The following is a 42,809-nucleotide window of genomic DNA, read 5'->3' as shown; positions in this document are numbered from 1 at the left end:
TGGCTGGAAGCGGCCTGGGAGGATAGAAAGCTGCCGGTTAGAAAAAGACTCAAGCGAATGCTTGAGTCTTTTTCTATGCGCTGATAGCAGCCGACAAGGACGCGGCCTGGCTGCCGCTTCGCTGAATTTTAAAACTTTATTAAATACTTTCGGTGAAGTGAGAAAATTTCTGTTATAATTAGATGAAAGAATAAACGTAAGGAGTATGTGGCTTATGCATTTTCAGTATGGCGAAAAGGAGCTGGCGTATCTAAAGAAAAAGGATAAGCGTTTAGCCGCTGCTATCGAGCAAATAGGCATGATTGAGCGGGTAACGGACGACGACCTTTTTGCGTCCGTGGTACATCATATAGTGGGCCAGCAAATTTCGTCAAAAGCACAGGCCACAATTTGGGGACGCTTGCAGAATTATTTGGGCTCTATTGAAGCTCAAAATGTAAATGCCGCATCTGCCGAAGCTTTGCAGTCTTTAGGCATGAGTATGCGTAAAGCGCTGTATATTAAGGATTTTGCCGCGAAAGTCGTTAACGGCAGCTTCGATTTAGACGCTGTTCAGCATATGGGAGATAAGGAAGCTATTGAAGCTTTACGCAATTTAAAGGGCATTGGCGTGTGGACGGCAGAAATGATTTTGCTTTTTTGTTTGCAGCGTCGTGATATTTTGAGCTTTGACGATTTAGCAATCCAGCGGGGCCTGCGTATGCTGTACCATCATCGTAAAATAACAAAAGAGCTATTCGCTAAATACCGCCGCCGTTATACTCCTTACGGCAGCATAGCCAGCCTGTATTTATGGGCCATAGCGGGCGGAGCGATAGAAGGCATGAAGGATTATGGCGCGCAGAAGAAAATAAATAAGAAGAAATAAATTCCGAAAAGAGGTACAACAATGCTTTTTAAAAATCGCTACGCTTCGCCTTTAGGCGAAATGATTATGCTCAGTGACGGTGAAGGTCTGACCAATCTGAATTTTATTGACGATAAATTTTATCCGGCTGCCTTGGTGGAGCAGGCGCAGGAGACGCAGCTGCCTGTTTTCGACGCTGCCGCTAAGTGGTTGAACGCTTATTTTGCCGGACGCGCTCCGGGAGCGCTTCCTCCTTTAGCTTTACAGGGCAGCCAGTTTAGGATGCAAGTTTGGCAGCTTTTGCTGCAAATACCTTATGGTTGCTTAACTACCTATAAAGAACTGGCGCAAAAAATTGCGGCTCAGCGTGGCTCCGGGATGATGTCGGCCCAGGCTGTAGGAGGAGCGGTAGGACATAACCCCGTTTGCATTATGGTGCCCTGCCATCGTGTTGTCGGAATGAACGGCAGCCTGATGGGTTATGCCGGAGGTTTATGGCGCAAGGAACGCCTTTTGCAGCTTGAAGGGTTAGAGGTGCAAAATTTATTTGCCGCCCGCAAGTGAGTATGTTATAATTAAAAAATTACAAAAAATATTTTTCCAAAGGAGCTGTTCCTATGCAAAATAAATTATATTTGCCCGTGGTTGCCTTAGCTTTGGGACATTTGGTAACGGATATGCAGGCCGGAGCGCTGCCAATCGTACTGCCCCCTCTGAAGGAATTGTTTTCCTTGAGCTATTCGCAGCTGGCGGCTATTGTGCTGCTGCAAAATATTATGTCCTCGGTTATTCAGCCGGCTTTTGGCTATTTGACAGATAAGCGCTCTTTGCCACACTTGCTGCCGTTGTGCGCCGCGTTGGCAGGGGCCGGTTTTGCTTTTGTCGGCCTAGTTTCGTCCTATACGTTACTGCTTTGCACAGTGGTTTTCATAAGCTTGGCCAGCGCTACTTACCATCCCCAAGCCTCAAAAACGGTAAATTTTTTGAGCGACGACGGCAATTGGGCGAGAAATATGGGACTTTTTTCCATTGGCGGCAATGCCGGTATGGCCTTTGGTTCTATGCTGATGACTTTTCTGCTGGGGTTTGCCGGCGGCTTGCATAATACGGTGTATTTTGTGCTGCCGGGGCTTTTAGTTTTCGGATTGATGACTAGATATATGCCGGTTTACCAAAGAGTAAATATCGAGCATGAAGTGCTTCGTTCCAAGCAGGCTGATGTTAAGGGAGAAGTTCATTTTTCCAAAACCGGATTGTTTTTAATTTTGTTCTATATTTTTATGCGTTCTTCCGTACACTCGGGAATTTCTACATATCTGCCTTTATTTTTTATTAAGTTCCGCGGCTTTGAACCGTTAGCGTCTAGCGCCTTAGTAACATGTTTTTTATTGGGCGGCGTGGCTGGCACTTATGTGGGTTCGATACTTAGCGATAAATTGGGTGCGCGAAAAATTTTATTAGGCTCTATTATGCTGAGCATTCCGGCTATTTTTGCCGTAACCGTGGTTGCAAAGCCGTTTTTGGCTATGGCTGCCGCCGTGCTTTCAGGATTTTTTATTATCGGCTCTTTTGCTACGACCATTGTGCTGGCGCAGTGCATGATGCCTAATAACGTGGGCATGGCCTCAGGCTTGACCATTGGCTTTAGCGTAGGCTTGGGCGGTTTTGGCGTAACAATTTTAGGCTTTTTGGCCGACCGTTACGGTTTGCCCGTCGTTATGCAGCTTTTAGTTTGGCTGCCTATAGTCGCCGCTTTAGTGGCTTTGCGCATACCCATTCCAAAGAGCTTGCAGAAGTGAGCTTATAGGTGGCGCTTATGAAAAAATTATTTTTAGTCGGCGGGCCGATGGGCGTAGGCAAAAGCACAGTAGGGCAAATACTTAAAAAGAAACTGCCCAACAGCGTTTTTCTGGACGGCGATTGGTGTTGGGACGCTAATCCATTTGTGGTCAACGAGGAAACGAAGCGTGTGGTCATGGAAAATATTTGCTTTCTGCTCAAAAATTTTTTAATGTGCTCCGCTTATGAAAATATAATTTTTTGCTGGGTGATGCCCGAGCAGAAGATTATCAACGAGCTGCTGGCAAATTTACCGGTGGACGGCTGCCATGTGACGGCCTTTTCCTTGCTTTGCTCGAAGGCGGAGCTGCGCTTGCGGCTGCAAAAAGACATGGACGCCGGACTGCGTTCAGATGATATTATCGAGCGCAGTATTGCAAGGCTTCCTTTATATAAAGAGCTGGACACAATAAAAATAGATACTTCCGGCATGAATGCGGAGGCCGCGGCTGACACGCTTCTGCTTCATATAAAATAGAAATGAGGGGCTAATTATGGAAAAAAATTATCGTTTAGGCGTTCTTTACGGCTTGGGCGCTTATTTGATTTGGGGCGTACTGCCCGTGTATTGGAAGCAGCTGCAGCATGTGGATGCTATGGAGATTTTAGCCAGCCGTTTTTTATGGTCGGCTGTATTTGTTTTTCTGCTGATTGCAGCGACAGGGAAGTTTAAGACATTTGTGCAGGAAAGCAGGGATATTTTTAGCTCTTGGAAAACAGGTGTCTGCATGATTTTAGCCGCTGTTACCATCAGCTTCAACTGGGGGATTTTTATTTGGGCCGTAGAAGTAGGCCGCATTGTGGAAACCAGTATGGGCTATTATATCAACCCTTTGGTCAGCGTGCTTTTCGGCATGCTGTTTTTACGCGAGCGTCTTTCGCGTTTGCAGATTATCGCTGTGCTGTGGGCCACTGTCGGCATTGCCGTAATTATTTTCAAAAACGGCAGCCTGCCATGGGTGTCCGTGGGCTTGGCAGCGACCTTCGCTTTGTACGGTTTGTTGAAAAAGCTTATTAAAGCACAGGCCTTGACCAGCATTATGCTGGAAACGCTTTTGATATCGCCGCTGATGGCTTACTATCTGTATTATTTAAGTCAGCGCGGTGGCAATATTTATCAAAGCTGCGATACGCTGACGCTTGGCTTTTTGATGGGGGCAGGCATTGTCACAGCCTCGCCTTTACTGCTGTTTACGGGCTGCGCCAAGCTGCTGCCCTTGAATATGGTGGGCTTTATGCAGTATATGTCACCGTCGATTACGCTGCTTTTGGGAATTTTTGTTTACGGTGAGGACTTTACGGCGACGCATGCCGTTTCTTTTGGCTGTATTTGGATTGGCCTGCTGTTTTTCACTTATTCACAGCTGAAACGTAAATGAATTTTATTTTGGGCTTTTGTCTTTGGCATTGTGCTAAAGGCGGGAGCCTTGTTTTATATACGCCGTTAGCTAATCCTTTGTTCATTTTATTTTTATGATGCCGTATTTTTCTTAACGTAAAAACTTCGCGGCACATTTTAATTATCAGAAAAAAGAAACCTGCTTGTTCAAGCCTTTTGCAGCGGCTTTAGTAAAATGTATGTTAAATCACTGGCTTTAAGATAAAAAAAGCCCTTGACAGACTGGGTTGGAGCGTCGTTTTAAAGAATGGACAGCGGCAGGCTGGGCTGCGGTACTATATCTAGGGCTGTGGAAAGATGCTGGAATATGTTATTAAAGTTATCCACAGTTTGTGTATAACATGTTGATAAAGCGGTAAAAAGTGCATAAATAAGCCTTTTATCCAGAAGACCTTTAGTGGATAACTTGTAGACAGCGCCGAGTTATGCACAAAAACTGTTGATAAGTTTGTGCATACTGTTGATAACCTGGAAGGCAAAGACCACAGCTAGTAGTATTTTTCTCTGCCGCTATTTATCAAAGCGGAAGCAAATGTGCGCAGTTTATGCGCAAACGCAGGTTTTTTACATAAAGTGAAGTTTGTGCTTGCTTTACGCGCCAATTTTAGCGATAATATTAATATGAAAAATTATGTGTGTAAATGGAGGCAGAAAGAATGGCTTTAAAACAAGCGATAGCCGTAGCCGCTTTGCAGGAAGCGGCAGGCGAGGTAATAAATAAATCCGTATGCGAGGTTCCCGGCGGTTGGCTGGCTTTAGTTAATACCGGCGACGGTAAGCGGTTAGCCGTGGCGGCTCAGGGAGAAGCTCCTTTATGCGCTATGCTGAAGGAAGCGGAGCAAAAGGCTGAGGTTAAGGGCGTGCAGGTTACTATAGCGGCGCTTAACGCCAATAACGCCGCCGTGGTGCGCCGTTTTGTCAAATGGGCCGCGCCGTCGGCCTGCGGTACTCGCGGCGCCAGCGTGGGCTTCAGCGATTGGCTGGGCGAGGCCGACGCCTTTGCTGCCGAGCTGTTTACCAAGCGTCAGCTGAAACCGGTACTGGTGGATTATACCGCCGAGGACAGCGCCGCTTTGCAGCGCAATTTTCTGGAGGCTGTGGACACTGCGACCTGGGGCGTGCTAGAAGCAGGTTGCCGCGAGGGCTATGGCGCCAACGCCGCCGGTTTAAAAACCGAGGAGGATATCGTTAAGGCGCTGCTTTACGGCTACAGTATGATTGGCTTCGATTGCAGCGATAAAATAAATTTGAGCATTGAGAAGCTTTCCGACGTCGAAGTTGAAAAGCGTTTTGAGGAATTTAACGAAACCTTCCGCGCGGCGGTTAACGCATCTTATCTCAACGCTGAATTTAAAGTGGGTAATAGCAAGCTTTCTTTTGAAGAAACGCAGCTGCACCGTATTATTTTGGAATACGGCGAAGCGATTATGCACGTGCAGTTCATTTATAATTCTTATCTGAAAAATACGCCCTGGGATATCGATTTTGAGCTGTCCCTGTCCAAGCCGGGCAAGCTGCTGACGCCGCAGGAGCATTATCTGATTGCCAATGAGCTGGAGCGCAACGGCATTAAGCTGGCTGCCGTTTGTCTGGATACGTTGAACGAGGACGCGGCGCTGGCAGAAAATTTGCAGCTGCACTGCGACATTGCGTCGGCTTTTGAATACCGCCTGAGCCTGGGCAACGCCGATATTGGTTTGGCTGACCCGGCGTTAGTAATGAAATACACTAAGGGCAAGGTGCATTTCAAACTGAACAATATTCTGTGGCTGAGCGCCGTCAAGCTTATTGCCGCCAACGACGCGGAGCTGTACGCTAAGCTGGCAGAGGCTGGCGGCATCAGCCCCGCCCCTGTCGAGAATCTGTGCGGAACGGAAGCAGGCCGCGCTTTGGCTTTGAGCTATAAAAAGGCGCTCAATCCGAAGGAAGCTGGTTTGGCCGCCGCCGTTAAGGAATTTTTAGCGGCTCACAAGGCAGAATATGCCGAAGCCGTGCGTAATGACGTGAGCAGCTTCCTGAAAAAAATATAAATTACTTCTTTGGCAGCCGGTGCTACGCTTTGCGCCGGCTGCTTTTCTCTGCCAAAGAGCGTGTGCGCAATCTGCGGACTTTGAGTAGAAATGTACACTGAAAAAGAGCGCGAAATAAGGCGGTTCGTTGATTTGTGCGCAGCTCAAGCACAAAAATTGAAAAATGCTTTTGCTTGGTGTATAGAAAAGCATTTTAGAAAATTTTTTTAGAAAATAGTTGACAAGTCGCTGAAAAGGTAGTATAGTATCAGTAATTTCAAATCGACCCATAAAGGTGATGATTGGGAATAAAGATAAGCGCAAAGCTTGCAGAGAGCCGATGGTTGGTGCAAATCGGCACGGAGCCTTATTGAGTAAATCACCCATGAACTCGTCAGCGAAAGTGAAAGCGAGTAGACTGATGCGCAGCGGAGGCGTTAGCTCCGAGCCGGTTGATGGACTGGTGCTGAAGTGATAAATTAGGGTGGTACCGCGTAATTTACGCCCCTACTTGCATATGCAGGTAGGGGCTTTTTTAGTCCATCAGAAAATGTACTTGAATGGAGGAGAGAAAATGTTTGAAAAGGTGCTTGTAACCGGACAAAATGATGAAACTTTATTGCCGCGTATTTTGCGCGTGCTTTCCAAGCAAGGCGCTCAGGTACGTTCTTTGCGGATGGACGCCGAAGCGGATACGATGAAATTGGAAATTCAGCTGGACGCCTTAGTAGCCGCTCAGGTGGCTAAGCTTTTAACTAAGCAGGTTGCCGTGGTGTCCGTTAATACTTTGGCCTAAGGGGGATGCAGTAATGAAGTTAAAGGGCTCGCAAGCAATCGTTAAGGTGCTGCTGGAGCAAGGAGTAGATACGGTTTTCGGTTATCCCGGCGGTCAGGTTATTCCCCTGTACGACGCGTTGTACGACGCGCCTCTGAAAAATGTGCTGACGGCTCATGAGCAGGGCGCTATCCATGCGGCGGACGGCTACGCCAGAGCCAGCGGCAAAACCGGCGTATGCATCGCCACCTCCGGGCCGGGAGCAACGAATATCGTCACCGGTCTGGCAACGGCTTATTTGGATTCGGTGCCGCTGGTAGCGATTACCGGACAGGTGCCGGTGGGCAATTTAGGCCGCGATTCTTTTCAGGAGATAGATATTGTGGGTGTGACCGTGCCCATTACGAAATATAACGCGCTGGTGCGCCGCAGCGAGGATTTGCTGCCGACGCTGCGCCGGGCTTTCGCCATTGCGAAAGAGGGGCGGCCAGGGCCCGTGCTGGTGGATATTCCCAGCAATTTGCAGGTAGCGGAAATGGAATGGACGGAGCCGGAAGCGCAGGAGACTGTTCCTGCTAAGCCTGCGCCTGACAAAGCCAGCCTGCAGCAGGCGGCCGAGCTGCTGAACAAGGCTCGGAAGCCGGTGCTGTTGGTAGGCGGCGGCGCTTTGAACAGCGACGCGGGCAAGGAGCTGGCGGAGCTGGCTGCCAAGGCCGACCTGCCCATCGTCAATACGCTGATGGGCGTGGGCGCAGTACCGGGAAGCAACCCCCGCAGCCTGGGCATGACCGGTATGCACGGGCACATCGCCTCCAATATGGCGGTGGTCAACGCCGATATTCTGGTGGTGGCTGGCAGCCGCTTCAGCGAGCGCGTTACCGGCGACCGCACCCGCTATGTGGGGCAAAAGACTATTATTCAGCTGGATATCGACCCTTCGGAAATCGATAAAAATATTGCCGTCAGCGTGCCCGTGGTGGGCGACATTAAGGAATCCTTGCAGGAGCTGCTGCCTTTGGTAAATAAAGCGGAGCATGCGGACTGGTGGCAGCAGATTAAAGCGTGGGACGCTGCCGAGGACCACAGCCTGGAAAGCGGCGACCGCTTAACCGCTCCCTGGCTGATGAAGCATTTAAGCAAAACCTTCGGCGACGAAGCCGTTTACGTTACGGACGTAGGGCAGAACCAAATGTGGGCTGCGCAGCATCTGACGGTGGATAAGCCGCGGCACCATCTGACCAGCGGCGGCTGCGGCACTATGGGTTTTGGCCTGCCTGCGGCTTTGGGCGCGGCCTTCGCTAAGCCCGGCGGCACGATAGTGCATATCTGCGGCGACGGCGGCTTTAAGATGACTGGTATGGAGCTGTACACAGCCTGCCGCGAGCAGAAAAAGCTTATCAGCATCGTTATCAATAACAGCTGCCTGGGCATGGTGCGCCAATGGCAGCATCTGTTCTACGACGCTCGTTATTCTTCGACTATTTTGTCGGACTTTGATTTTATCGGCTTTGCCCGTTCCTGCGGCGCCGACGGCGTACAGGCGACGACCTGCGAGGACTTTGCCGCCGCTTTGGAAAAAGCTAAGGCTGCTTCGGGACCCTTCCTCATCGAAGCTGTTATTCAGCAGGGCGATATTGTCGAGCCCATGGTAGCGCCGGGAGCGGTACTGGATGATTTTGTGAAGGTAGAAAAATAAGGCCGGTCATAAAATAAGGGAAGAAATATTTGCTTCAAATATTTTTAAATAAAATATAAACAACAATCAACAGACTTGAATCAAAGAAAAGAGGTAAAAGAAAATGGTAAAAATGTATTATGACAGCGATGCAAATCTGGAATTACTGGCAGGCAAGACTGTGGCCATTATCGGCTACGGCTCCCAGGGCCACGCCCATGCGCTTAACTTAAAGGAAAGCGGCGTGGACGTAGTAGTAGGCCTGTATGAAGGCTCCAAATCCTGGGCTAAGGCTGAGGCTGCCGGTCTGAAGGTTATGACCGCTTACGACGCCGCCGCTAAAGCGGACGTTATTATGATGCTGATTCCCGATGAGAAGCAAGCCGCTACCTACAAAAAGGACATTGCTCCTAACCTGACCGCAGGCAAGGCTTTGGCTTTCGCTCACGGCTTCAATATTCATTTTGGTCAAATCGTGCCTCCGGCAGACGTTGACGTATTCATGGTTGCTCCTAAAGGCCCCGGCCATCTCGTTCGCCGCACCTATACGGAAGGCAGCGGCGTGCCCGTGCTGGTAACCGCTTATCAGGATTACACCGGCAAAGCTCACGACATAGCTCTGGCTTATGCTAAAGGCATTGGCGGCACTCGCGCCGGCGCTTTGGAAACCACCTTCCGCGAAGAAACCGAAACCGACCTGTTCGGCGAGCAGGCAGTTCTGTGCGGCGGCGTTTGCGCTCTGATGAACGCAGGCTTTGAAACTTTAGTAGAAGCAGGCTATGAGCCTGAAAGCGCATACTTTGAATGCATGCACGAAATGAAATTGATTGTTGACCTGATGTATGAAGGCGGCATGGCTAAAATGCGTCATTCCATTTCCGATACCGCTGAATACGGCGATTACACCACCGGCCCGCGCATCATTACCGCTGAAACCAAGGCCGCTATGAAGCAGGTGCTGGCAGAAATCCAGGACGGCACCTTCGCTAAAAAATGGTTGCTGGAAAATCAATGCGGCCGTCCTCAATTCAACGCTATGCGCCGTCGCGCTGCGCAAACTCAAGCTGAAAAGGTTGGCGCTCAGTTGCGCGGTATGATGTCCTTCCTGAAAAAGAAATAAAAAAGAAACCGGCAGGGACAGATAGGAAACAGATTTAAATAAGGGAAAGCAAAAGACCGCTTACCGTTTGGTAGGCGGTCTTTTGACGTTGCTTTTAAACTTCACCTTCGTCCATAATATTCAATTTGCGCTTCCAGTAGCGGGAATAAATTGCGCCCAAGGGATTGTGCGCCAACAGGCGGTCCTTGACTACGATATTGGTCACGGGGCCGCTGCAGTTCATATTGAAAACTGCGTCGTGGCCTACGCACAGGCCGCAGGAAATGAAAAGCTCAACTCCCTGCTCCGCTAAAAATTTGGCCTGAAATTTAGGGTTGCACATGGCCTCGTGTTCCAGCTCCGGCTTAACCTGCTTCAAAGCCAGCTCCTTTTTGGGAAAGCTGCAGTTTTTGCAGCAAACGCTGTAAAATTCAAAGCCTTGCTGCTCAAAATATTTGGCGATATAGCGGGCTTCGCTGTTGAGCCCGATGCAGAAGGCCATGCCCAGCTTTTTATAGCCCATAGCCTTGGCAAATTCTGCGGTTTCCTGCAGACGGCAGATATTGCTGTAAAAGGTTCCCTCCACATAGGCGGCGGCCTGCATGATTTTTAATTCCTCCTCGGTATAAGCTGCTTTAACCTCGTCCAGCGGCACGCCGGTACAGTTTACGCCTTTGGTATAGCAGGCGTGGCTGGGACAGCTTGCGCATTTACATTTCATTTGTGGTTCCCCCTCCGGTTTTTATTTATATCCTATCACATTGACGCGGATTTTCCAAATTTTATCTTGCCGCCTCACGTCGCAATGCCTAAAAAATAACACATAAATTTCATGAAATTGTACTTGTTTAGGTGACGGTTATTATTGCTTATGTAAGGAATTAGCTATATGATAAAATATAAAGAAAGAAAATCCTGGCGGTTTGTTTTGGAAGCCGCTTAGGGAGGCGAGAAAAATGATTTATACTGTAACATTTAATCCGTCGCTGGATTATGTAGTTAAGGTGCCGGGCTTTGCCGTGGGCGCTATCAACCGCACGGCGCAGGATCAGATTTATCCCGGCGGCAAGGGAGTTAATGTTTCGCTGGTGCTGCAGGGCCTGGGTCTCAAGTCGCAGCTCCTGGGCTTTGTCGCCGGCTTCAGCGGCGCAGAGATTAAACGCTTGACGGCGCTGACCGGGTGCGACAGCAATTTTGTGGAATTGGATAACGGCTATTCCCGCATCAATATGAAAATCAGCGGTACGCCGGAAACTGCGGTAAACGGGCAAGGGCCTTATATCGGACAGCGGCAGCTGGAGCAGCTGGCACAAAAGCTGGATGCGCTCAGGGAAGGCGATATTTTAGTTTTATCCGGCAGCATTCCTAATAGCCTGCCCCAGGACACCTACGAACAATTATTGCAGCGGGTGAACGGCAAGGGCGTGCGTACCGTTGTGGACGCTACGGGACAGCTGGTGCTGAAGGCTTTGAAGTACCGGCCCTTTTTGATAAAGCCAAATCATGAGGAGCTGGGAGAATTTTTTGGCTTGGAGCCTTTGCAGGATACGGCGGCGATTATAGACTGTGCCCGCAGATTGCAGGAGCAGGGAGCGCGCAATGTTTTGGTATCCCGCGGCGGCGACGGAGCCGTGCTGCTGGACGAGACTGGCGACGTGCATATCAGTCCATCGCCTAAGGGAGTGCTGGTTAATTCCGTTGGCGCAGGCGACAGTATGGTTGCCGGATTTTTAGCCGGTTATCTGCAAAGCGGCGATTACGGCTATGCTCTGCGTTTGGGCATTTGCGCCGGCAGCGCGTCGGCCTTTAAGGACTGGCTGGCGAATAAGGAAGATATTGAAGCACTGCTGCAAAGCTTGGAAGGCGGACGGCAGGGTAATGAAAGGAGGACAATATGAAAATAGTTGATTTACTGGCGGAGCAGAGCATTGATCTGCATGCTGAGGCGGCAGATAAGCAAAGCGCTTTGCTGCATCTGGTGGATTTGATGGACGCAGGCGGACGTCTGTGGGATAAATGCGAATATAAGCGCTGCGTACTGCGCCGCGAGGAGGAAGGCAGCACCGGCATCGGCGAGGGCATAGCCATTCCTCACGCCAAGACCAACGCTGTCAAGCGGCCGGGTCTGGCGGTGATGATTGTACGCGAGGGCGTGGATTTCGACAGCCTGGACGGCGAGCCTGCCAAGCTATTCTTTATGATTGCCGCGCCGGATACGGAGGATAATGTGCATCTTGACGTCCTCAGCCGTTTGAGTATGCTGCTGATGGACGACGAATTCCGCGCCCAGCTTTTGAGCGCTGACGGCAGCAGAGAATTTTTGCAGGTTATCGATAAATTTGAGCAGGCCAAGCTGGAGGAGGAGGCCGCTGAGGCGGCTGCGGCTGAAATCGCTGAAAGCGAGGCTGCTACGGCGCAGGAAAAGGAAGCGGAACCAGCGCCAAAGAAGGGCCGCGTGCTGGCGGTAACGGCTTGCCCTACGGGCATTGCTCACACCTATATGGCTGCCGAAGCCTTGCAGGCCATGGCGGAAAAGCTGGGCGTAGCTATTAAGGTAGAAACTAACGGCAGCGGCGGCGTAAAAAATAAGCTGACGGCGGAGGAAATTGCGGAGGCCGACGGCATCATCGTAGCCAGCGATAAAAATGTGCCCATAGAACGCTTTGCCGGTAAACGGGTGCTGTTTGTGAAGGTAGCCGACGGCATCAATAAACCTAAGGAGCTCATCGAAGCTATTCTGGAGGGCAAGCCGGCAATTTTTGCCGGTAATGGCGGCGTGAAGGAGCAAGAGCAGGAGGCCGGCGAAAGCATGGGCCGCACGATTTACAAGCACCTGATGAACGGCGTTTCGCATATGCTGCCCTTCGTTATCGGCGGCGGTATTTTAATTGCTTTAGCCTTCTTGCTGGATATGTCCAGCGCCGGTACGGCGCAGTTTGGCAGCGGTACGCCGACGGCGGCCTTTTTGAAAAATATCGGCGGACTGGCCTTCAGCATGATGCTGCCGATTTTAGCTGGCTATATCGCCATGAGCATCGGCGAGCGTCCCGGCTTGCTCCTGGGCGTAGTCGGCGGCTTTTTGGCCGTGGACGGCGGCAGTGGCTTCTTCGGCGCACTGCTGGCAGGCTTTTTGGGCGGCTATTTGGTTGTAGGCATGCGCAAGCTGTTCAGCGCCTTGCCCGACGCTCTGGAGGGCATCAAGCCGGTGCTGCTGTATCCGGTATTCGGTTTGCTTTTGCTGGGAATTATTATGACCTATGTTATCAATCCGCCGACAGCGGCCTTTAACGGCTGGCTGGCTGCGGCGCTGGCAGGCATGAGCACTATGAGCAAGGTGCTGCTGGGCTTTGTACTGGGCGGTATGATGTCCATAGATTTTGGCGGGCCTATCAATAAGGCGGCCTATGTTTTCGGCACGGCTTCCTTGGCCGCAGCCGACGGCAGCGCTGTCAGCAGTGCGATTATGGCCTCGGTTATGATTGGCGGTATGGTGCCGCCTTTGGCTATCGCATTGTGTACCGTGCTGTTTAAAGGTAAATTTACGGCGAAGGAGCGTCAGTCCGGTGTGACCAACTTTATTATGGGCCTGTCCTTTATTACGGAGGGTGCGATTCCCTTTGCGGCCAGCGACCCTCTGCGCGTTATTCCCAGCTGCGCCTTGGGCAGCGCTGTTGCCGGGGCTTTGTCCCAATACTTTGGCTGCAGCGTGCCTGCGCCTCACGGCGGCGCATTCGTTTTTGGCGTGGTGCAGAACTGGCCCATGTATTTTGTTGCTTTAATCATCGGCAGCATAGTTGCCGCCGTCCTCCTTGGCTTCCTGAAAAAGAACGCCGTCGAGGCTGAATAATTATTTTAATTAAGGAGAGATTAATTATGAAACAATTTTCCTATGTTATTACTGACGCAGCAGGCATTCATGCCCGTCCCGCCGGTTTGCTGGTGAAGGAGGCAGCTAAATTTGCTTCTGCTATTACTATTAATAAGGGCGCTAAGAAGGGCGATTTAAAGCGTATTTTTGGCGTTATGGCTTTGGGCGCTAAAAAGGGCGATACTGTGACCATTACCTGCGAGGGCGCCGACGAAGAAGCGGCAGCAGCAGCTATCGAAGCTTTTTTGCAGGCTAATTTATAAAGGAGTTTTATTATGCTGGCATTACAGGGTAAGGGCGTATGCGGCGGCGTAGCCATCGGCCGTTTGGCGGTATTGGCGCGGCGGCAGGCGGCTGCCGAACGCCGTCAGATTACAGATACTGAAGGCGAAGCGGCGCGCTTTCACGCAGCGCGGCAAAAAGCAATCAGCCAGCTGACAGAGCTTTATCAAAAGGCCTTAGGTGAGGTTGGGGAAGAAAATGCCGCTATCTTTGAAATTCATCAGTTGATGCTGGGGGATTTGGATTATATCGAGGCTATCGAAAATTTAATTCGCGCCGAAAAGGTTAACGCCGAATACGCCGTACAGATAACGGCAGCAGATTTTGCCGCCGCTTTTGCCGCCATGGACGACGAATATATGCAGGCGCGGGCAGCGGACGTTAAGGACGTATCCGCCAGAGTGCTGGCTTGCCTGGGAGATGGGCAGGACGGCGTCGAACGGCACAGCGAGCCCTACATTTTAGCGGCAGACGATTTAGCGCCCAGCGAAACCGTGCAGCTGGATAAAAAATTGGTTCAGGGCTTTGTAACCGCTGCCGGCAGCACTAATTCCCATACGGCAATTTTGGCGCGGACCATGGGCATTCCCGCTGTGGTCAGCACCGGCGAAGTCATCGGACCGGAGTACGACGGCTGCTTGATAGCTGTTGACGGTTACACCGGCGAGGTGTTTGTAGATCCGGAGCCGCAGGTTTTGGAGCGGATGCAGGCCAAGCTGGCGCAGGACGCCGGACAGAAAAAGCTTTTGGCACAGCTGCGGGGGCAGGACAGCGTTACGACCAAAGGACAAAAAGTGCTGCTTTACGCTAATATCGGCAGCACTGACGATTTGACGGCAGTAACGGCCAATGACGCTGAAGGCATCGGCTTATTCCGCAGCGAATTTATTTATTTGGAAAGCGGCGATTATCCGGATGAGGAAAAGCAGCTGCAGCAGTATAAAATGGCCGCCGAGGCTATGGGCGGCAAGCGGGTGATTATCCGCACGCTGGATATCGGCGCCGATAAGCAGGCCGCTTATTTTAAGCTACCGCCGGAGGAAAATCCGGCGCTTGGCTATCGAGCCGTCCGCATTTGTCTGGATAAGCCGGAAATTTTTAAAACGCAGCTGCGGGCTATCTGCCGCGCTTCCGCTTACGGCAAGGTTGCGGTGATGTTCCCCATGATCATTTCTGTGGACGAGGTGCGTCGCTGCCGCGCTTTGCTGCGTCAGGTGCAGGAGGAGCTGGCGGCTGCCGCTATTTCCTTCGATAAAGAAATGGAAGTCGGCATTATGATTGAAACTCCTGCTGCTGCTTTGATAAGCTGCGAGCTGGCGCGGGAGGTGGATTTCTTCAGCATCGGCACCAACGATTTGAGCCAGTACACGCTGGCTATCGACCGTCAGAACCAAAGACTGGAAAGCTTTTTTGACGCGCATCATCCGGCGGTGCTGCGGCTCATCGAAATGACAGTGCAGAACGCTCATGCGGCAGGCATTTGGTGCGGCGTGTGCGGCGAGCTTGGGGCAGACCTGGAGCTGACGGAAGCTTTCGTAGCCATGGGGATGGACGAGCTGTCCGTAAGCCCGGCGGCGATTCTGCCTCTGCGTCAGAAAATTCGCAGCCTGTAAAATTTTTCTTTACAGGTATTGCGCTTACCGCTCAGCGGTGATATAATTATTAAGCTTGTATATATTATATATACTTCTTCTGCTCCCAGATGGGGGCCAAAGTCCAAAGGAGGAGGTGATTTCGTGAAAGCATACGAAGTCATGTACATCGTTAAACCCGTTGAAGAGGAAGCATTTGAAGCAATCGTTGCTAAATTTGAAAACCTCATCACTGCAAACGGTGGTAATGTAGAAAAAACCGATCGTTGGGGCAAAAAACGCCTTGCTTACGAGATTCAGGATCTGACTGAAGGCCTGTACGTTCTCGTAACCTTCCAGGCTGAAGCCGCTGCTGTTAAAGAACTTGATCGCGTTATGAAAATTACCGATGAAGTAATGCGCCACATGATTATCAGAAAAGGTGAATAATCGATGAACAGGATTATTTTATTAGGCAGACTTACTAGAGATCCGGAAGTGCGCTACACAAGTACCGGTAAAGTTGTTTGTCAGTTCACCCTGGCGGTGGACAGACCTTTCGCCAATCAAGATGGGCAAAGAGAAGCTGACTTTATCCCTGTTATTATTTGGGGTAAACAGGCAGAAACATGCGGCAATAGTCTCACCAAAGGGCAGCGCGCGCTGGTTGAAGGCCGCCTGCAAATCCGCAGCTACGACGGTAAGGATGGCAATAAACATTGGGTAACTGAAGTTATCGCCGATCGCTTCGAGTTTATCGAGCGCAAGAGCGATTTTGCCAACGCCCGTCCCAGCAGTCCGGCACCTTCCAATGCTCCCGCACCAGGCGGCGGTATGGAATCTTTCGGTCAAGCGGTTCCCTTTGATGAAGAAATTCCATTCTAAAATAAGGGAGGTTATGCAATGAAACGTGAAAGAGGCAGAAGACCCAGAAGAAAAGTATGCAGCTTCTGTGTTGATAAAGTTGAAGAAATCGATTACAAGGATGTAGCTAAGCTGCGCCGTTATATTACCGAACGCGGTAAGATTTTACCCCGTCGTATTTCCGGCACCTGCGCTAAACATCAACGCCAACTGACCGTAGCAATCAAACGCGCTCGCTGCGTTGCTTTGCTGCCGTTCACTTGCGAATAAGAGTTTACGGGCAACGAAAACTAGAAAATCCCACGGCTTAAACGCTGTGGGATTTTTTGTTTATGTAGCTTGTGATTTATGCCTTGAGAAAATTTGTTCACTGTGCTATACTAGGAATAAATAGGTATATAAATATTCCCAGAGGTGCAGAGATGACTAAACAAATTCATGTTAGATTAGAAGATAATCAATATAAAGAAATTGCTGAATATGCTAAAATGACTGGTATGACAGTGCAGGATTCTATATCAACCGCTATATATTTAATGATGGCACGAAAAAATAAAAAGCGTAAATCAACGAAGTTTACGTTTATTGATTTATTTGCCGGTATTGGTGGTATGCGGCTTGCCTATGAAGCGGCAGGTGGAGATTGCGTTTATTCCAATGAATGGAATAAATTTTGTCAACAGACTTACATGGCCAATTTTGGAGAATACCCTGATGGGGATATTACGCAGGTCAATGCTGAAGATATACCGGATCATGATATTTTAGTGGCAGGATTTCCTTGCCAGCCTTTTTCTATCGCTGGTGTGTCTAAAAAAAATAGTTTGGGTAGAGCTACCGGCTTTGAAGATAAAACTCAAGGAACTTTATTTTTTGACGTTTGCAGAATTATGAAAACTAAACGGCCTAAAGCTTTTATGTTGGAAAATGTAAAGAATCTCTGTAGCCATGATCGTGGACGTACTTTTAAAGTAATATTGGAATCTTTATATGAATTAAATTATGAAGTATTTTATAAAGTAATAGATGGGCAAAATTTTGTGCCTCAGCATAGAGAACGCATCATTATTGTTGGATTTGATAAAGAGCGGTATGGTAATAATATAGATTTTGAGTTCAAGATAAATTCTCCAGAATCTAAAAAAAGCATTAGAGATATATTGGAAGCTAATGTAGGTGAAAAATATACTCTTTCTGATAAGCTTTGGCTTTATTTGCAAAATTATGCAGCTAAACACAAGGCCGCAGGAAATGGCTTTGGATATGGAATAGCTCCCTTAGATGGAGTATCAAGAACTCTTAGCGCTAGATATTATAAAGATGGTTCGGAAATATTGATAGAACAGATTGGAAAAAACCCTAGGAAACTTACTCCACGTGAATGCGCTCGCTTGCAAGGTTTTCCGGATAGCTTTGTTATACCGGTGTCCGATACTCAGGCATATAAGCAGTTTGGCAATTCAGTTGTGGTTCCGTTAATAGAAAGTGTTGCGAAATTAATGGTTGAAAAGCTGGAAGTTGAGGATTTAATGCTGGATAGACAGTACAGTGAGGCCATATGATGAAAAAATATGCTGAACAGGCAATTAAAGCGGTTTATAATGGAAAAATATCGTTTTGTAAATTTTTATCTGCCAATGATACTGGCCTTACCGGCGGGCATCAAGCAGGTATTTATATTTCTAAGCCAGCAGTGCCGATTTTGTTTAATAAATATTTTGAAAAAGGAAATAATCAGGAGAGATGGGTAAAAATTAATTGGCAGGATGGAAGTAGAACCGATACTAGGTTTATTTATTATGGTAGAGGAACTCGTAATGAATATAGAATTACTAATTTTGGCAGAGGTTTTGAGTTCCTAAATTATGATTATACGGGAGCTTTGTTTGTTTTAATAAAGGATGACGAAACGGAGTATCAAGGATTTGTTTTAAATTCTGATGATGAAATAAATCAATTTTTAGAAGCATTTAATATTTCTCCGACAGAAACGAATAATATTATAAATAAACAAAATTGTAATTTAGAATTGTTTGAAAAGCAAGCGCTTTATGATTTTATTGCTACTTTAGATGTTGATTTCCCCAGCTCTGAAATAATGTCCTGTAAAGCGCGTGAAATAGAGAACGCTGTTTATAATCATATAAATTATATTACCATCAATCCAGATAAAAAATTATTAGATTGGACTGACATGGAATTTAAATTATTCAGAGCCTTGGAGCATGCGCGCTATGGAGAAATGATTAGAAATGGTTTTAATGATGTTGAAGAATTTATCAGCGTAGCAAACCAAGTGCTTAATCGTAGAAAGAGCAGGGCTGGCAAAAGCTTAGAGCATCATTTAGCCGCTATATTCGATGGAAACAAATTAAAATATACAGCTCAAGCAGTAACGGAAGGAAATAAAAAACCTGATTTTCTGTTTCCTTCTCAAGAAGCTTACCACAATTTGAATTTTACAGCGGATAAGCTTATTAGTTTAGCCGCTAAAACAACGTGCAAAGATAGATGGCGACAAGTAATTAACGAAGCAGATAGATTGAGAGACCAAAATAAATTTTTGTGTACGTTGCAGCAGGGAGTGTCGCCTGCACAGATGGATGAAATGCAGGCAGAGAAAGTTATTTTAGTGGTACCTAGTTTATATATTAAGACTTATCCGAAAGAAAAGCAAAATCGGATATGGTCAATTAAGAAATTTATAGATTATGTAAAAGAAGTAGAAAACATAAAATGAGGAAGTTCTCATGGATGTTTTAACAAAAGAGCAGCGACATAAAAATATGCTAGCCATTAAAAGTAAAGATACAAAAATAGAAATTTCTTTACGTACTGCATTGTGGCATAAAGGTGTACGCTATCGCAAAAATAAAAAACTTTTTAATTGCCATCCTGATTTGGTTATTACAAAATATAAAATAGCAGTATTTTGCGATGGCGATTTTTGGCATGGAAAAACTTTTGAACGCTATGAAGTAACTACTAATGCAAAATTTTGGCACGAAAAAATTCAACGTAATGTAGAAAGAGATTTAGAAAATACAATAGAGCTAAGGGATAACGGTTGGATAGTATTACGTTTTTGGGAAACAGACATTAAGAAAAATCTTGACTTATGCGTAGAAGCCGTGCTGCATGCAATTAAAATGAGAGAAGCGACTGGCAATAGAAATTTTTAGCTAGAAAAACTTCTCTGGCTAAAAGCTCTTTGGCTATGCTATAATATGTATATATTGTTAAACGAGGTGAATTTCATGCGTAAATCTTTGCGAGTTTTATTTTTGACTTTTTTATTAACGATAATGTGCGCTGCGGTGGCTTTTGCCTACAGCCCCGGCCAGCGAACCTTTAAGCTGCTGGGCGAAACTCTGAACAGCGACCGTCATCCGGTGCATTTAGTAGTGACTCAAACCATCGATATGCGCGAGGTACTGACGCCGGAGGCTTACGCCAAGCTGTCCAAAGCTCAGCAAAAGCGCATCAACCGCACGGAATATAACGAGGCTAAGGGTATTAACGCCGAACGCATCACTACTACCGACGGCGAGGGCAATGTGCTGAAGGATTCTGTAAGCTTCTGCCGCGGCGGCTACTGGTACACCATCGATTACGTTCATAAAACTTACGACCGTATTCCCGAATTGCCGGGTATGAGCGTAGCTTTTGCGGAAACCTTAATCGGTTGGTTCAATAATAAGCCGGAAAGCGGCAGCGATTTGGCTATCGGCTATGATTACGACCGCCTGACCAAGGGCGCTAATACGCTGAGCTTTTATTATGCTAAGGACGGCGAGGAATGGAAGGGCTACGAGGTAAGCTATCTGCCGCGCTTCGACGTAGTGGAAATTTCCGGCGAAGTGGATGAAGCGACCGCTTTTGCTATGCCGCCTGAAGATTTTAAACAGGTACCTGACCAGACCATGCGTAATTACGCCAATAAATTGATGTCCAGAAAATAAAAAGATACAGAAGCGCCATCGTTCGGCATAGCGGTGGCGCTTTTTCCGTCCGCAGGCGTTGCATAAAGCGGGCGCGTATTGTAAAATATATTAGATATACAGCTATCTGCGTAATGCTAAATATATATGATGAGGAGCGATTACTGTGAGTACAAATTTAGAGGTTGGTATCGTCGGTTTGCCGAACGTAGGCAAAAGCACTTTGTTTAACGCTATTACCAAGGCTGGCGCCGAAGCGGCCAATTATCCTTTCTGCACTATCGAGCCCAATGTGGGCGTAGTTGACGTGCCTGATAAACGCCTGGAGGTTTTGAGCGATATGTTTAAATCGCGCAAAATCGTTCCGGCGGCTATGCGCTTTGTGGATATTGCCGGTCTGGTTAAGGGCGCGTCCAAGGGCGAGGGCCTGGGCAATAAATTTTTGTCCCATATCCGCGAGGTGGACGCCGTAGCCGAGGTTGTGCGCTGCTTTGAGGACGGTAATATTACTCACGTTGAGGGCAGCATCGACCCGCTGCGCGATATTGAAATCATCAACACCGAGCTGTGCCTGGCTGATATGGAAACGGTGGAAAAGCGTCAGGAGCGTTTGGTGAAGCTTGCTAAGACCGGCGATAAAAAGGTGAAGCTGGAACAGGCCGTTATGGAAAAGGTTATGGCGGGCCTGACCGAAGCTGTGCCTGCGCGCCGCTTGGGGCTGAACGAGGAAGAGCAGGAATTTTTGGGCGAGCTGCATCTGCTGACTATGAAGCCGGTGCTGTACGTTACTAACGTAGCGGAGGGCGAAGTAGCCGATACTTCTGCTAACCCTCATGTGCAGGCCGTAAAAAAATACGCTGCTGAAGAGGGCGCGGAGGTTATCGTGGTCTCCGCTAAAATGGAAAGCGAAATTGCCGAGCTGCCCGCCGACGAGGCCGCAGAATTTTTAGCTATGGCCGGTCTGGAGGAAACAGGCCTGGACCGTTTGATTAAGGCCGGCTTTAAGCTGCTGGGACTGATGACCTTCCTGACGGCCGGCGAAATCGAATCCCGCGCCTGGACTATTAAGCAGAATACGAAGGCGCCGCAGGCCGCCGGTAAAATTCATACCGATTTTGAACGCGGCTTTATTCGCGCCGAGATCGTTTCCTACGACGATTTGGTAGCCTGCGGCAGCAAGGCCGCCGCCCGCGAAAAAGGCTTGGTGCGTCTTGAAGGCAAGGATTACGTTATGCAGGACGGCGACGTAGTAGAGTTCAGATTTAATGTATAGATTTGATGGAAAAATATTTTTTTTGAAGTAAAAATGAGAGCGCAGCTAGCGAAAGTAAGCTGCGTTCTTTTTTGTTTAAATATGATATAATATTATTAGTAATTTGGATAGGAGATTTTAGTATGGAAAATTTAGAGTTACTAGTAAAAGAATTATGTAAGCATACTGAAGAATTGCCATGGCTAGAATTTAAATATAATAATTATACTCCAGATACAATTGGAGAAGATATTAGTGCGTTAGCAAATGCTGCTGCTTTGGAAGAAAGGAACTGTGCATACTTTTTGTGGGGAGTAGAAGATAGCACTCATAAAATAATTGGCACTGATTATAATTTACAAAATTTGAAAAAAGGAAACCAAGAATTAGAAAATTGGCTCAGAGGTACACTTTCTGCAAATGCTGATTTTGAATATCATGCTGTACCTGTAGATGGAGTAATTGTAGGTATTTTACTTATTCATTGCGCTATTAATAATCCAGTTACATTTAAAAAAGTAGAATATATTCGCGTAGGAAGCTATACTAAAAAATTGATAGATTATCCTGCGTTGCAGGCTCGTTTATGGAATAGACTGCATAATAGAAATTTTGAAGAGATGACTGCAAGACAAGATATGAACTTGATTGATGCTTTAGCATTAGTAAATTATAATACTTACTTTGATTTAATGAATTTAGTACAGCCAGATTCTAGAGAACAAATAGCTCACTATTTAATAGAGGAAGATTGTATTATTCTTAATGATAGCGGCTTATACGATATTACAAATATGGGAGCTGTTCTTTTAGCAAAAAATCTATCAGATTTTTCTAGAATAGTACGTAAAGCAGTACGAGTAGTTCAATATGAGGGTACTAATCGACTCAATATGTTGAAAGAAGAAATATTTAAGAATGGATATGCTTGTGATTTTGAAAATTTATTGAAGTATATAGAATCTTTAACACCTACTAGAGAAATAATTAATGAAAATGGTTTACGGGAAAAGAAAGTTTCATATCCTAATTTGGCAATTAGGGAAGCTGTTGCAAATGCTTTGATCCATCAAGATTTTTCAATATCAGGGACTGGACCGACGGTAGAAATATTTGCTAATAGAATTGAGATCATAAATTCAGGCGTACCTTTGGTTGATATAAGACGTATAGTGGATAATCCTCCTAAATCGCGTAATGAAAAACTTGCTAGTTTAATGCGGCGGTTAAAAATTTGTGAAGAGCTTGGTACAGGGTGGGATAAAATAGTAACTGCTTGTGAATTGGCACAATTACCTGCGCCCAAAATTGAGCTTTATGAAGAAAGTACTAAAGTAACCTTATATGCTGCTGTAAATTTTAGTAGTCTTTCATTAGAAGATAAATTATGGGCTGCTTACTTGCACGCATGTATTATGCATATTCAAGGAGAGCAATTAACAAATAGTTCTCTTAGAAAACGTTTTGGCTTGCCTGGGACTTCTGCCGGAAGCATATCGAGATTAATAAAAGAAGCTGTAAAACGTAACATTATAAAACCTCTTGACCCATCAACCTCCAATAAATATATGAGATATGTGCCTGTTTGGGCATAATTTGTTTATTTGCTGGTCATTTGCTGTGAAAGTAAAAAGAAGCCCGAAAATATTTGAATAAAACAATATATAGTATGCTCATTTTAATTTTATTCTATTTGAGGGATATAAGCTTATTTGCCAGTCATTTGCTAAACTAACAAAAGCAGCATTGTTGTCTTGAATTTGATTGCAGAGGTTTTAAAAAATTTGTAACCCATCAACATGAAAAAGTTTGTGAGATTGGGAGTATTTTGTTAATTCTTAAAACAATTCCTTTTTGCCCCGTTGCTTTTTCCTAGTAATTTGATAAAATAGAATTTGCGGAAGGAGGCGCTTTTCTTGCTGTTTGATACGCATATGCATTGTGATTATTCATGTGACAGTCATATGGAATTTGCCGACGCTATTGCCGCCGCGCAGGCGCAGAATATCGGTATGATTGTTACGGAGCATTGGGATTACGATTATCCCACCAATCCCACTGCTTTTATTTTTGATATAGACGAATATTTTGCCCGCCTGCAGCCCTTGTGCAGCGATAAGGTGCTGATAGGTATTGAAATTGGTATGCAGACCCATACTGCGGCGGCGGATAAAAAAGTGGCGCAGGGACACGCCTTCGATTATGTGCTGGGCTCCATTCACTGCATTGGTCGGCGCGATTTGTACGAGCCAGCCTGCTATGAGGGGCGTACCCGGCAGCAGATTGTGGAGGAATTTTTGCGGGAATCCATTGCCTGCCTGGAGCAGGACAGGGATTTCGATTCTTTCGCGCATATCGATTATATCTGCCGCTACTGGCCCTATACCGGAGCGGAGCGCGAATTGCGCTTGCAGGACGCGCCGGAGCTTTTCGATAGGCTTTTTAATTTGCTGATTGAAAAAAATATTCCAATTGAAATTAACACGCGCCGTTTGGACGACGAGGCTGCGGCTGCCGGTTTACTGCCGTTGTATAAACGCTATCGCGCGTTGGGCGGCGAATATTGCACCATCGGCAGCGACGCGCATTATGCGGAACACGTTGGCCGGCGCTTGCCGGAGGCTTTGCGTATGGCGGCGGCGTGCGGTCTTACGCCGGTGTATTTTCAAGGCCGGAAGATGCGGATTATGGAGGTAGCCCAATGAAATGCGTGCGTTTTAGAGATTTAAGAACGGGACATTTAGGCATAGGTTATATTGACGGCGGCGTGGTTCGCCGCGTGCAGGGAACGCTGGAAACCTTTTGGCAGATTACCGACGAAACTTTTACGATGGACGAGATTCAGCTTTTAGCTCCCTGCGTGCCCAAGCAGATTATTTGCGTAAGCTTTAATTATAAAAAACACGCCGACGAATTCGGCGTCAGCGTGCCGCGGGAGCCCAGCATTTTTGCCAAGGCTGCGCATACCGTTATCGGTACGGAGGAAAATATTATCTGGCCGAAGCAGGTAAAGGAATTGGCTTACGGCGCAGAGCTGGGCATCGTCATTAAAAAGATGATGAAGAACGTAGCGCCAGAAAATGTGCATAAATATATTTTGGGCTATACCTGCGCTAACGACGTTACTGCCAGCGATTTACAGCGGCAGGAGCGTCAATGGCTGCGCTGCAAATCATTCGACACATTCTGCCCTTTGGGGCCGTGGCTGGAGACGGAGCTTGACCCCACGGATTTATCCATTAAGCTGTGGCATAACGGCGTGCTGAAGCAGGACGCTCGCACCAGCGATATGGTCTACAGCCCGTATGAAATTTTGAGCTATATTTCTCACAGCTTTACGCTGGACGCAGGCGATTTGATTTTGACGGGCACGCCAATGGGCTCCGGTTTGATGGGCGAAGGCGACGAGGTAAAAATTGAAATCGAGGGCATCGGCTCCATTACCAACAGAGTTATTAAAGAAGCGTAAACAATTACAGCGGCAGGCGGCGTCTGCCGCTTTTTGCTGCTTTAAACAGCGCGGGGCGATACTTTATTAAGTTGATGAGTCCTTTACAATATTTTTTATTTATACTATAATAATCTATATATTTAATGACTGGTTAGTCAGCTTTTTATGGAGGACTGAAATGCTACAAAATATGACTGAGGGAGCGCCGTTAAAGCTGATAATTCCTTTTATGGTGCCCCTGTTAATCGGCAATGTTTTTCAGCAGCTGTATAATATTGCCGATATTATTATTGTCGGCCGCACTATCGGCGTGGAAGCGCTGGCGGCGGTGGGCGCGGTATCGCCGCTTTTTATGATGACCATGGTGCTGACTATCGGTTTAAGCAACGGCTTTACGGTAGTGACGGGACAGCGCTATGGCGCGCGGGATATGAACGGTATGCGCCGCAGTATCGGCACCTGTATTGTGCTGAGCGTTTTTTTCGTGCTGTTGATTATGGGCGTAATGCATTTGGTTATCGACCCGGTGCTGGTGCTGATGAATATTCCGCAGGAGCTTCTGCCTGACGCTTACGCTTACGTGATGATTATTGTGGACGGGCTGTTCGCTATGATGGGCTATAATTTGCTGTCCGGTATTATGCGTTCGTTGGGCGACAGCAAAACGCCGCTGTATTTTTTAATTGTGTCGTCCGTAGTCAATGTGGCTTTGGCGCTGGTGTTTATTATTTATCTGGGCTGGGGCGTGCCGGGTAGCGCTATCGCTTTGGTCATAGCGCAGGCTGTTTCGGCGATTTTGTGCGCGTTTTATATTTATAAACGCTTCCCGCAGCTGCATATCGGGCGCGAGGATTTTAATCTGGACTGGCCGGAAATATGGGCGCACTTGCGCATGGGTCTGCCCATGGCGGTACAGTTCAGCGTTTTGGGCATGGGCATTATTATTTTGCAGTCGGTGTGCAATAAATTTGGCGGCCAGCAGATTGCCGGCTTTACGACGGCCATCCGCGTGGAGCAGCTGGCCCTGCAGCCCATGATTTCTTTTGGCATCGCAATGGCGGTGTTCACCGCGCAGAATTTTGGCGCGCGCCGTTTCGACCGCATCCGCGAGGCTGTGCGCCGCTGCTCGGTTTTGTCTTTTGCCTTTAGCGTTGTGGCGGCCGCGCTGTTGTTTATGTTTGGCGAGGAAGTCATCGGCGTCTTTTTGGACGACCCTGCGCCGGAGGTTTTGGAGGCCGCGCATATGTATATTGCCTATACGGTGCCCGCCTATTTCTTCCTGAGCCAGATTTTCATTTACCGCAACGCCTGCCAGGGCATGGGTATTGGCATGATACCCATGCTTGCCGGTTGTGTGGAGTTGATAATGCGTTCCGCCGTCGCTGTTTATTTAAGCGGGCCTTACGGCTTTATGGGCGTGTGCATTGCCGAGCCCGTAGCCTGGATAAGCTGCTCGATTTTCGTTTTCGCCAGCTACCATTATTTTATCCGCGTATTGGAGAAGAAGAGCGCGTTAAGCGCGTAAATCTTTTTAGCTGGTTAAAAAGCGTAAAGTAAATTAAAATCAGAAAATGCAAAGAGAAGCCAAAAGCACGATTGATGCTTGCGGCTTCTCTTTTTACGGCAATTTTTACAATGCGTGAAGAATTTAAAATCTCTAAAAATAGTATTGGCTTTCGCAGACGGGCCTAGTATAATTAAAACGTAAATCAGTGAGCTATGGAAAAATTTTTTACTAACCGGAAAATCGGCAGTATATTATAGGGAGGATTTTTTTATTATGCAAGAGATTAAATGCCCTAAGTGCGGAGAAGTGTTTCAGGTTGATGAAGCCGGTTATGCGGCTATTGTGAAGCAAGTTCGTGATAAAGAATTTCAACGTGAAATAAATGAGCGCGAGCTGCAGTTTAAATACAGCAAAGAGGATGCTGTGAAGGTAGCTAAAGCTGAAGCGGAAAACGCTTTTAAAAATGAACTTTTCAGGAAAGAGGCGGAAATAGCCGGATTAAAGGCTTCTATTACAACTGAAAAGCAGCAGAAAGCTTTCGATATTAACGAAGCCGTAGCTAAAAAAGTTCAAGAGATAGTTCTCCTTCAAGGGCAGATGGCAGCCGCTAAAAAAGACCGAGAGCTTGCCCTACAAAAACTCAGCGCCGATAAAGACAAGGAAATTGAACAGCTAAAAGCGCAAATAGAAACGATAAAAAAAGATCAGAAAATTGCCCTGCAAAATCTTGTGAATGTGAAGGATAAGGAAATCGAACATTTAAATGCACAGCTTTCATCAGCTGATACGGTTAAACAGTTGGCTGTCAGCGAAGCCGTAGCTAAAAAAGATGAGGAGATTACGGCTAAAGCTTTGGAGATTTCTTCTCTTGAAGGCAAGTTAAAAAATAGCGAAAATGAAATGCAGCTCAAAGAAAAGGCTTTAACGGATAAATTTGAAGAACAGCTCAGGCGCAAGGACGAGCAGATTGAATATTATAAGGACTTTAAGGCCAGACAATCTACTAAAATGGTTGGCGAAAGCTTAGAGCGTCATTGCGATATCGAATTTAATAAGCTGCGCGTTACGGCTTTTCCCAGAGCTTATTTTGAAAAAGATAACGACGCGCGAACGGGAAGCAAAGGAGATTTCATTTTTAAAGACTTCGACGAGTATGGGAATGAATATATTTCCATTATGTTTGAGATGAAAAATGAAATAGATACCACTGCCAGCAAACACAAAAACGAAGATTTTTTGAAAGAGCTTGATAAGGACCGCCGCGAGAAGGATTGCGAATATGCCGTATTGGTTTCGCTGTTGGAAATTGATAATGAGTACTACAATACGGGCATTGTGGATGTATCCTATAAATATCCTAAAATGTATGTGATAAGGCCGCAGTTTTTCATTCCGATGATTACTTTATTGAGAAATGCGGCGTTGAATTCCTTGCAGTATAAAAAGGAATTGACGGCTATAAAAAACCAAAACATCGACATTTCTCATTTTGAAGAAGATATGAATGAATTTAAGGAAAAATTTGGCAGGAATTACCGCCTTGCCAGCGAGAGATTCCATAAAGCGATAGAAGAAATTGATAAGACTATCGACCACTTACAAAAAACTAAAGAAGCCCTGTTGTCATCCGAAAATAATCTTCGGTTGGCTAACAACAAGGCTGAGGATTTGACTATTAAGCGGCTGACCAGAAATAACCCGACTATGGCGGCTAAATTTGCAGAGCTGGCAAAGAAATAATATCGAAGACGAGAAATGATTTAACAACAAATTAAAAAGCAAAATAAAACCACCGCAAGCCCGGCGATTAGTGCCTGCAGGCTTACGGTGGTTTTTGCTTCGCGCAATTTACGCGATTTCAATAACGTCGAAGCCGGTATCTTCGATAGCTGTTTTGATAGCGGCCTCGTCCGGAGCAGGGCCGGAAACGGTAGCGCAGTTATCTTCTAAGGATACGCTGACGCTGGTGATGCCGGGCAGAGCCTTGAGGGCTTCGGTTACGGCCTGTACGCAATGCTGGCAGTGCATACCGCCAATGAAGATCGTTTTAATCATAATGTATCGCTCCTTTGTTTTTGTAATTACTTTGGCAATAATGAATTGCCGCTTGGCTGATAAAAATATTATAGGGCAGCCGTTTTATTTTTTCAAGCCCGCTTACAGCTTGATAAAACGCAAACGCAGCGCGTTGGTTACTACGGATACGGAGCTGCAGCTCATGGCGGCGGCGGCCAGCATAGGATTGAGCAGCCAGCCGAAGGCCGGATAGAATAAACCTGCGGCCAAGGGTATGCCGATAGTATTATAAATGAAAGCCCAGAAAAGATTTTCTTTGATATTTTTCATAACGCTGCGGCTTAACTTTATAGCGCGGGCTACGTCCAGCAAATCGCTTTTAATGAGCACCATATCGGCGGCTTCGATGGCGACGTCGGTGCCTGCGCCGATGGCGATGCCTACGTCGGCGCGGGCCAGAGCGGGCGCGTCGTTAATGCCGTCGCCAACCATGGCTACGGTGTGGCCTGCCTCCTGCAGCTCGCGGGCAATGCGCTCCTTATCCTGGGGCAGCACCTGCGCGATGGCTTCGTCCAGCCCCACCTGGCGGCGAATGGCTTCGGCAGTGGTTTGGTTATCGCCCGTCAGCATAATAACCCGCAGTCCCATTTCCTTGAGCTGGGCGATAGCGGCGGCGCTGGTGGGCTTCACGGTATCTGCTACGGCGATGATACCTAAAAGCATGCTTTCACTGGCAAAATACAGCGGCGTTTTGCCTTGGCTTGCCAGCTGCTGGTGCTGTTGTGACAGGGCGTCGGTATTTACGCCCTGCTCTGCCATCAGCTGCAAATTGCCTGCGGCGTAGAGAGTGCCTCCGATAGAAGCGGTTAAGCCCCGGCCCGGCAGCTGTTGATAATCGGCAGCCGGCGGCAGCGTTAATTTAGCCTCCGCAGCGGCGGCGATAATTGCCTGGCCCAAGGGATGCTCGGAAAGGCTTTCCAAAGCTGCGGCCGTCGCCAGCAGCTCGTCTTTGCCGACGCTTACAGGCAGCACGTCGGTCACAACGGGTTTGCCTGCCGTGACTGTGCCCGTCTTATCCAAAATTACGGTGTCGACCTTGTGGGCAGTTTCCAAAGCCGTAGCGGATTTTATAAGTATGCCCTGTTTTGCGCCGCGACCCGTGCCGACCATAATCGCCGTGGGCGTTGCCAAGCCCAAGGCGCAGGGACAGGAAATAACCAACACGGATATGGCGATGGTCAGCGCAAAATGCAGGCTTTCGCCCAGCAGCAGCCAAACGATGGCCGCAGTTAGGGCGATGGCAATAACTGCGGGAACGAAAACGCCGCTGATTTTGTCGGCTAATTTAGCGATGGGCGCTTTAGAGGAGGTGGCCTCGTCCACCAGCGCAATGATTTTGGCCAGCGTGGTATTGGCCCCTACGGCGGTGGCTTCCATTTTAAAATAACCGCTTTGGTTAATCGTGCCGCCCGTCACCTTGTCGCCGCAGGCTTTATCCACGGGCAGGCTTTCGCCGGTGATAGCGCTTTCGTCCAGCGCGCCGCTGCCCTCGATAATTTTTCCGTCCACCGGGACGGCGGAGCCGGATTTAACGATGAGGATATCGCCGGTCACTACGTCCTCCACGGGAATTTCGCCCTGCACGCCGCGGCGTTCTACTAAAGCCGTTTTTGGCGCCAGATTCATCAGCGCGGTGATGGCGTCGGAGGTGCGGCTTTTAGCGCGGGTCTCCAAAAATTTGCCCAAGGTAATCAGCGCTAAAATCATAGCGGCGGATTCAAAATACAACGCCTGCGCGAAATCGGGCAGCAGCTGCCATTGCTGATGGCCGAAGGCGTAAGCCAGGCCGAAAACGGCGTACAGGCCGTAGACGAAGGCCGCGCCGCTGCCGATGGCGATTAAGGAATCCATATTGGGCGCGCCGGTAAAAAGATTGCGGAAGCCGTGCAAAAAATATTTGCGTCCGGCAAATAATACCGGAATGCAGAATAAAAGCTGCAGTAAGGCGTTAAGCATTTCATTGGCGTCGCCTAAAACGAAAGCGGGCAGGGGCCAGCCGTACATGCGCCCCATATGCAGATAAAATAACGGAGAGGTAAAGCCCAGCGACAGCAGCAAACGTTGGCGCATTTCCTGCAGCTCCTGGGCCGCCGTGTCCACAGGTTTGGCTGCGGCGGCTTTATCCTCCAGGGGCGGCGCCCCGCCGAAGCCCAGCTTTTCAATGCGGGCGATAATGGCCGCCGTATCAGTTTGGCCTTCGTCGTAGGTGACGTTGGCTTTATTCGTCAGCAAATTGACGGAAATTGAATCCACGCCCTGCATTTTGCCCACAACCTTTTCGATGCGGGACGAGCAGGCGCTGCAGCTCATGCCGGTTATATCTAAAAGCTCTTTACGCATGATTATGCTCCCTTCTGCGAGAATTTTGACGGAAGCGTCAGCTTCTGCTATTATTATAGCAAATGCTATCTTGTTTTCAAGAATGCACTATTTTGGTAGCTACTATCTAAAAGGATACTGCAAAAAGGAGGGAGCGTAATGCAGGAGGATAAAAATTTAAACGCCAACTGCCCGGTAGCGGCGACGCTGCAGCTGATCGGCGGCAAATACAAGGCGCTGCTGCTGTGGCATTTATCCGGCAGAGTGCTGCGCTTTAACGAGCTGCACCGCCTGGTGCCGGAGGCTACGCCGAAAATGTTGACGCAGCAGCTGCGGGAATTGGAGGCCGACGCTTTGATTTTGCGTAAGGTTTATCCCGTTGTGCCGCCCAAGGTGGAGTACAGTTTGACGGAACGGGGGCAGAGCTTATTTCCCATTTTGCAGGCCATGTACGTTTGGGGCAGCAGGCTGATGGAGTCCGAGGGCGCGTGTCCGCACTGCTCCATGCAGCCGCGGTAATAAAATAAAAAGCTCCCGGATTTTTCCGGGAGCCAACGGGACGCTGCGACAGATTTTACAGATAAAGCGCGTAGTAGGCTGCGGCAGCCAGCACAACGATAAAGGCTGCGGCGTGAGGATAATCTTTTTTCTTAATGGAAGAATAAATGGCGCGCAGAGCGACAAGGCCGATTAAGATCCAGATGGGGCCGTTTACTTCGTGGAAAAATTTTTCAAACATAGCAGCTACTCCTTTAGAAAATTTTTTCAGATATAAAAAAACACCCGCTTGCGCAGGTGTTAAGTTTGAGTGGTGCCTCAGCACAGAATCGAACTGTGGACACAAGGATTTTCAGTCCTTTGCTCTACCAACTGAGCTACCGAGGCAGAATGGCGACCCGGATGGGACTCGAACCCACGACCTCCGCCGTGACAGGGCGGCATTCTAACCAACTGAACCACCGGGCCAATCAACATTGATATTATAACGCAAAATAATCTGCGTGTCAATCCTTTTTTAAGATTTTTCCAAGCTCTGCATTACGTCACGCAAATGCGTCTCCATCAATTCGCTGAGTACGCTCAGCTTGCGTTCGTCCGGCACGGAAGCCGGCACATCGAAAAGCTCCGTCGTCAGCGGCAGATTATTACGCTTCATTTCGGCAAACAATTCGTTGCGGAAAATATTATAGGAAAAATAAACCTGATTGCCACGCGCAAAATCGGTATAATCCAAAAAAATGAAAGAGCCATTAATATAATACAGCGGATTATCGGGCCTGATAAACATTTCGTAATCGCCTATTTGCTGCGGCAGTCCTCGCCAATAATCCCACTGCCCGAAGCGCAGCCCCTCCGCCTCATAGCACATTCCATGGGCCTCCTGCCTGTCGATACTGCTTATCAGCATGGGCAGATGCTCCAGCAGCATTTTACCGAACCTGTCCCGCTCGCGGCAGAAATATCTCTCGTCGCGAAAGCTGTGCAGCCCAACGGTTTTTACCGGAACATAGTCGAAGGTTTCCGAAGTGTAGGTTATATCCAAACGGCAATGCGCCGCTTCGTTGACATAAGCGGCGATATTCAGAATCTGCCCTGCAATGCCTGTTCCCGGTACCAGCTTATAGTCGCCTATAGCCGCAGGCAGCTGCTGCAGCAAATCCCAATCCTGCAAGCCGGCTTCAATTTCTTCAATGCTTGGTTGAGCCATTTTTTGCACCTCACACTACAACAAAGCGCCAATCTTATTAAATATACGCAGCGCATTGCCGTAAAATACAGCTTCGCACTGCTTATCAGGAATAACATAGCTGATCATGCGCAGATACAGCGGAATATTTACCAAAGGCCAGTCGCTGCCGTACATCACCTTGCTGTAGTCGCCCATGTAGGCCAGCCAGGTATGCAGCTGCCGCCAAAAGCCCGCCTGCTGCTCCAGCACCGGCAAAAGCTTGGGCTTGCCCTCCAGCAGTCCGGATAAATCGATGCAGACGTTGGCGTTTTTCGCCGCCACCTCCGCTGCGTCCACCAGCCAGGGGCAGCCGCAATGGGCAATCACAAAGGTCACATCGGGAAAGTTTACCGCCGCCTCATCCACCGTCAGCGGATGAGAATATTTCAGCAGGCCGTCGGGCCGCGCCGTATCGCCGGTATGGATAACCACCGGCACATGGTAGGCCCGCGCCAGCTCAAACAAAGGCCAATGGCGCTTATCGTTGACATAAACCGATTCGTAGCCGGGATAGAGCTTAATGCCCAGGCAATGCGGCTGCCCGATATAATGCTCAAATTCCCTTGCCGTCGCTTCGGCGTTGCTTTCGTTAATCAGCTCGCTTTGCACGCCCATGCAGTAGCCCATATTAGCGGGCTGATTATAATTTTCTTCGTCAAAAGGCGCGGCCAAATCTATCAGGCGCGGCGGTATGCCGCCGTAACGCGACGAGGTGTACATAGTATTGCCCATTGCCACGGCAAAGGCAATATTATTTTCCTCGCAAATCCGCTGCCAGCAGGCCGCCGTATTTTCATAACCGGCGTTAGCCGCTACCTGCACAAAGCCATCCTTATTATAATAATGCATATGCGCATCGATAATTTTCATTCAGCAGCGCCTCTTTTATATCGCAAATTATTTTTTCTCGTTAATATCCGTCGGCAAAATTACATTCAGCGCCATAGCTACGATAAAGACCACGGCCACGCAGTTTTCGGCAAAGACATTTTTCACCAGGTCGGGAGCAATTTTAAAAATTGCCGGAGCCTGCGTAAAGCCGATACCGATGCTCAAGGCCAAGGAAGCGATAGTAATATTGCGGTTGGAATAGCCGCAGCCCGCTATCATCTGCACGCCGCTGACCACAATGGAGCCGAACATCATCAGGGTACAGCCGCCCAAAACCGATTCCGGCAGCGACGCCAGCAGCACGCCCAGCGCCGGGAATAAACCGGCCAAAATCATAATCACCGCGCCCGTCATAATAGCAAAGCGATTAACTACCCCGGTCATAGCAATCAAGCCTACATTTTGGCTGAAGGAAGTAATCGGCATACAGCCGAAAACGGACGAAAGGCTGCTGATAAAGCCGTCGCAGGTGATGGAGCCGGACACCTCGCGTTCCGTTACGTTGCGGCGCAGGCCGATGGCCGTCATAGCCGAGGTGTCGCCGATGGTTTCCGTTGCCGATACCAAAAAAATCAGGAAGAACGCAAAAATCGCGTCGGGATGAAATTCCAGCTCAAAGGGCAGCAGCTGCGGCACGGCAATCAGCTTGGCCGAAGCCAAGCCGCTGAGGTCCACCATACCCATGCAGAAGGCCACCACATAGCCCACTACCAGGCCGAACAAAACTGAAAGCTGCTTGTAAAAGGATTTGGCGAAAATATTAAAGCCGATGCAGCTGAACAGCGTAATAGTGCCGACGATAATATATTGAGCGTCGCCAAAATTTGGATTGCCAAAGCCGCCGCCAAAGGAATTGGCGCCTACGGCCAGCAGGCTGAAGCCAATGGAGGTTACGACAGTCGCCGCCACGATGGGAGGAATGAAGCGCCGCCAGTATTTGGCGAACAGCCCTAAAAAGCCTTCCAAAATGCCGCCGACCAGCACTGCGCCCAGCACGCCGCCATAACCGTACTTGCTGCCGATAACGCAGGCAATGGATACGAAGGTAAAGCTGATGCCCATAACTATGGGCAGGCCGCTGCCCACCCGCCACACTGGATACAGCTGGATAAGCGTACCGATGCCGGCAATCAGCATGGCGGACTGCACCAGCGCGCCGCTTTGCTCCACCGGCATTTTAATAACTCCGGCAACAATCAGAATGGGCGCGATATTAGCGACAAACATCGCCAAAATATGCTGCAAGCCAAAGGGTATCGCCTTGCCCACGGGCACCTTGCCGTCCAGCTCATAAATCGGGTCCAACGCCTTATCCTTTTCTTTATCCATTATTCCTGCTCCTGTCTGAAATGAATAACGCCGCTGGCGGCGTCCATCTTATCGATAATAGCCAGAGAATGCAGATTAAAGCCCATTTCGCGCAGCTTATCGCCGCCTCCCTGAAAGCCCTTTTCAATAGCCACGCCGATGCCCTCCACCGTGCCGCCTGCCTGGCGCACGATTTCGATGAGGCCCTCCAGCGCGCAGCCATTAGCCAAAAAGTCGTCGATAATCAGCACATGATCGTTCTTGTTTAAAAATCTTTTGGAAACCACCACATCGTTGGTTTTACTGTGGGTATAGGAATAAATCTGCGTAAAATATACGTCCTTATCCATATTGCTGCCCGTGGTTTTTTTAGCGAAGACCACCGGCACGCCGAAGGACATAGCGGCTACGCAGGCAATGCCAATGCCGGACGCCTCGATTGTCAAAATCTTATTGATGGGACGGTCGGCAAACTGACGCTTAAATTCCTTGCCCAGCTCGGCGATAAAGGGCACGTCAATCTGATGATTCAAAAAGCTGTCCACCTTGAGCACGTTACCGCTTTTGATAACGCCGTCCTTTAAAATTTTTTCTTCCAGTAATTTCATTTATAACCCCTCCGCTTATCACGTTGCGCGATGAAATTTATAAAAATAATTCTATCACAAGCTGCCCGACTGGTAAAGAAAAATTACTGTTTCTGTTCACCAGATTACACTACAATCTGCAACGCGCCACCCGATACCTGCACGCAGCAGCCTTTAGCGGCAATCAGCTTGCGGCCGGGCGTATCCTGCAGCTCCCGCACATGGGAAAAAAGCAAAAAGCTCCCGCCGTAATGACAGCAGGAGCTTTGCAGGGCCATGCCCTGTTTTTATTTTACTTCGGATTCCACACGGGCCAGAATAAAGCACAGGTCGGATAAACGGTTGAGGCAAATCAATACGTTGAGGTTAACCGGCTCGGTTTCGGCCAGACGCAGCAGGCAGCGCTCTGCGCGACGGGTCGTAGTGCGGGCGATATCCAGCGCAGCTGCGCCCACTGTATCTCCCGGAATCAGGAAATGACTCAGCGGCTGCAGCAGCGCGTCAAATTTATCGATAGTGCTTTCAAACAGCTTAACATGCTCGTCCTTAATATAAGGCTCAGGCAGGTTCAGGCTGGCGATGTCAGCCATTACGGACATGAGCAGCTTTTGTACGTTAAAAATCGTTTCCCTTACGTCCTCGCGGGTCACCTGGGCGCGGGCCAGCCCCAGAGCGGAGCTGATTTCATCCACCGTGCCGTAAGCCTCTACGCGCAGGGATTGCTTGGGAACACGCTCGCCGGTATACAAACCGGTTGTGCCTTTATCACCGGTTCTGGTGTAAACAGCAGCTTTTTTCATTCTGCACCATCCTTTCTGAAATGGACGTGAGAGTGTAAAAAATATTTTTATTTTACCATGCCGCCGCGGTTTTCAAGCCGCTGCCGCTTAGTAAATTTCTTCTGCTTTGAAGAAGTTGTTGATTTCGCGCTCGGCAGCTTCCGGGCTGTCGGAACCGTGAACGATGTTTTCGCCGATGCTCAGAGCGAAATCGCCGCGGATGGAGCCGGGAACGGCTTCGATAGGATTGGTAGCGCCGTTCAGCTGGCGAACTGCTTTAATAGCGTTTTCGCCGCGGATTACTGCGCAAACCAGCGGAGCGGAGGTGATGAAGTCAACCAGCTCGCCGAAGAAGGGTTTGCCTTCATGCTCAGCATAATGGAATTTAGCTTGAGCTTCGCTTACTTTAACCAATTTCAAAGCTGCGACCTGCAGGCCTTTGTGTTCAAAGCGGGCGATGATGTCGCCAATCAGATTTTTCTTTACTCCGTCGGGTTTTACGAGTACCAGGGTTTGTTCAATAGCCATTAGTTTTCTCTCCTTAATTTTCAAAATAAATTTTATCTAACAGACCGCCGCCAACGCGCCGGCGCATCAGCGTCGCCGCCGTAACCGGTACGCCTGCCCGCGGTCAATTTAGCCTGCTTATTTTGCCAGCAGCTCCTGATATTTAGCCTTATCCAGCTTTTCTACCATGGCTGTAATAAGCTTCACAGCGCCCAGATAATCGTCAATGTGGATTACGGACTGATGGCTGTGAATATAACGGGTGGGAATGCTGAAGGTCAGCGTCAGCACGCCGCAGCCGGACAGATGAATACGCCCGCCGTCGGTGCCGCCGCCCTCGCTGATGCTGATTTGCGTGGGCACGCCGATTTCCTTAGCGGTAGCCAGCGCAAAATCGCGCAGCGCCGTATTGGGAATCATGCTGGCGTCAAAAATAGTGATGGCCACGCCCTTGCCGATAACGGCAGGAGCCACGTCGTCGGCTACGCCGGGAGTGCCGCCCGCAACGCAGGTATCCAACACGAAAGCGATATCAGGATTCAGCAGATTAGCGCTGGTCTGCGCGCCGCGCAGGCCAACCTCCTCCTGTACGGTGCCCACGCCGTAAACGGTGTTGGGGCTGCCGTCCGCCAGCACATTATCCATAACGTCGGCCATAACGGCACAGCCTATGCGGTTGTCCCAAGCTTTGCCCACCAGCGTTTTGCCGTCGCCCATAGCGGCCACTTTTACGTCTGGGGTTACGGGGCAGCCTTCAAAAACGCCCAGCTCCCTCACTTCGTCCGCGCTATTGGCGCCGATATCGATATACATATCCTTCTTCTGCACTACCTTCGTGCGTTCCTCCGGCGGCAAAATGTGAGGCGGCTTGCTGCCGATAACGCCCACAATGTCTCCCTTGCTGCCGTGAACGATAACGCGCTGGCTGAGCATTACCTGCTCCCACCAGCCGCCCAGGCAGGTAAAGCGCAAAAAGCCTTCTTTAGTAATGTATTTAACCATAAAGCCGATTTCGTCCATATGGCTGGCCAGCATAATTTTAGGCGCATCTGCTTCCTCTGCCTTTTTGGTAAAGATAACGCTGCCCAACTTATCGTAGGACACGTCGCCGTAAGCGGCTAAACGCTCCTGCAGCAAAGCCTTCATGCGGCCTTCAAAGCCGGATACGCCGCAGGTTTCCGAAAAACGGCGCAGCCATTCCAGCTTTTCCAACTGTTTTTTCTTCTTCAACGGAATCATCTCCTAAGCAATTATAATAACAAAATTACTTTCCCATAGCGCGGGCCTGCTCGCGCAGCAGCTTCACGCGCTCCGCCGTAGCAGGGTGGGTGCTGAACAACTGCTTCATATCCACGCCGGAAAAAGGATTGATAATGAACATATGAGCCGTAGCCTCCGTAGCGCCAGGCATAACGCGGCGTTTAGCGAAGGCTTCAATTTTCAGCAGCGCGTCGGCCAAAGCGTTAGGGTCGCCGCACAGCTCGCCGCCGGATTTATCCGCCTCGTATTCGCGGGAGCGGGAAACGGCCATCTGAATTAAAGCCGCAGCCAGGGGAGCCAGCAGCATGACTAAAATCGCGGCGATAGGATTGCGGCTTTCGCCATTTTCGTCGCGACCGCCGGTCAGGAACATACCCCACTGGGCAATAGTGGAAATTGCACCGGCCATGGAAGCCGCTACCGTGCTGATTAAAATATCGCGGTGCTTAACGTGGCTCAGCTCGTGACCCAAAACGCCGGCCAATTCTTCCTTCGTCAGGATGTCGGCCAAAGCGGTGTTCACCGCCACGGCGGCATGCTCCGGGTCGCGGCCCGTAGCGAAAGCGTTAGGCACGGGGCTGTCGATAATATATACCTTAGGCATGGGGAGCTGCGCCTTCTTGGCAAGCTTTTCCACAATGCCGTAAAGCTCCGGCGCGCTGTTTTTATCTACCTGCTGGGCGTTGTAATGAGCCAGAACCATTTTATCACTGTTCCAGTAGGTAAAAAAGTTCATAGCCACGCCGATCACCAGCATAACGGTCATACCGCGCAGTCCGCCGAAAAAGTCGCCGATGAGCATTAAAAGCAAAGTCATCAGCGTCATAAGTAAAGTAGTTTTCATTAAACGATTTCCTCCTCAAACGAAAAAATAACGCAACATTAAACAGCGCATTACCGCGCTACTTTAATTATAACAAGAGAAAGGCTATTTTTCAATTTGCTCTTTAATAGATGTCAACATATTTTCACTGTTTTCACGAACTTTTTTCTTCAAAATCGGGTTCAACAAACCGGCGATCATGGGAATGCCAAATTCAAAATCCACAGCCAGAGTTACCTCGCAGCCGCCGTCCTGAGGCACGATGGTCCACTGCCCTTCCATTTTTTTCAAATCGCCGTCGGTCTGCGCATAAGTAATTTTCAGCTCGTCGGGATAAAAGGTATCGCGTTCCGTCCAGACGATTTTGCGCCCGTCGACGTTGCTCACCCAATGAGAAACGGTATAATTTTCGCCCCGCTCCAAAATTTCCACGCTGACCAAATCCTTCATAAAGTTGGGATAAGCGGCCATATCCTTAACGATGTTGTAAATTTTAGCGCCCGACCCTTGAATTTTTATTTTACTTTCTACATACGGCATGATAAATCCTCCTTTAACCTTCTCTTATTATTTGCCCCAAACTTACAATTTCCTGCTCCAGTTTCACATTATGCTCCAGCATATAATCGACGAGCCCGCGAAATTCCGGGTTCCCGCGCAAGGACGCCAGGCGCTCCCTGTCATGCTGCGTGAGCGGCAGCAGGCAGCTTTGGTTACGCGCGTCGACCAGCTCCACCGCCGACATTTTGTACATAGCGAAAGGAACGCCGGTCGCCCGCCGCAAATGCTCGTAAATAAATAAACCTCCGGCGTCGATATCGCCGAAATGATAATAGTGCGCGTGCGGGTTATCGCGGTAAATTTTCTTCAAAAAATCCCGCTGCCCGCGCGACATGAAGCCGCCCAAATAAAAATACGCCGTGCCCGCGGCTTGCAGGCGTTGGTACGAAGTTTTATTTTCCACCGTCGTCAGCGCGTCGGCCGCTAATTTTATTTTTTCTATCCTGCCGCTTTCTTCCGCCGCGAACTCTATGCCGTTTGCGAACAAGCCGACGTCCACTTCGCGCCCCGCAATCGTCAAAATGATTGCGCCTTTCAGGCACAGGCGCGGCTGTTCTTTATAAATCGCAAAACGCTGCAAAATTTCGTCGTTCAGCTCTTCTTCCGCGCAGGGCTGGTCGTAACGCTGCCGCAAAATTGCAGCGACCGCTTCCAGCGTATTTTCTTCAAAATATTTGCTGCCGCCGTAAATCAGCATCGACGCTTCGCGCAAATACAGCTTGCGCTTATTGCGCTCTACGAAAAGCAGCGCCTTGAAAATATTCTCCAGCCTTGGCAAATCCTTAGGAACGGCGCGTTTGGCAAGCGCTGCTTTTAATCTGGCGCATTCCGCCGTCAGCGCTGGCGTCGCGTTGTCATAACGGGCGATTAAGCGCCGCAAATTTTCCAGTGCTTCGTCGCGCGGCCGGTAGCCGTATTTTTCCGCAAGATAATTTTCTATTGCGCTGACGCAAGCGTCGTTTAAATAAATTTTACTGATTTCATCGCTCAAAGGCGTTTGCGTATATTGCACCCAGTCCCGCTGCGCCGCCGCGCGCACGGCTTCGTTGACGGCGTTCACCTTGGCCAAATCGGCGTCGTTATCGTTATATTTTTTATACAAACGGTTGGGAGAGAGCTGCGTGCGCCTGCTGATAATATTCGAGCCGTCGTCCTTTTTGCTCTTGCGGTATTTTTCCACCAGCGATTTTAACAAAAGCTCCTCATATTGCGGCATAAGCTTTCTCCTCGTGGAACTGGATAACGCCCAGCTGCATATCGCCCGCGCTGACGCGCAGAGCCGGCAAAATCACTTCGCATTCGTTGCCGATAGCTTCCGTCTTATCCGGCGAACAGAAAATCATCTGCAATTTCTGCCGCTTCATAAAATCCAGCATAATCTGCACGTTATGCGGGTCCATCTTCGCAAACGGTTCGTCGATAAACGCCAGGCGCGTAGAGTTGGCCTTTTGGTTATAGTACATCAGCAGCGCGGCGATTAAAATTAACAGATACGGTATCTGCACTTCCGCGCCGGAATTGTAGCCCGTTTGCTTGGACAGCTTCGCCCTTGTCAGCACGGCGTTGCTGACGGTAATTTCATATTCCATATAATTGCGGTAATCGGCAAAGCGGCTTATCAAATCATCGCTCTTATTGGACATGATGTTGTCGATAATCCTGCGCAATTCCTTTTCCAAAGCCTCGCCACGCTCGTCGTCCGTTTTGGCGAAGCCGCCCAGCGTAAGCTCGCCCTCGCCCGCGCCCAGCTCCGTCCGTTCTTCCAAATATTTTGCGTACTCCAGAATTTTAGCGTAATCGGAACTGTCCGCCTTGCCGTGTACTTCAAACTGATACTTGGCGGCGAAATTCAATTTGCTCAATTCCAAATTGATGCGGCGCAAATCGTCCTTGGCCGCTTCGCATAATTCATAAACGCGCAGCACGAATTCTTTTTTAAAGACGCTTTCGTACTTGGCGGTCTGCTCCTGCAAATTTTGCCTTATTTCCTGGAAATCATCCATCCAGATATGCTCCAGACGCGCCGCGTATCCCGCCCTGTCGGCGAAATCAAAAGTTTGATGCCTGTTGTCGTAAGCGCCCTTCAACTCGTATAAAATTTGCCTGCTCTGATTAATGCGCTGCTGCTGGCGTTCGCGGCTCTGCGGCTGCAAAATGTTGCCGCGCTTTGCGCCGCCTAAATAAGCGTCGTATTCCTCTTTTGCCTGCTGCGTCAAAGCATAATCTTCCAGCTCGCATTGCGCGAACGCTTCGCGTTCTTCCTGCAGCGCGGCCGCAGCGTTTTTGAGGAAAGCTTCGCCCTGCTCCAGCTTGATTTGCAAAGATGTCTGCCGGTAATGAAGCTGTTTTTGTTCCTCGTCGCAAACTTTTTTCTGCTCTTCCAGTTCGCCGAGCAGGATGGTCAGTTCCATAAATTCGCTGTTCTGCTTCTGCGCCTCTTCCAAATCATGGTACTGCTTTTCGCTTTCGCGTATCTGCCCGGCCAGCGCCTGCAATTTTTGCCGGACGCCGTAATCGTATTCGCCGAAAGCTTCCTGATATTCCTGCAAGCGTTTGCGTAAATTTTCCGTATCCTGCACACGCGCCAGTAACGTTTTCTTTTCCTGCTGCAAACGCGCGGCTTCTTTTTCCGCGCGCTTCCTGTTTAATTCAAAAGTCCTGTGCCCCAAATAATATGAGCCGATGCGGTCGAAACGCAAAAAATAACTATCCATCGCTACGGACACGCGCCCTTCGACGGACATTGCGTTTTCAAAATTGCGCACTTCGTTAAGCTTGACGCCGTGCATCCTGCCCAACTGAAAATCAAAATAGCGCTGCGCGATTTGGTTTTTAATTTCCAACTGGCGCACGACGGAATCGTTTTCCACTTTGATTTGCTTGCGCGTTAAGAGCTTGGTGTTAAAGATATGCGCGTATTTAAATTTAGAGCCGTTCAAAACTTCGTCCGCGATATCGTAATACTGCGGTTCCACCAAAATTGCGTAACGGCGCGCGCCTAAAAAAGCCTCGACGCTGTTGCGCCACGCTTCGTCCTTGAGGGTGATGACATACTCGCAGGCGAATTTGGCCTGCGCCTGTACATTGCGTTTCGCTAATTCTCTATTGATTTCATCGCGCAAGCCCACATAATCGGGGAGATTTTGATAAGCGTTGTAATGCTTCCTGCAATCTTCGATAATTTTATATTGCGCGGCCAGATTTCTTTCTAAGCTCGCCAAATCGTCGCGCATTTTGCGCAGCTCCCCGACCTGTCCGTCGTAAAAATCATAAACGAAATTACGCAAGCGGGCCACGGCCTTTTGCTTAGCCGCTTCCGTATACTCCGCGCCGCATAAATTTTCTAAAACGTCTTTTTCTTCGACGTTTGCGCCGTAGTTTTGCAAAACTTGCAGCAAAGCGTCCAGCTGCCGTTGAAAACGTTCCAGCTTCGCCGACTTTTCTTCTAGCTCGCGTTTTTGCTTTTGCAAAATTTGCAGACGCTCCCGCGCTTTTTCTAAAAGCTGCGAGCAATCCATGCGGCTCAGGCTGGCTTCCGTTTCGCGCAGCTTACCGGCGATAAAATTACTCTTGTCCTCGGCTTCGCGCAG

The 42,809-nt window shown here is 48.8% G+C and carries 43 protein-coding genes and 2 tRNA genes; 27 read left to right on the top strand and 18 right to left on the bottom strand.

Annotated features, from left to right (window positions below):
* Nucleotides 1-214: 214 nt before the first annotated feature.
* The 9 genes from QZ105_RS03395 (at nucleotide 215) to ilvC (ending at nucleotide 9,664) form a co-directional block, all read left to right on the top strand.
* The gene (locus tag QZ105_RS03395) at nucleotides 215-868 is read left to right on the top strand and encodes a DNA-3-methyladenine glycosylase 2 family protein (protein WP_293728448.1); all 654 of its coding nucleotides are present in this window, start codon (nucleotides 215-217) and stop codon (nucleotides 866-868) included.
* Between the two features lie 21 nt (nucleotides 869-889).
* Nucleotides 890-1,411, top strand: a complete 522-nt coding sequence (locus tag QZ105_RS03390; protein ID WP_293728447.1) for a methylated-DNA--[protein]-cysteine S-methyltransferase — start codon at nucleotides 890-892, stop codon at nucleotides 1,409-1,411.
* Nucleotides 1,412-1,464: 53 nt separating this feature from the next.
* Complete coding sequence (locus QZ105_RS03385; protein WP_293728446.1) at nucleotides 1,465-2,646, top strand: MFS transporter; 1,182 nt, start codon at nucleotides 1,465-1,467, stop codon at nucleotides 2,644-2,646.
* Between the two features lie 17 nt (nucleotides 2,647-2,663).
* Nucleotides 2,664-3,164: an AAA family ATPase gene (locus QZ105_RS03380; RefSeq protein ID WP_293728445.1), complete on the top strand. Its 501-nt coding sequence runs from the start codon at nucleotides 2,664-2,666 to the stop codon at nucleotides 3,162-3,164.
* A gap of 16 nt (nucleotides 3,165-3,180) precedes the next feature.
* A complete protein-coding gene (gene rarD, locus QZ105_RS03375) occupies nucleotides 3,181-4,065 on the top strand; it encodes an EamA family transporter RarD (RefSeq protein ID WP_293728444.1) in 885 nt (294 codons plus the stop codon).
* Between the two features lie 676 nt (nucleotides 4,066-4,741).
* Nucleotides 4,742-6,115 carry a tagaturonate epimerase family protein gene (locus tag QZ105_RS03370; protein WP_293728443.1) on the top strand — a complete coding sequence of 458 codons (1,374 nt, stop codon included), beginning with the start codon at nucleotides 4,742-4,744 and terminating at the stop codon, nucleotides 6,113-6,115.
* Nucleotides 6,116-6,668: 553 nt separating this feature from the next.
* The gene (locus QZ105_RS03365) at nucleotides 6,669-6,890 is read left to right on the top strand and encodes a hypothetical protein (protein ID WP_293728442.1); all 222 of its coding nucleotides are present in this window, start codon (nucleotides 6,669-6,671) and stop codon (nucleotides 6,888-6,890) included.
* A gap of 13 nt (nucleotides 6,891-6,903) precedes the next feature.
* Nucleotides 6,904-8,565, top strand: coding sequence for a biosynthetic-type acetolactate synthase large subunit (ilvB, locus tag QZ105_RS03360; protein ID WP_293728441.1), 1,662 nt, complete (start codon nucleotides 6,904-6,906; stop codon nucleotides 8,563-8,565).
* Between the two features lie 103 nt (nucleotides 8,566-8,668).
* The gene (ilvC, locus tag QZ105_RS03355) at nucleotides 8,669-9,664 is read left to right on the top strand and encodes a ketol-acid reductoisomerase (RefSeq protein WP_293728440.1); all 996 of its coding nucleotides are present in this window, start codon (nucleotides 8,669-8,671) and stop codon (nucleotides 9,662-9,664) included.
* Nucleotides 9,665-9,758: 94 nt separating this feature from the next.
* On the opposite strand, the gene QZ105_RS03350 is transcribed toward ilvC, so the two are convergent.
* Entirely contained in the window at nucleotides 9,759-10,364 is a 606-nt protein-coding gene (locus QZ105_RS03350; protein WP_293728439.1) for a DUF1847 domain-containing protein, read from the bottom strand.
* Between the two features lie 235 nt (nucleotides 10,365-10,599).
* Between QZ105_RS03350 and pfkB the strand changes: the two genes are divergently transcribed.
* The 17 genes from pfkB (at nucleotide 10,600) to QZ105_RS03265 (ending at nucleotide 28,119) form a co-directional block, all read left to right on the top strand.
* The gene (gene pfkB / locus QZ105_RS03345; RefSeq protein ID WP_293728438.1) at nucleotides 10,600-11,541 is read left to right on the top strand and encodes a 1-phosphofructokinase; all 942 of its coding nucleotides are present in this window, start codon (nucleotides 10,600-10,602) and stop codon (nucleotides 11,539-11,541) included.
* Entirely contained in the window at nucleotides 11,538-13,490 is a 1,953-nt protein-coding gene (locus QZ105_RS03340) for a fructose-specific PTS transporter subunit EIIC (protein WP_293728437.1), read from the top strand. Before pfkB ends, QZ105_RS03340 begins: the two co-directional genes overlap by 4 nt.
* Before the next feature lie 26 nt (nucleotides 13,491-13,516).
* Complete coding sequence (locus QZ105_RS03335) at nucleotides 13,517-13,774, top strand: HPr family phosphocarrier protein (protein WP_293728436.1); 258 nt, start codon at nucleotides 13,517-13,519, stop codon at nucleotides 13,772-13,774.
* Nucleotides 13,775-13,786: 12 nt separating this feature from the next.
* A complete protein-coding gene (ptsP, locus tag QZ105_RS03330; protein ID WP_293728435.1) occupies nucleotides 13,787-15,406 on the top strand; it encodes a phosphoenolpyruvate--protein phosphotransferase in 1,620 nt (539 codons plus the stop codon).
* Nucleotides 15,407-15,529: 123 nt separating this feature from the next.
* On the top strand, nucleotides 15,530-15,814 hold the full coding sequence (gene rpsF, locus QZ105_RS03325) for a 30S ribosomal protein S6 (RefSeq protein WP_293728434.1): 285 nt from the start codon (nucleotides 15,530-15,532) through the stop codon (nucleotides 15,812-15,814).
* 3 nt (nucleotides 15,815-15,817) lie between these two features.
* Nucleotides 15,818-16,249, top strand: a complete 432-nt coding sequence (locus QZ105_RS03320; protein WP_293728433.1) for a single-stranded DNA-binding protein — start codon at nucleotides 15,818-15,820, stop codon at nucleotides 16,247-16,249.
* Nucleotides 16,250-16,267: 18 nt separating this feature from the next.
* On the top strand, nucleotides 16,268-16,498 hold the full coding sequence (rpsR, locus tag QZ105_RS03315; RefSeq protein WP_293728432.1) for a 30S ribosomal protein S18: 231 nt from the start codon (nucleotides 16,268-16,270) through the stop codon (nucleotides 16,496-16,498).
* A 152-nt stretch (nucleotides 16,499-16,650) separates the two neighbouring features.
* On the top strand, nucleotides 16,651-17,790 hold the full coding sequence (gene dcm / locus QZ105_RS03310; RefSeq protein ID WP_293728431.1) for a DNA (cytosine-5-)-methyltransferase: 1,140 nt from the start codon (nucleotides 16,651-16,653) through the stop codon (nucleotides 17,788-17,790).
* Nucleotides 17,787-18,968 carry a type II restriction endonuclease gene (locus QZ105_RS03305; protein WP_293728430.1) on the top strand — a complete coding sequence of 394 codons (1,182 nt, stop codon included), beginning with the start codon at nucleotides 17,787-17,789 and terminating at the stop codon, nucleotides 18,966-18,968. The genes dcm and QZ105_RS03305 overlap by 4 nt, the downstream gene beginning before the upstream one ends.
* A 10-nt stretch (nucleotides 18,969-18,978) precedes the next feature.
* The gene (locus QZ105_RS03300; protein WP_293728429.1) at nucleotides 18,979-19,410 is read left to right on the top strand and encodes a very short patch repair endonuclease; all 432 of its coding nucleotides are present in this window, start codon (nucleotides 18,979-18,981) and stop codon (nucleotides 19,408-19,410) included.
* A gap of 75 nt (nucleotides 19,411-19,485) precedes the next feature.
* A complete protein-coding gene (locus QZ105_RS03295) occupies nucleotides 19,486-20,190 on the top strand; it encodes a hypothetical protein (protein WP_293728428.1) in 705 nt (234 codons plus the stop codon).
* Nucleotides 20,191-20,335: 145 nt separating this feature from the next.
* Complete coding sequence (ychF, locus tag QZ105_RS03290; protein WP_293728427.1) at nucleotides 20,336-21,442, top strand: redox-regulated ATPase YchF; 1,107 nt, start codon at nucleotides 20,336-20,338, stop codon at nucleotides 21,440-21,442.
* A gap of 122 nt (nucleotides 21,443-21,564) precedes the next feature.
* On the top strand, nucleotides 21,565-23,016 hold the full coding sequence (locus QZ105_RS03285; protein ID WP_293728426.1) for an ATP-binding protein: 1,452 nt from the start codon (nucleotides 21,565-21,567) through the stop codon (nucleotides 23,014-23,016).
* Nucleotides 23,017-23,337: 321 nt separating this feature from the next.
* Nucleotides 23,338-24,126: a PHP domain-containing protein gene (locus QZ105_RS03280; protein ID WP_293728425.1), complete on the top strand. Its 789-nt coding sequence runs from the start codon at nucleotides 23,338-23,340 to the stop codon at nucleotides 24,124-24,126.
* On the top strand, nucleotides 24,123-24,890 hold the full coding sequence (locus tag QZ105_RS03275) for a fumarylacetoacetate hydrolase family protein (RefSeq protein ID WP_293728424.1): 768 nt from the start codon (nucleotides 24,123-24,125) through the stop codon (nucleotides 24,888-24,890). Before QZ105_RS03280 ends, QZ105_RS03275 begins: the two co-directional genes overlap by 4 nt.
* A 160-nt stretch (nucleotides 24,891-25,050) precedes the next feature.
* Nucleotides 25,051-26,397, top strand: coding sequence for an MATE family efflux transporter (locus QZ105_RS03270; RefSeq protein WP_293728423.1), 1,347 nt, complete (start codon nucleotides 25,051-25,053; stop codon nucleotides 26,395-26,397).
* Nucleotides 26,398-26,652: 255 nt separating this feature from the next.
* On the top strand, nucleotides 26,653-28,119 hold the full coding sequence (locus QZ105_RS03265; protein ID WP_293728422.1) for a DUF2130 domain-containing protein: 1,467 nt from the start codon (nucleotides 26,653-26,655) through the stop codon (nucleotides 28,117-28,119).
* A 108-nt stretch (nucleotides 28,120-28,227) separates the two neighbouring features.
* Here QZ105_RS03265 and QZ105_RS03260 read toward each other — a convergent pair whose 3' ends face one another.
* Together QZ105_RS03260 and QZ105_RS03255 are read right to left on the bottom strand one after the other, a co-directional pair.
* Nucleotides 28,228-28,434: a heavy-metal-associated domain-containing protein gene (locus tag QZ105_RS03260; RefSeq protein WP_293728421.1), complete on the bottom strand. Its 207-nt coding sequence runs from the start codon at nucleotides 28,432-28,434 to the stop codon at nucleotides 28,228-28,230.
* A 102-nt stretch (nucleotides 28,435-28,536) separates the two neighbouring features.
* Nucleotides 28,537-30,795 (bottom strand): cation-translocating P-type ATPase, encoded by a 2,259-nt coding sequence (locus QZ105_RS03255; protein ID WP_293728420.1) that lies wholly within the window; start codon nucleotides 30,793-30,795, stop codon nucleotides 28,537-28,539.
* 138 nt (nucleotides 30,796-30,933) lie between these two features.
* Between QZ105_RS03255 and QZ105_RS03250 the strand changes: the two genes are divergently transcribed.
* Nucleotides 30,934-31,293: a helix-turn-helix domain-containing protein gene (locus QZ105_RS03250; protein WP_293728419.1), complete on the top strand. Its 360-nt coding sequence runs from the start codon at nucleotides 30,934-30,936 to the stop codon at nucleotides 31,291-31,293.
* A 55-nt stretch (nucleotides 31,294-31,348) separates the two neighbouring features.
* Here QZ105_RS03250 and QZ105_RS03245 read toward each other — a convergent pair whose 3' ends face one another.
* The 15 genes from QZ105_RS03245 to QZ105_RS03175 all read right to left on the bottom strand — a co-directional run.
* On the bottom strand, nucleotides 31,349-31,513 hold the full coding sequence (locus tag QZ105_RS03245; RefSeq protein ID WP_293728418.1) for a hypothetical protein: 165 nt from the start codon (nucleotides 31,511-31,513) through the stop codon (nucleotides 31,349-31,351).
* A 70-nt stretch (nucleotides 31,514-31,583) separates the two neighbouring features.
* Nucleotides 31,584-31,659 (bottom strand) — tRNA-Phe (locus QZ105_RS03240).
* A 4-nt stretch (nucleotides 31,660-31,663) separates the two neighbouring features.
* Nucleotides 31,664-31,740, bottom strand: a tRNA-Asp gene (locus QZ105_RS03235).
* A gap of 49 nt (nucleotides 31,741-31,789) precedes the next feature.
* Nucleotides 31,790-32,482 (bottom strand): hypothetical protein, encoded by a 693-nt coding sequence (locus QZ105_RS03230; protein ID WP_293728417.1) that lies wholly within the window; start codon nucleotides 32,480-32,482, stop codon nucleotides 31,790-31,792.
* A gap of 15 nt (nucleotides 32,483-32,497) precedes the next feature.
* Nucleotides 32,498-33,373: an amidohydrolase family protein gene (locus tag QZ105_RS03225; RefSeq protein ID WP_293728416.1), complete on the bottom strand. Its 876-nt coding sequence runs from the start codon at nucleotides 33,371-33,373 to the stop codon at nucleotides 32,498-32,500.
* Between the two features lie 27 nt (nucleotides 33,374-33,400).
* Complete coding sequence (locus tag QZ105_RS03220) at nucleotides 33,401-34,723, bottom strand: nucleobase:cation symporter-2 family protein (protein WP_293728415.1); 1,323 nt, start codon at nucleotides 34,721-34,723, stop codon at nucleotides 33,401-33,403.
* Nucleotides 34,723-35,310, bottom strand: a complete 588-nt coding sequence (locus tag QZ105_RS03215; protein ID WP_293728414.1) for a xanthine phosphoribosyltransferase — start codon at nucleotides 35,308-35,310, stop codon at nucleotides 34,723-34,725. Before QZ105_RS03215 ends, QZ105_RS03220 begins: the two co-directional genes overlap by 1 nt.
* A 104-nt stretch (nucleotides 35,311-35,414) precedes the next feature.
* Nucleotides 35,415-35,567, bottom strand: a complete 153-nt coding sequence (locus QZ105_RS03210; RefSeq protein ID WP_293728413.1) for a hypothetical protein — start codon at nucleotides 35,565-35,567, stop codon at nucleotides 35,415-35,417.
* 9 nt (nucleotides 35,568-35,576) lie between these two features.
* Nucleotides 35,577-36,089, bottom strand: a complete 513-nt coding sequence (locus QZ105_RS03205; protein ID WP_293728412.1) for a cob(I)yrinic acid a,c-diamide adenosyltransferase — start codon at nucleotides 36,087-36,089, stop codon at nucleotides 35,577-35,579.
* 87 nt (nucleotides 36,090-36,176) lie between these two features.
* A complete protein-coding gene (ndk, locus tag QZ105_RS03200) occupies nucleotides 36,177-36,590 on the bottom strand; it encodes a nucleoside-diphosphate kinase (RefSeq protein ID WP_366935975.1) in 414 nt (137 codons plus the stop codon).
* 123 nt (nucleotides 36,591-36,713) lie between these two features.
* Nucleotides 36,714-37,787, bottom strand: a complete 1,074-nt coding sequence (locus QZ105_RS03195) for a M42 family metallopeptidase (protein WP_366935974.1) — start codon at nucleotides 37,785-37,787, stop codon at nucleotides 36,714-36,716.
* 52 nt (nucleotides 37,788-37,839) lie between these two features.
* Nucleotides 37,840-38,679 carry a zinc metalloprotease HtpX gene (htpX, locus tag QZ105_RS03190; protein ID WP_293728409.1) on the bottom strand — a complete coding sequence of 280 codons (840 nt, stop codon included), beginning with the start codon at nucleotides 38,677-38,679 and terminating at the stop codon, nucleotides 37,840-37,842.
* Between the two features lie 84 nt (nucleotides 38,680-38,763).
* On the bottom strand, nucleotides 38,764-39,198 hold the full coding sequence (locus QZ105_RS03185) for a type II toxin-antitoxin system RatA family toxin (protein ID WP_293728408.1): 435 nt from the start codon (nucleotides 39,196-39,198) through the stop codon (nucleotides 38,764-38,766).
* 13 nt (nucleotides 39,199-39,211) lie between these two features.
* On the bottom strand, nucleotides 39,212-40,435 hold the full coding sequence (locus QZ105_RS03180; RefSeq protein WP_293728407.1) for a Wadjet anti-phage system protein JetD domain-containing protein: 1,224 nt from the start codon (nucleotides 40,433-40,435) through the stop codon (nucleotides 39,212-39,214).
* On the bottom strand, nucleotides 40,422-42,809 hold a 2,388-nt coding region (locus QZ105_RS03175), incomplete at its 5' end, for an SbcC/MukB-like Walker B domain-containing protein (RefSeq protein ID WP_293728406.1). The genes QZ105_RS03175 and QZ105_RS03180, both read right to left, overlap by 14 nt.

The organism is uncultured Phascolarctobacterium sp. (assembly GCF_905212365.1).
In the GTDB taxonomy this organism is placed as follows: Bacteria; Bacillota; Negativicutes; order Acidaminococcales; family Acidaminococcaceae; genus Phascolarctobacterium_A.
The sequence above is the reverse complement of the archived record's forward strand: the minus strand, read 5'-3'. Positions and strand labels throughout refer to the sequence as shown.

Excerpts from the sequence above, each read along its gene's own strand:
- QZ105_RS03380 (WP_293728445.1), top strand. The coding sequence starts at position 2,664 with ATGAAAAAATTATTTTTAGTCGGCGGGCCGATGGGCGTAGGCAAAAGC.
- QZ105_RS03295 (WP_293728428.1), top strand. The coding sequence starts at position 19,486 with ATGCGTAAATCTTTGCGAGTTTTATTTTTGACTTTTTTATTAACGATA.
- ilvB (WP_293728441.1), top strand. The coding sequence starts at position 6,904 with ATGAAGTTAAAGGGCTCGCAAGCAATCGTTAAGGTGCTGCTGGAGCAA.
- ptsP (WP_293728435.1), top strand. The coding sequence starts at position 13,787 with ATGCTGGCATTACAGGGTAAGGGCGTATGCGGCGGCGTAGCCATCGGC.
- QZ105_RS03250 (WP_293728419.1), top strand. The coding sequence starts at position 30,934 with ATGCAGGAGGATAAAAATTTAAACGCCAACTGCCCGGTAGCGGCGACG.
- QZ105_RS03305 (WP_293728430.1), top strand. The coding sequence starts at position 17,787 with ATGATGAAAAAATATGCTGAACAGGCAATTAAAGCGGTTTATAATGGA.
- QZ105_RS03180 (WP_293728407.1), bottom strand. The coding sequence starts at position 40,435 with ATGCCGCAATATGAGGAGCTTTTGTTAAAATCGCTGGTGGAAAAATAC.
- QZ105_RS03395 (WP_293728448.1), top strand. The coding sequence starts at position 215 with ATGCATTTTCAGTATGGCGAAAAGGAGCTGGCGTATCTAAAGAAAAAG.
- QZ105_RS03385 (WP_293728446.1), top strand. The coding sequence starts at position 1,465 with ATGCAAAATAAATTATATTTGCCCGTGGTTGCCTTAGCTTTGGGACAT.
- rarD (WP_293728444.1), top strand. The coding sequence starts at position 3,181 with ATGGAAAAAAATTATCGTTTAGGCGTTCTTTACGGCTTGGGCGCTTAT.
- QZ105_RS03340 (WP_293728437.1), top strand. The coding sequence starts at position 11,538 with ATGAAAATAGTTGATTTACTGGCGGAGCAGAGCATTGATCTGCATGCT.
- QZ105_RS03205 (WP_293728412.1), bottom strand. The coding sequence starts at position 36,089 with ATGAAAAAAGCTGCTGTTTACACCAGAACCGGTGATAAAGGCACAACC.
- QZ105_RS03210 (WP_293728413.1), bottom strand. The coding sequence starts at position 35,567 with ATGGCCCTGCAAAGCTCCTGCTGTCATTACGGCGGGAGCTTTTTGCTT.
- pfkB (WP_293728438.1), top strand. The coding sequence starts at position 10,600 with ATGATTTATACTGTAACATTTAATCCGTCGCTGGATTATGTAGTTAAG.
- QZ105_RS03365 (WP_293728442.1), top strand. The coding sequence starts at position 6,669 with ATGTTTGAAAAGGTGCTTGTAACCGGACAAAATGATGAAACTTTATTG.
- QZ105_RS03185 (WP_293728408.1), bottom strand. The coding sequence starts at position 39,198 with ATGCCGTATGTAGAAAGTAAAATAAAAATTCAAGGGTCGGGCGCTAAA.
- QZ105_RS03270 (WP_293728423.1), top strand. The coding sequence starts at position 25,051 with ATGCTACAAAATATGACTGAGGGAGCGCCGTTAAAGCTGATAATTCCT.
- QZ105_RS03275 (WP_293728424.1), top strand. The coding sequence starts at position 24,123 with ATGAAATGCGTGCGTTTTAGAGATTTAAGAACGGGACATTTAGGCATA.
- QZ105_RS03335 (WP_293728436.1), top strand. The coding sequence starts at position 13,517 with ATGAAACAATTTTCCTATGTTATTACTGACGCAGCAGGCATTCATGCC.
- QZ105_RS03370 (WP_293728443.1), top strand. The coding sequence starts at position 4,742 with ATGGCTTTAAAACAAGCGATAGCCGTAGCCGCTTTGCAGGAAGCGGCA.
- QZ105_RS03320 (WP_293728433.1), top strand. The coding sequence starts at position 15,818 with ATGAACAGGATTATTTTATTAGGCAGACTTACTAGAGATCCGGAAGTG.
- rpsR (WP_293728432.1), top strand. The coding sequence starts at position 16,268 with ATGAAACGTGAAAGAGGCAGAAGACCCAGAAGAAAAGTATGCAGCTTC.
- QZ105_RS03215 (WP_293728414.1), bottom strand. The coding sequence starts at position 35,310 with ATGAAATTACTGGAAGAAAAAATTTTAAAGGACGGCGTTATCAAAAGC.
- QZ105_RS03220 (WP_293728415.1), bottom strand. The coding sequence starts at position 34,723 with ATGGATAAAGAAAAGGATAAGGCGTTGGACCCGATTTATGAGCTGGAC.
- QZ105_RS03300 (WP_293728429.1), top strand. The coding sequence starts at position 18,979 with ATGGATGTTTTAACAAAAGAGCAGCGACATAAAAATATGCTAGCCATT.
- QZ105_RS03230 (WP_293728417.1), bottom strand. The coding sequence starts at position 32,482 with ATGGCTCAACCAAGCATTGAAGAAATTGAAGCCGGCTTGCAGGATTGG.
- QZ105_RS03260 (WP_293728421.1), bottom strand. The coding sequence starts at position 28,434 with ATGATTAAAACGATCTTCATTGGCGGTATGCACTGCCAGCATTGCGTA.
- QZ105_RS03245 (WP_293728418.1), bottom strand. The coding sequence starts at position 31,513 with ATGTTTGAAAAATTTTTCCACGAAGTAAACGGCCCCATCTGGATCTTA.
- ilvC (WP_293728440.1), top strand. The coding sequence starts at position 8,669 with ATGGTAAAAATGTATTATGACAGCGATGCAAATCTGGAATTACTGGCA.
- QZ105_RS03285 (WP_293728426.1), top strand. The coding sequence starts at position 21,565 with ATGGAAAATTTAGAGTTACTAGTAAAAGAATTATGTAAGCATACTGAA.
- QZ105_RS03390 (WP_293728447.1), top strand. The coding sequence starts at position 890 with ATGCTTTTTAAAAATCGCTACGCTTCGCCTTTAGGCGAAATGATTATG.
- htpX (WP_293728409.1), bottom strand. The coding sequence starts at position 38,679 with ATGAAAACTACTTTACTTATGACGCTGATGACTTTGCTTTTAATGCTC.
- QZ105_RS03265 (WP_293728422.1), top strand. The coding sequence starts at position 26,653 with ATGCAAGAGATTAAATGCCCTAAGTGCGGAGAAGTGTTTCAGGTTGAT.
- QZ105_RS03350 (WP_293728439.1), bottom strand. The coding sequence starts at position 10,364 with ATGAAATGTAAATGCGCAAGCTGTCCCAGCCACGCCTGCTATACCAAA.
- dcm (WP_293728431.1), top strand. The coding sequence starts at position 16,651 with ATGACTAAACAAATTCATGTTAGATTAGAAGATAATCAATATAAAGAA.
- QZ105_RS03255 (WP_293728420.1), bottom strand. The coding sequence starts at position 30,795 with ATGCGTAAAGAGCTTTTAGATATAACCGGCATGAGCTGCAGCGCCTGC.
- QZ105_RS03225 (WP_293728416.1), bottom strand. The coding sequence starts at position 33,373 with ATGAAAATTATCGATGCGCATATGCATTATTATAATAAGGATGGCTTT.